Here is a 56,350-nt window from a genome sequence, read left to right as displayed (position 1 = left end):
TCGAGGGCGTGCGGATCTTCGTGGGCTACGCGGGCTGGTCGGCCGGGCAGCTGGAGGCCGAGCTGGAGCGGGAGGACTGGCTGGTGGTGCCGGCGCTGCCTAGCGACGTGGTGGTACCAGGGCGCGTCGACCTGTGGGGACGGGTGCTGCGACGACAACCGATGCCGATGGCGCTGCTGGCGACGCACCCGATCGAGCTGGAGCGCAACTGACCGGCAGGTCCGCCCGGCCCACCGGGCGGATCCGGGTGGCCAGCACCACCACGGCCGCCAGCACCGGGGCTGACCACCAGCCGGGCGTCGCCCACCCCACGATGCACAGCCCGAACAGCGACGCCCACGCCAGCAGGGCCAGCGAGCCGCGGGTGGTCATCGGGCGGCGCGGGGTGAGCGGGTGGCGCCGGTGGACCAGCGCCGCGAGCACCAGACCCACCACGCCGGCCACCAGGTGGCCCACCGCGGTGAACGTGGGCGCGCTGAGAACCGCCTGCACCGCCAGCACCAGCCACACCGCGGCCCAGGTCAGCCGCCAGCCGCGCGGGACGGCGAAGGTGAGGGCGGTGAGCACGGCGAACACCCCGTAGCTCACGCCGACGTCGGTGGCCTGGCTCCACGAGACCGGGAACCAGCCGCTGCTGATGCCGAACCACAGGCCCACCGCCACCAGCGAGGTGGCGAGGAGGTGGCCGGCGACGAAGGTGCTGAGCATCCGCCAGCCGCCCCAGGCTCGCTCGGCCAGCGCGAGGGTGGCGCCCACGCCCAGGCAGGTGAACCACACCGGGCCCTCGGCGATGACGAAGGCGCTGGAGACCAGGGTGCTCAGCCGCCACTGGCTGAGGTTGTGCACGTTGGTGCTGGCCGCGGAGATCACCGCGTCCTTCCAGTGCGTGCCGACCGTGCTCAGCGCCAGCCCGACCGTGCCCAGGGCGCCGAGGTAGGACAGCGTCACCGGCACCGAGCGCCCGATGCGGGGCAGGCGTCGAAGGTGCAGCATCAGCGGGGCTCCCGTCCTCGTCCAGACCCACCCACACCCTGGCGAGGCTGCGTGGTCGCCGTAGCCGAGCTGTGGCCGGGCCGTCACCTCGCAGTGTGCCGCGGTCGCGAGGTGTGCGCAGCGATCCGGGCCACTCGGTTCACCGGGGAGGCGGCGCGTGGCCGCCGATCGCCCTGGGCGCCTAGGTCACTGCTCCAGGTGCGACCGCCCTCACGTCGCCGCCCTCCCCCCGGAACGGCCCCGAAAAGGGCGTCTAGGGCCCTGAACGCCCCGCGGGAGCGGGGGTCAGGGCAGGGGGACGTGCGGCCAGTCGAGGAGCTTGGCGCCCATGATGGCCACCTGCAGGGGGAACTGCTGCGACGGCTCGGTGGGGTCGTGGCCGGTGAGCTGCTGCACCCGCTCCAGGCGGTAGGTCACCGCCCGCACCGACAGGTGCAGCCGGCGGGCGGTGAGGGCGGCGTTGCCCCCGGAGCCGAAGTAGGCGGCCAGGGTGGCCAGCAGCGGCTCTGCCCCACCACGGGCCTCCAGCAGCGGGGTGAGCACGCTGCGCACCAGGTCGCTGATGGCCGGGCGGTCACGCAGCATCACGTGGTAGACCAGCATGTCCTTGGCGTCGACCACCGGGTCCTGCAGGTCCAGGCGCCCGGCGAGGTCGAGGGCGTCACGAGCCTCCTGGTAGGACGCCACCACCCCCTCGGCGCCCACCCCGGGACGGCCCACCCCGATCTGCCACGTCCGGACGCGTGCCTCGGCGGCGGGCTCCGCCGCGTCGGCGGCGGGCTCCGCCGCGTCGGGGCGCGGGCCCAGCCGCGAGGTGAGCTGGTGCATCACGTGGCTGACCGCATCCGGGTCGGGCGCCGGAAACACCACGATGAGGTGGCCCTCCTTGCTGGCCACCAGCGCGTCGGAGTCGCCCTTGCTGCCCAGCACGGCGCGCTCCAGCATGCCGATCAGCGGGGTGCCGTCGGAGAAGGGGCGCTCGGCGGCCACCACCGCCACCGCGTGCGGGCCGGACAGGTGCAGGCCGAACCCGGCGGCACGCTGCAGCACGCTGGCCACCCCGGCGCCGCCGGTGAGCAGGTCGTCGATGAACTCCCGGCGGGCGGACTCCTCGCTGCGCACCAGCGTCCGCTGAGCCAGCTGGAACCCCTCGGCCAGCGCCGCCACCACGTCGTCCACCGCGCGCAGCATCACCTCGCCGGCCACCACCACCGCCTCCGGGTCACGGCGCGCGCCCACCACGGCGGGCAGGTGCCGCCACAGCCGCCAGGCCGCGGAGGAGTACAGGTCCAGCAGCGCGCGCAGGGCCACTCCCTGGCGGGCGGCGGTCTCCCCGAACGGTTGGTAGCCGGTGAGCTGGCGGCGGGTGAGCGGACGCCCGGACACCACGGCCGCGGTCACCACCGGCAGGAAGTCGCCCAGCAGCTCCACGGGCAGGCCACCGGCGTCCTCGGCGCCAGCGGCGGCCACCTCGGCCAGCACGCTCGCCGAGACCCCACCGTCCGGCCGCGTGCTGGTCACCGGCTAGCCCTGCCTGGCGTCCAGCAGCGAGCAGCCCGTGCACGACGCGCACTGCTCGGGAGCGCAGCTCGGGGCCGCCTCCGCGGCGCGGGCGCCCAGCGCGCCACCAGCACCCGCGGTCACCAGCGCGGCGGCCACGGCCACCAGCACGGCCACCGGTCGCAGCCACCCGTCCAGGCCCAGCAGCGCGCCCGCGCCCACGGCGCAGAACGCGGCGGCGGCGAGCATCGGTGCTGCGGCCACCTTGTTGGCCACGCGGAAGGCGTCGTCGCTGGCCAGCGAGGCGGGGGTGCGCACGCCGGCCCACCGGTTGCGGGGCAGCCGCTGCAGCAGTCCGGCGAGCGCCACGGCCGCGAGGGCGAGGGCAGCCACGACGAGCAGCACGGCGAGGACGAGGGCGACGGTGTCGAGCACGGGACAAGGGTACGAGCACCCGCTGAGCAGGGCGGCAGGACCCTCTCGGCCGCCGACTACGCTGCTGACCGTGAGTACCGAAGAGATCCCCTCGTTCCGCTACACCGCCGAGCTGGCCGGTGAGCTGGAGCAGCGCTGGCAGACCCGCTGGGCCGAGCAGAACACCTTTGCCGCACCCAACCCGGTGGGCCCGCTGGCCGACGGGCCGGTGCCCGCGGACAAGCTCTTCGTGCAGGACATGTTCCCCTACCCCTCCGGCGCCGGCCTGCACGTCGGGCACCCGCTGGGGTTCATCGCCACCGACGTCTACGCCCGCTACCACCGCATGGTCGGGCGCAACGTGCTGCACACCATGGGCTTCGACGCCTTCGGCCTGCCGGCCGAGCAGTACGCGGTGCAGACGGGCACCCACCCGCGCACCACCACCGAGGCCAACATCGAGCGCTACCTGGCGCAGATCCGCCGACTGGGCCTGGGCCACGACGAGCGCCGCCGGGTGGCCACCACCGACGTCGAGTTCTACAAGTGGACACAGTGGATCTTCCTGCAGATCCACGGCTCCTACTACGACACCGACGCCGACAAGGCCCGCCCGATCGCCGAGCTGGTGGCCCAGTACGAGGCGGGCACCCGCGAGCTGGCCGACGGCCGGGCGTGGGCGGAGCTCTCCCGCACTGAGCAGCGTCGCGTGGTCGACTCCCACCGCCTGGTGTACCTGTCGGAGTCGCCGGTGAACTGGTGCCCCGGCCTGGGCACGGTGCTGGCCAACGAGGAGGTCACCGCCGACGGGCGCAGCGACCGTGGCAACTTCCCGGTGTTCCGGCGCACCCTGCGCCAGTGGATGATGCGGATCACCGCCTACAACGACCGCCTCATCGACGACCTCGACCTGCTGGACTGGCCGGAGAAGGTCAAGACCATGCAGCGCAACTGGATCGGTCGGTCCCGCGGCGCGCAGGTCAGCTTCGCGGTGAGCCCCGCCGAGGTGGACGCGTCGGCCGAGGCCCCGGCGGTCGAGGTGTTCACCACCCGCCCGGACACCCTCTTCGGCGCCACCTACGTGGTGCTGGCCCCGGAGCACCCGCTGGTGGACCAGCTCACCGCCGCCGCCTGGCCGGAGGGGGTGGACCAGCGCTGGACCGGCGGCGCGCCCACGCCCGCCGAGGCGGTGGCCACCTACCGCAGCACCGCTGCGGCCAAGACCGACATGGAGCGCCAGGAGAACAAGCAGAAGACCGGGGTGTTCACCGGCTCCTACGCCACCAACCCGGTGAACGGGGCCCAGGTCCCGGTGTTCGTGGCTGACTACGTGCTGATGGGCTACGGCACTGGCGCCATCATGGCCGTGCCCGCCCAGGACTCTCGCGACTGGGACTTCGCCACCGCGTTCGGCCTGGACATCGTGCGCACCATCGCCCCGCCGGAGGGCTTCACCGACGGGGCCTACCTGGGTGACGGCGTGGCCATCAACAGCGGCTTCCTCGACGGCATGCGGGTGGAGGAGGCCAAGGCCACCATCATCACGTGGCTGGAGGAGCGCGGACTGGGCCGCGGCACCGTGCAGTACAAGCTGCGCGACTGGCTGTTCGCCCGCCAGCGCTACTGGGGCGAGCCGTTCCCCATCGTCTTCGACGATGCCGGCGCGCCGGTGGCCCTGCCGGAGAGCATGCTGCCCGTCGAGCTGCCCGAGGTGGCCGACTACCAGCCGGTGAGCTTCGACCCCGAGGACGCCGAGTCCGAGCCGGCTCCGCCGCTGGCGAAGGCCAGTGACTGGCTGAACCTGGAGCTGGACCTGGGCGACGGGCTGCAGCACTACTCCCGCGACGCCAACGTCATGCCGCAGTGGGCGGGCAGCTCCTGGTACCAGCTGCGCTACATCGACCCCACCAACGACGAGCAGTTCTGCGCCCCGGAGAACGAGGCGTACTGGATGGGTCCGCGCCCCGACGTGCACGGCCCCAACGATCCCGGCGGGCTGGACCTGTACGTCGGTGGCGTGGAGCACGCGGTGCTGCACCTGCTCTACAGCCGGTTCTGGCACAAGGTGCTGCACGACCTGGGGCACGTGAGCTCGCTAGAGCCGTATCGGCGTCTCTACAACCAGGGCTACATTCAGGCATACGCCTATACCGACGCCCGGGGCGTCTACGTGCCCGCCGACGAGGTGACCGAGGCCGACGGCAAGTACTTCCACCAGGGCCAGGAGGTGAACCGCGAGTACGGGAAGATGGGCAAGAGCCTGAAGAACTCCGTCTCCCCGGACGAGATGGCCGACGCCTACGGCGCCGACACCCTGCGCGTGTACGAGATGTCCATGGGTCCGCTGGACACCTCCCGCCCCTGGGCCACCAAGGACGTGGTGGGCGCCTACCGCTTCCTGCAGCGGCTGTGGCGGTCGGTGGTGGACGAGAGCACCGGTGAGCTGCGCGTGGTGGACGACCAGCCGGGCGAGGAGACGCTGCGGCTGCTGCACAAGACCATCGCCGGGGTGTCCGAGGACTACGTGGCGCTGCGCAACAACACCGCCACCGCCAAGCTGATCGAGCTGACCAACCACCTCACCAAGGCCTACCCCGGTGGTGCGCCGCGCACGGTGGCCGAGGCCCTGGTGCTCATGGTCGCCCCGCTGGCCCCGCACCTGGCCGAGGAGCTGTGGCAGCGGCTGGGCCACGCCGAGTCGCTGGTCAAGGGTCCGTTCCCGACCGCGGACGAGCGCTGGCTGGTGGCCGACACCCTGGAGTACCCGGTGCAGGTGGGCGGCAAGGTCCGCTCGGTGATCACCGTGCCCGCCGACGCCGACAAGGACGCCGTGCTCGCCGCGGCCCTGGCCGACGAGAAGATCGCGGCGCTGGTGGACGGCAAGGAGCCGCGCAAGGTGATCTACGTGCCCGGCCGCCTGGTCAACGTCGTTCTGTAGCGCGGTGGTTCCCTAGCCGTCAGCGGGTGAGCGGGCGGAGCACCAGCTCGGTGTACTGCCCGTCCTCGCCGGCCAGCACGGCGGTGAGCACGGCGGAGGCCACCGACTCCGGGGTGAGGTACTTGTTCGGCTCGTACTCCCCGCCCTCGGTGCGCCGCAGCTCGCGCTGCATGTCGGTGTCCACCCGGCCCGGGTGCACCGAGGTGACGCGCACGCCGTTGTCGGCCTCCTCCGCGCGCAGCGAGTCGGCCAGCGCGCGCAGCGCGAACTTGCTGGCGGCGTAGGCGCTCCACCCGGGGTTGGCGTTGATCCCGGCGCCGGAGTTGATCATCACCACGTGCCCGCGGGCGCTGCGCAGCGCGGGCAGCAGCAGGCGGGTCAGCTCGGCCACGGCCACCACGTTGAGGTCGAGCATCGCCCGCCACTGCGCGGCGGAGGTGCTGGCCACCGGGCCGATGCCGCCCATGCCCGCGGAGTGCACCAGCACGTCCAGCGTCGCGACGTCGGCGCAGGCGGCGGCCAGGGCGTCGTCGTCGGTGATCTCCACCGGCCACGGCTGTGCACCGGGGAGCTCCGCGGCCAGGCGCTCCAGGGCGGCCACGTCACGACCGCCCAGCAGCACGTCGTGAGTGGTGTGCAGCGCGCGGGCGGTGGCCGCACCGATGCCGCGGGTGGCGCCGGTGACGAGGGCGGTGGGACGGGTGCGTGCGGTGCTCGGCATGCGGCTGAGGCTACCGAGCGGGTGCGGCCGCCGTCCGGCTGGAGAAGTTCAGCAGCAGCTCGGCGACGCCGTCGGGAACCTCCAGCTGCGGGCAGTGGCCGAAGCCGGGCAGCACCACCAGCTCGCTGTCGGGCAGGGTGTCCATCAGCTCCTCGCTGCCACCCACCAGGGTGAGCCGGTCGCGGGAGCCCCAGATGGCCAGCACCGGGCAGTCCAGGGTGAGGGTGTCTGCGGCGGCCTTGATCTCCCGGATGATGGCCGGGCCCGCCCCGAGGATGCGCCGCACGTCGGCCCGCTGGCGGAACTGCTCGGCGTAGGCCTTCACCGCCTCGGCGTCGGCCAGCGCGTGGTTGCCGCAGGCCATCCGCGCGAAGGCCTTGCCCACCATCGCCTCCATCAGGCGGTTGGGCACGAACGGCACTCGCAGCAGGTTGGTGGCCAGGCCCGCGTGCTCGGCGTAGCGGATCAACCGGGAGTGGCCGAAGCCCGCCGGGGAGATGGCCACCACCCCGCCCAGCTCGCTGGTGACCGCGGCGGCGGTGCGCAGCGAGGCCAGCGCGCCCAGGCTGTTGCCCACCAGGATGGTGTCCGGGCCGCTGCGCTCGAGCAGCTCGGCCACGAACCCCTCGATCTGCGGGAGCATCGCCCCGGGCCGGGTGCGGTCGGCGCGGCCGTAGCCGGGCATGTCCACCGCGGTGGCCTGCTGCCCCCGCGCCGCCAGCTCCCGCATCACCGGTCGCCAGGTGTCGGCGGTGTCGGAGAAGCCGTGCAGCATCAGCATGGGCGGTCCGCCGCCGTCCACGGACAGGCTGCGGCTGCGAAAGCCGTTGGCCCGGACGCGGCGCTCGGTGATCACCGGAGTCCCGCGCACCACGGCGCAGGGGCGGTGGTCATGAAGCATGCTCGGCATCGCCATGGTGCGGTCTCCTCGAGTACGACAGTGGACTCCCACCGCAGCATGCCCCAGCGCGGCACCCCGGGCGAGATGGATTCCCGGACGCGTCAGGACCGTTGCGCCCCTGTGTCCCTTCCGAGTCCGGGTGTCCCTTCCGAGTCCGGCGGCTTCGGGGGGGCCGGCGCGCAGCTGCTCAGCCGGGCATGCGGTCGGCCACCTGGGCCTGGCGCTGGGCGATGCGCTGCGCCCACGCCTGCGGGGTGATGGCGTTGCGCTCGGCGTAGGGCAGGTGCTGTGCCACCTCGGCCACCGGCACGATCTCCATGGTGGGGCCGTCGGCGGCGGTCATCGGCCGCCCCACCCGGTGCCAGCGGAACTGCAGGTAGCCGCGCGAGTGGCCCAGCGTCTCCAGCCAGTTGGTCACGCCGGGGTTGCGCTCGCTCACCACCAGCCGCATCTTGCCGTCCGGGTCCACCTGACCCTGGGAGCGGTTGAGCGAGGTCTGGTGGTTGACGTAGTCCAGCGAGACGTACCAGAGGCTGCCCAGCTGGAAGCCCAGGTAGGGGGAGTCCTCCTCGCTGGGGACCGGGATGGTGATGATGATGGCCTGATCCTCGGCGAGGTCGTAGTGGCCCACCGAGGAGTACTGGGTGGTGAGGCCGCCCGGGGTGATGCGCGGCTCGGTGAGGGTGTTCACCGGCAGCTTGAGGTAGAACCACTCGGGGAACTGCAGCCAGGTCTTCACCCGGGTGACCAGGTCGCGGCCGGCCCGGTCGTAGCGGCGCTGGGCGGTGTCGCGGTCCAGCGGGGCCGGGGCGGTGCCGATGGCGTCGGCCCGCTGGATGCGGATGGTGCCGCGCTTCTCCGACCAGTCGTTGTAGACCTCGCGCACCACCAGCGTGGTCGAGCCCGGGGCCAGGGTGACGTAGTTGCGCCGCCCATTGGCGGGCTCGGGTCCGAAGCGGACCTCGAAGGTGCCGTCCGCGGCCACGTCGATCTCGCGGTCGTCGAAGGCGGCGGCGCTGCCGGGGACGTTGTCGTCGGTGTAGCCCCCGGCGATCACCTGAAAGGCCAGGTCCACCGTGGTCCCGCGCACGCCGGTGACCACGTACTCGGTGTCGGCGTGCACCCGGGTGCCGTAGTAGAAGGTGTCCGGGTTGTCCAGCCCCTGCTTGGTGTAGAGGCTCGTGCCCTCGGTGAACGTGGGGTGGGTCTTGTCGGTGGCCCAGGCGGAGTGGGTGGCGCCGAGGATGCACCCGGCCAGGTACTGGTAGCCCTCCACCAGGTCCTGCTCGCTGCGCACGTGCGGTGCGCTCTCGATGAGCTTCTCGGCCTCGGCGATGGCGGCGGTGTACGAGTCGGTCAGCACGAGGCGCTCCTGGGGTTCGCGGGCACGGGCTCAATAACTAGAAATCATTTCAGTGAGCATAGGTGCGCCCGCCGACGCCGGTCAACGATTCTCGTGCCCCGCGGGATCCTCACCCGCCTCGCCGAGGACCCGAGAATCGAGACGATCCACCTGCTGTAGTCGCCGTGCCGGCGTGCACCACCAGGGCAGCCGGGCTTTTCCGGTGTGCTCAGGCGGGGTCGCGAACCTCGGCGCGGCGCGCCGAGGCGGGCTTGCTGGCCGACAGCGTGCGGCGCCGGGCCGCGGTGAGGGGCACGTAGGCGTTCTTGCGGGGGTCGTGCCACCACGTGGTCGGGCCGGGCTTGGGCAGTCCGGCGGAGCGCAGCTCGGTGGTGTCCAGCCGGTAGACCGTGGTGGTGGGCACGGAGTCCACCACGTGCACCAGGTCGGGTCGCAGGTGCGGCGCCAGCGAGGACAGCGCGGCGGTGACGTCCTGGGTGGTGAGCTCGCGACCGTGGCGCAGCGTCACCGCGGCCACCGCGTAGACCTCGCCGTCCACCGGGGAGGGCACCGGGTAGGTGGCGCACAGGTCCACCCCCCAGGTGTCGCTGAGCGCGTACTGCACGGGCAGCTGGAACACCACGCCGTGCGAGGTGCGCATCAGGGTGGCGACGTTGTCCACCAGCCAGTGGTCGCCGTCGGCGTCCACCCAGAACAGGTCGCCGGTGGCGTGCCAGGCGTCTTCCCTGGCGAACACCCCCCGCAGCGGGCTGTCGGTGATGGCGTCCATGGCGTTGTCCGCCCGCGCCAGCAGCATGCCGATCTCGTCGGTGCCCGCCTGCCGGGCGTAGCCGCGCTCGTCCTCGATGAAGGCGTTGCGGTCCACGTCGTAGGCGGCCACGCGCAGCCGCGCGGTGCCGGGCAGGGCGCGGCCCATCGAGCCGGGCTTGGTGGCACGACGGTTGACCAGGATGGCCTCGCCCTCGGTGGTGGCGTAGAACTCCACCACCTTGGCCGGGGCGAAGCGCTCGGTGAGTCGGCGGGTGAGCCCCCGCGGGGCGCCGGAGCCGAGGAACAGCCGCACCGGGTGGTAGGCCTCCCCGGGCTGCACCGGCGCCTCCACCAGGGCGTGCAGCATGGTCCAGGTGTAGGACACCACGGTCACCCCGTAGCGGCGGACCTCCTCCCAGAAGGTGGCGGGGTCGAAGCCGGTGGTGAACGCGATCCGCGACCCGCTGGCCAGCGCCGCACCCAGGGTGGTCATCAGCCCCGACGGGTGGTGCAGCGGGGTGAGGCAGAACAGGGTGTCCACCGGCGACAGCGACGCCGAGGAGGCGGTGCCGAACGCCGACAGCGCCCACCGGTGGTTGGAGATGCGCCGCACCCGGGTCTGGGCCGGGCTGCCGGTGAACAGGATGAAGGCCAGGTCGGCGGCGCGCCCCAGGTTGGGCCGGTACCACGACGGCACGGTCACCGCCGCGGGGTCGATCCGCTCCATGTCGATCACGCCGTCCAGCTCGCGCGGGTCACCGCCGCCACCGAGGACGTACACCGGGCCGATCTCGGCCGCCACCGCGTGGCTGGCCAGCTCGGGGTCGGCGATCACCCGGGTGATCCCCCCCAGCTTCGCCTCCTTGGCGGTGTCGCCGTCGGGGCGCAGCATCACGGCCACGGCACCCACCCGGCTGAGGGCGGCCAGCACGGTGAAGGCGCTGGGGCGGGTCTCCATGAGCACACCGACGTGCTCGCCCTGGCGCACCCCGGTGCTGAGCAGGCCCCGCACGACGTTGTCGATGCGCTCCTTGACCTTGCCGTGGGTGTGCGCCCGGCCGGCGAACATGAAGCAGACGTCCTCGGGCGCGCGGTCGGCCTGCTCGTCCAGCAGCGAGGCCATCGAGATGCGGGTGCGCGGGGTGATCTGCTCGAGGCGGGCCAGGCGCGGCAGCTGGGAGAACGCCTCGCCACCGAGCTCGGCCACCAGCCGGGCACTGCGGGTGGCGGCGCTGACCAGCGACCGGGAGGTGCCCAGCCCCACGTCAGCCACCAGGTTCACGCCCTGGGTGAGCACCGACGGCCCGTGCGAGCGCGGGTTCTCCGAACCCAGCTCGGCCACCGCCTGCGGCCGTGGACCCTGGCCGGCCAGCCAGTGGAGCCAGCCAGCCACGGTCGGCCACACCACGGTGTTGGATGCCGAGCCCACCACCAGACCGAAGTGCCCGGCCCGGATGGGCATCTCGTGAACCTCGGCCTGGGGCGCGGCGTGGCCGATGGCCCGGCAGGCGGCGGCGGGTGCGATGGAGTCGGCGGTGCCGACCACCGCGAAGACGGGGCAGGTGATGTCGGCCAGGGTGACCGACTCCTCGTCGATGACGAAGCCGCCCTCCAGCATCCGGTTCTGCACCACGAACTGGGTGAGCAGCTCGGCCACGGCTGGACCCGACCAGGCGACGAAGCCCTCACCCCCGAGGAAGCGGCGCTGGCGCTCCCGGGGCAGCAGCGCCTCCCTGTCGTGCAGCTGCAGCACGAACTCCACCTGCGAGCGCACCGACTTGACCGGGTCGAGCAGCCGGAAGCCGGTGTTGGACAGCCACGCCGGGACCTGGTGGCGTGGGAAGACGTGCTCGGCCAGGAATCCGGCAGCGCGCAGGGTGAGGTCCTCGGGCAGGCCGAAGTGGTCGATGATCGGCCGGGTGTCCACCGCGCTGCCGAAGGTCACCACGCTGACCAGGTTCTTGCTGCGCCGGTACGCGGCGGCCTGGTAGCAGAACATGCCGCCCTGGGAGTAGCCGGCGAGGGAGATGTCGTGGCCCACCGCCTCGCACACCAGGTCGACCGCCTCGTTGATGGCGAGGACGTGGTCGGTGAGGTTGCGCTCCAGGCCACCCTCCTCGCGGTCGGGTGCGCCGAAGTCGATCACCCAGGTGTCGATGCCCAGCGAGTCGAGCACGGTGACGGCGCTGGAGCTGTGCGAGACGTCGAAGACCCCGGCGTCGAGCATCATCGGCGGCACCAGCAGCACCACCGGACGGTCCCGTGCATCGTCGGCGGCGGGGAAGTAGTGGCGCAGCCGGAAGTTGCGGCGCTCGGTCACCACCTCGTAGGGCGCGGACTCGTCCTCGGTGTCCAGCCCGCCCAGGCGGAGCACCTCCAGGCCGTTGAGCACCGACGACCCCAACCGCCCCAGCGGCCCCCGCACCGCCTCAACCGGGTTCATGGCGCGTTCCTCCCCCTCGTCGCGCGGATGGTCGCGCGGATGCCTGTGCAGAGACTAGTCAGGACGGGCAGCGAGAATGGCGAGGGCAGAGTCGACTGACGGGAGAACGTGGCGTGGCTACCGACATTCGCCGGGCGCAGGACCGCCTGCACACCAACATCGACTGGTTGGACTCCCGGCACTCCTTCTCCTTCGGCTCGCACTACGACCCGGACAACACCCACTTCGGTCTCCTGCTGGTGAACAACGACGACACGGTCGCTGCGGGTGCGGGTTTCGACACGCATCCGCACCGGGACATGGAAATCGTCACCTGGGTGCTGAGCGGTTCCCTGGTGCACCAGGACTCCGAGGGCCACAACGGGGTGATCTACCCGGGACTGGCGCAGCGGATGAGCGCGGGAACCGGGATCCAGCACTCGGAGAAGAACGACTCCTGGCGGCTCACCGGCGCGGCCGAGCACCACGAGCCGGTGCACCTCGTGCAGATGTGGGTGCCACCGGACGAGCCCGGTCTGCCTCCGGGCTACGAACAGCTGGAGGTCGGCGACGAGCTCGCCCGCGGCGGGCTGGTGCCGCTGGCGTCGGGAATGACCAAGCACCGCGGTGCTGCGGCCATCCGGATCAACCAGCGCCACGCCGCCCTGCACGTGGCGCGGCTCGCCCCTGGCGCCCAGGTGGAGCTGCCGGCAGCGGTGTTCGCGCACCTGTTCGTGGCGGCCGGCGAGGTGGCGCTGGAGGACGGGACGGAGGGCGCGCCGAACCTGGTGACCGGCGACGCGGCCCGGGTGACCGGCAGCGAGGGGCAGCGGGTGGTGGCCGGAGGCTCCGGTGCCGAGGTCCTGGTGTGGGAGATGCACACCAGGATGGGCGACCTCTGAGGGGTGGTGCAGCCGATGAGGCTGGCTCAGCTGATGAGGCGCAGCCCGATGACGCAGCCGACGATGCCCAGCAGCAGCAGGATCCGCATCGGCGAGGCCGCCTCGGTGCCGGTCGCCATCGCGTAGGCCACGGTGAGGACCGCACCGATGCCCACCCACACCGCGTAGCCCGTGCCCACCGGCAGCTCCCGCAGCGCGTACGCCAGCCCGCCCATGCTGGCCACCAGCGCCACCGCGAACACCATCGTGGGCACCGGCCGCGTCAAGCCGTCCGAGCGCCCCAGCGCCGACGCCCACACCGCTTCCAGCACGCCCGACAGGACGAGAACGAGCCAGGACACCACGACCTCCATGCGCGCCGTCTTGTCGCTGTCCGGGTACGGCGGTGCTCGTCCGGTGAGCCGGGTGGACCCGCCTCCTTTGTCCCACAGGTGTCACAGCCGAGGCAAGCTGCTCCCCGACCCCGCTGCCCGGACCCGCGCGAGCCGTGGCGCACAGCACGTTTGGACCAGGCAGGATGAGCTCATGCAGCTTGCCTACGAGGTTCACGGTCGCGGCCCCACCCTGGTGCTGGTGCACGGGTTGACCCACCGTCGCCAGGCGTGGGACCCGGTGCTGCCCGAGCTGGTCCAGCGTCGTCGCGTGGTCACCGTCGACCTGCCCGGCCACGGCGACTCCCCGCTGGTGCCCCCGGGCACCAAGGACGTGCACAGGGTGATCCTGGACGCGGTGGACGGGATGCTCGACGAGCTGGCCCCGGACGAGGCGCGGCCGCACGTCGCGGGCAACTCGCTGGGCGGCTGGGTGGCGCTGCAGCTGGCCGCCCGCGGCCGCGTCGCCTCGGCGACAGCGCTGTCGCCCGCCGGCTTCGGCACCAGCCGCGCCGACCGGCTGCTCACCAAGGTGGTCTTCCGCGGCTCCCGGAGCCTGGCCCGGGCGAACGGGGAGCGGCTGCCGGCGATGCTGCGCAACCCGCTGCTGCGCTCGGTGAGCCTGGCGCCGTTCTTCGGCAAGCCCTGGCGGGTGGACCCGGCGGCGGCGCTGGCGGACGCCCACGCCCTGATGAGCAACGGCGTGGTGGACCAGATCCTGGACCAGGGGTTCCCGGACGAGGACCTGACCGCCCCGGAGGTGCCGGTGACCATCGCGTGGGGACGCCGTGACCTGCTGCTGCCGGTCCACCAGGTGCGTGCTGCTCGTCGCCGCTACCCGCAGGCCAAGGTGGTGGTGCTGCCTGGGCTCGGCCACGTACCCATGTCCGACGACCCGGTGCGGGTGGGCATGGCGCTGCTGGCCGGAAGTGCCTGACGGGCCGGCTGCCCCGACTGCAAGACTGGGGACCATGACTGCGACACCGGGGCCCCAGGGTTACTACGTGCACACCGCAGAGGTGGGGGTGGGCAACGACGGCCGCGCCGACCTCGCTGTCGCCGTCTCCCAGACCGACACCGTGTGCAGCGCCGTCTACACCCGCTCGCGCTTCGCCGGCCCCAGCGTGCTGCTGAGCAAGACCGTGGGGGCTGACGCCCGGGGCGTGGTGGTGGTCTCCCGCAACGCCAACGTGGCCACCGGGGTGCAGGGCGTGACCGACGCGATGGAGGTCCGCCGGCTGGTGGCCGAGGCCGTGCAGGCCGACGCCGAGCAGCTGCTGGTGGCCTCCACCGGCGTCATCGGCCGGACCTACCCGATGGACGCCATCCGCGGGAACATCGCCGCCTGGCCCACGCCGCCGCAGCCGTCCACCTGGGACGACTTCGCCACCGCGATCATGACCACCGACACGGTGCCCAAGATCGTCAGCCGCACCGTCGGCGACGCGACGGTCCTGGGGGTGGCCAAGGGCGTGGGGATGATCGAGCCGAACATGGCCACCCTGCTCACCTTCTTCTTCACCGACGCCGAGATCGGTGCTGCCGAGCTGGACGAGGTGTTCCGCGCGGTGGTGGCCACCACCTTCAACGCGCTGAGCATCGACACCGACACCTCCACCAGCGACACCGCGGCCGTGTTCGCCAACGGTGCTGCTGGCCCGGTGGACCGCGGCGAGCTGCAGGAGGCGCTGCACGCCGTGGCCCTGGAGCTGGTCACCATGATCGCCCGGGACGGCGAGGGCTCGTCCAAGCTGATCGAGGTGACGGTGACCGGTGCCCGCGACGACGCCCAGGCCAAGCGGGTGGCCAAGTCGATCGTGAACTCACCGCTGGTGAAGACGATGGTGCACGGCGCCGACCCCAACTGGGGGCGGGTGGTGATGGCCGTCGGCAAGTGCGAGGACGACACCGACATCGACTCCGACAACGTCACCGTGTCGCTGTGCGGCCAGCACGTGTACCCGCACCTGCTCGACGCAGCGCAGCTGGCGGAGCTCAGCGAGGTGATGCGCGGGGACACCGTCACCATCGAGGTGGGCCTGGGCATCGAGGACGGCAGCTTCACCGTGTACGGCTGTGACCTCACCCGCGGCTACATCGACATCAACGCCGACTACACCACCTAGCCGGTCGGTCCGGTGTGGTCGATGAGGGCTTGGACGGCGGGACCGTACATCGCCACCACCTCCTCGATGGGCATCAGCGCGTCCCCGGGCCGCCGGAACACCTCGGTGACCAGGCTCAGGCCCAGCAGCTGCGCGCCCACCAGCACCGCGCGGGCCCTGGCCTGAGCCCCGGGCAGGCGGGCACCGAGCACGTCGGCGAAGTCCTCCACGATCACCGTCCGCAGCCGCGACATCCCCAGCTCGGTGGACTGGGAGTGCAGCAGCGCCAGCAGGCTCTCGCCGCTCTGCCCGGACCGCAGCTCCACGATGGCGCGCCGGACCAGCTCCGGGCCGAGCCGGTCCAGCGGTACGTCGGTGACGTCGCCGAAGTGCGGTCGCGGACCCAGCGCCTCGACGAAGAGCCGCTCCTTGCTGTCGAAGTAGCGGATCACCAGTGCCGGGTTCACCCCGACGTCGCCGGCGACCTGCCGCAGCGTGGTGCCGCCGTAGCCCTGCTCGGCGAACCGGGCCCGGGCGGCGGTGAGCAGCTCCTCGCGGGTGGCCGCTGCGTCGCGTCGGCGCGGCGGCGTGCTGGTGTGGGTGCTCATCGGGGGGTGCGTCCTGCTCCCGCCGCGACGCGGGCGTACACCGGCGGCGGGCCGGCGGCCGTGGGGCGGGGCAGACCCACCAGCACCACCACGCAGGCCACCGCGCAGCACACCCCGGAGATCGCGAACGCCAGGGTGAAGCCGCTCTCCGCGGGGATGGCCGGCACCCCGGCCGGGGTGCCCGCCACGTGCCGGGCGGCGAGGATGGTGGCCACCGCAGCCCCGGCGATCGCGCTGCCCACCGAGCGGGAGATGGAGTTGAGGCCGTTGGCGATGCCGGTGTGGGTCTGCGGCACGGCTGCCACGATGAGCGCGGGCATCGCCGCGAACGCCAGCGCCACGGCCACCGAGGTCAGCATGCCCGCGACGATGATCTCCCAGGGGTGATCGTGCGAGGCGGCGAACCACGCGAAGCTGACCGTGCCGATGCCGGTGCCCACCGCGAGCACCACCCGGCCGCCGAAGCGGTGCACCAGCCGTCCGCCGATTGGGGCGGCGACCACCCCCAGCAGCGCACCCGGCAGCAGGTAGGCCACCGACGCGCGCAGCACCGAGGCGCTGAAGCCGTACCCGGCGAGGCCCTCCGGGACCTGCACGAAGCTCGAGGTGCCGAGGAACTGGCCGAACATGGCGAACCCCAGCAGCATGCCGGCGATGTTGGTGGCCAGCACCGGCCGGTGCACGAACATGCCGATGTCCACCAGCGGGTCGTCGACCCGCCGCTCCACGGCCACCCACACCGCGGCCATCACCGCGCTGCCCAGCAGGCACCCGATGGTCAGCGGCGAGGTCCAGCCCCACGAGCTGCCCTGCGACAGCGGCATCAGCAGCAGCGCGAGGGTGGCACCGAGGGTGAGCGCGCCCAGCACGTCGGTGCGCCCCCGCGTGGTGGTCTGCGGGTCGGGCACCAGCAGGAACACCCCGACCAGCGCCACCGCGGAGAGGGCGAAGGCCAGCCAGAACACCCGGTGGTAGCTGCCGCCACCGGTGGTGAGCAGCCCGGTCGCGACCAGTCCGGCGCCGCCGCCGATGGACAGGGTGGCGCTGACCACGGCCATGCTGGTTGGCAGCTTGTCGGCGTCCACCTCGTCGCGCAGCACGCTGATGGCCAGCGGGAAGATGCCCGCCGCCGCGCCCTGCAGCACCCGGGCGACGATCAGCAGCGCCAGCGAGGTGGTGGTGGCGGCCAGCAGCGACCCGGCGAGCATGAGCACCAGGCAGCCCAGCAGCACCTTGCGCTTGCCGTGCTGGTCGCCGTAGCGGCCGAGCAGCGGGGTCATCACCGCCGCGGCCAGCAGGTTGGCGGTGACCACCCAGCTGATGCCCCCGGCCGAGGTGCCCAGCGTGGACTGCATCAGCCCGAGGATGGGGACCACCAGGGTCTGCAGCATGGCGACGGTCATGCCGGCCAGGGCGAGGCCCAGCAGGATGGTCCAGGACGGCCGGCCGGTGCGGCTGGGCAGAGGTCTGAGCACGGGACACCGTTCTGGCTGGGGCGCGAGAGGCCTCGCAGGTCGTCAAGCGTTGACCTCCCACGCTAGAGCGGCCCCGACACACATGTCAACGACGGGTTACTTGCCGGGAGCACCGAGCCCCGGACACGCCGGCACGTGCTGGGCCAGGCTGGGCGGCGTCCAGGCCTGCCCACCGGGCGCGCTTGGTCAGCTCGACGCCCGGTGCGCGCTGGTGGGGCTGGCGGGGGCGGAGCGGTGCGCGGGCTCGTCGGCCTCGGTCAGCGTGCGGGCCCACCGGTAGTCGGGCTTGCCGGCGGGTGAGCGGCGGATCTCGTCGGCGAACCACAGCGCCCTGGGCACCTTGTAGCCGGCGATCATGGTGCGCACGTGGGCGTCGAGCTCGGCCAGGGTGACGCCAGCGCCGGGCCGGCGGGCGACCACCGCGGCCACGGCGGTGCCCATCCGCTCGTCGGGAACCCCCACCACCAGGGCGTCCAGCACCGCCGGGTGCGACTTCAGCGCGCCCTCCACCTCCTCGGGGAAGACCTTCTCGCCGCCGGTGTTGATGGACACCGACCCGCGGCCGAGCATGGTGACCGTGCCGTCGGCCTCCACCCGGGCGTAGTCGCCGGGGATGGAGTAGCGCACGCCGTTGAGCTCGCGGAAGGTCTCGGCGGTCTTCACCGGGTCGTTGTAGTAGCCCAGGGGGAGGTAGCCGCTGCGGGCGAGCATGCCGATCTGCCCGGAGCCCGGCTGCACCGGGACCCCGTGCTCGTCCAGGACCTGGGTGGAGGAGTCGATCTTGACCACCGGCCCCGCCGACCCGGCGGTGTCGGCGGAGACCACGCCCATGCCGCTGAACCCGGTCTCGGAGGAGCCGATGGAGTCGGTGATGAAGGCGTGGGGCAGGGCCTCGAGGTACTGCCGCTTGACGCTGGGTGAGAACAGCGCCGCGGTGCTGGTCAGCGCCACGACCGAGGAGGTGTCGTAGCGGCCGGAGAGCAACCCGTCCATCATCGGTCGCGCCATCGCGTCGCCGGTGATGAACAGGACGTTCACCTGGTGCTTCTCCACGATCTGCCAGGTGCGCTCCCCGTCGAAGTCCGGGTACACCACGGCCTTGCCGCCGGTGAACAGGCTCTGCAGCACCGCCCACTGCGAGCCGCCGTGGATGAACGGCGGGATGGGGAAGCGGGTGGCCTGCGGGCTCTCCGCGCCGGTGCGGGCCTGCTCCCACTCGTCGGCCAGGTGCTCGCCGGTGAGGAAGCTGATGCCCCCGCCCAGCACCCGCCACACGTCCTCCTGGCGCCACATCACGCCCTTGGGCATGCCCGTGGTGCCGCCGGTGTAGATCATGTAGATGTCCTCGCCGGAGCGTTCGCCGAAGTCGCGCTCGGGCGAGGCCTGCCCCAGCGCCGCCTCGAGCTCGAGCGCACCGAGCGCGGTCAGGTCAGCGCTGCTGCCGTCCTCGACGGCGACGAAGCTGCGCAGCCGGGGGCAGCGCGAGGCCACCGCGGCGACCTTGTCGGTGTACTGGCGCTCGTGGATGAGCGCGACCATGTCGGAGTTGGTGAACAGGTACTCCAGCTCGGGCTCGGCGTAGCGGAAGTTCACGTTCACCATCACCGCGCGGGCCTTGAAGATGGCCACCATCGCCTCGACGCACTCGATGGTGTTGCGGCTGTACAGGCCGACCTTGTCGCCGGGCTGCACGCCCTGGGCCAGCAGGTGGTGGGCCAGCCGGTTGCTGCGGTCCTCCAGCTCGGCGTAGGTGCGGGAGCGCTCCCCTGACTCCAGGGCCACCCGCTCCGGGACGAGGTCGATGCAGTGCTCGATGAGGTCAGCGATGTTGAGGGCCACGTCGCTGAACCTAGAAGGTGATCTGCGTCACCACAAGGTCTTCGCGGCAGTCAGCCCGGCAGCCCCAGGGTGCGGTAGCGCTGCCAGCGGGCGGCCAGTCGCTCCTCGGTGCCCGCACCCAGCACCGCAGCCAGCTCCTGCGACAGCGTCGCCCCCATCCGGGTGCAGAACGCCTCGCTCTCCTCGGCCGCGTCCGGGTGCTCCACCACGATCCGGTCCACGATGCCGGCCGCGGCCAGGTCGGCCGAGCGGACCCCCTGCTCGGCGGCCATCTGCGGCGCCTTCTCCGCGGTGCGGTGCACGATGGCGCTGGCCCCCTCCGGCGGCAGCGGGGACAGCCAGCCGTGCTGGGCGGCGACCACCCGGTCGGCGGGCAGCAGGGCCAGCGCGGCGCCGCCGCTGCCCTGGCCCAGCAGCACCGACACGGTGGGCGAGCGAGTGGTGATGAGGTCGGCCAGGCAGCGGGCGATCTCCCCGGCGAGGCCGCCCTCCTCCGCGGCCGGCGACAGCGCCGCCCCCGCGGTGTCGATCACTGTGACCAGCGGCAGGCCCAGCTCCTCGGCCAGCCGCATGCCGCGGCGGGCGGTGCGCAGCGCGGCCGGGCCCAGCGGGTCGGCGGTGGTCTGGCGGGCCCGGTCCTGGCCCAGCACCACGCAGGGAGCACCGCTGAAGCGGGCCAGCGCCAGCAGCAGCGACGGGTCGGACTCGCCCTCCCCGGTGCCGTTGAGGGGCACCACGTCGGTGGCCGCGTGGCGCAGCAGCGCCCGGACCCCGGGCCGGCGCTCGTCGCGGGAGCGGGTGACCGACTCCCACGCCTCGACGTCGGGCACGTCCTCGTCGGGCACCCTGGGCACCTCGAGGCGGCGCGGGGCCATCAGCACCGCCAGCGCCCGGTCGATCAGCCCGGCCAGGCCCTCGGCGGGGATCACGCCGTCCAGCAGGCCGCAGCGGTGCAGGTTCTCCGCCGTCTGCACGCCCTCGGGGAAGGGAGCGTCGTAGAGCGCCTCGTACACCCGGGGGCCGAGGAAGCCGACCAGGGCCTGCGGCTGGGCGATGGTGACGTGGCCGAGCGAGCCCCACGAGGCGAACACCCCACCGGTGGTGGGGTGACGCAGGTAGACCAGGTAGGGCAGTCCGGCGGCCTTGTGGGCGGTGATGGCGGCGGTGATCTTGACCATCTGCAGGAAGGCGATGGTGCCCTCCTGCATGCGGGTGCCCCCGGAGGCGGTGGTGGCCAGCAGCGGCAGGCCCTCGGCGGTGGCCCGCTCCACGGCGCTGACCAGGCGCTCGGCCGCGGCGACCCCGATGGAGCCGGCCAGGAAGCTGAAGTCGCAGCCGATGAGCGCCACGGGGCGCCCGCGCACCAGCCCCTTGCCGGTGAGCACCGACTCGTCCAGCCCGGAGCGCTCGCGCGCCTTGGTCAGGGCAGCGTCGTAGCTGGTGCTGCCGGGCACCGGGACGAGTGGCTGGTCCCAGGACTCGAAGGTCCCGTCGTCGACCACGGTCTCCAGCAGCTGCAGCACGCTCGGGCGGTCGGGGGCCTCATCGGTCATGGGCGGTCATCTTTCCCTACGCCAGAGTAGTTCGTTACCAACACCTTTGGGAAAAAGCACGGCGCCCGCCCCACCGAGGTGGGACGGGCGCGCACTGGTGCGGGGGGAGGTGGGAGCCGGCTGGCTCAGGCCTCGCCCTCGCCGGCGATGAACGCCTCCAGCTGGGTGCGGGCGACGTCGTCGGCCAGCTGGCGCGGCGGCGACTTCATCAGGTAGCTGGCGGCGGCGAAGACGGGGCCACCCACGCCGCGGTCCTTGGCGATCTTGGCCGCGCGCACGGCGTCGATGATGATGCCGGCGGAGTTGGGCGAGTCCCAGACCTCGAGCTTGTACTCCAGGCTCAGCGGCACGTCACCGAAGGCGCGACCCTCGAGGCGGACGTAGGCCCACTTGCGGTCGTCGAGCCACGCCACGTAGTCGGACGGGCCGATGTGGACGTTGTTGGCGCCCATGTCGCGGGTCAGGTTGCTGGTGACGGCCTGGGTCTTGGAGATCTTCTTGGACTCCAGGCGGTCGCGCTCGAGCATGTTCTTGAAGTCCATGTTGCCGCCGACGTTGAGCTGCATGGTGCGGTCCAGCTGCACGCCGCGGTCCTCGAACAGCTTGGCGAGCACGCGGTGGGTGATGGTGGCGCCGACCTGGCTCTTGATGTCGTCACCCACGATCGGCACACCGGCGTCGACGAACTTCTGCGCCCACACCGGGTCAGAGGCGATGAACACCGGCAGGGCGTTGACGAACGCCACGCCTGCGTCGATGGCGGCCTGGGCGTAGTGCTTGGCCGCGGCCTCGGAGCCGACCGGCAGGTAGCAGACCAGGACGTCGACCTCGGCCTCGCGCAGCGCCGCCGCGACGTCGACCGCCTCGGCGTCGGACTCGGTGATGGTCTCGGCGTAGTAGCGGCCGATGCCGTCCAGCGTCGGGCCGCGCTGCACGACGATCCCGGTGGGCTCGACGTCGGCGATCTTGATGGTGTTGTTCTCGCTCGAGACGATGGCCTCGTTGAGGTCGAAGCCGACCTTCTTGGCGTCCACGTCGAACGCGGCGACGAACTCCACGTCGCGGACGTGGTACGGGCCGAAGCGCACGTGCATCAGCCCGGGCACCGTGGTGTCCTCGGGGGCGTCGCGGTAGTACTGCACGCCCTGTACCAGGGACGAGGCGCAGTTGCCCACGCCCACGATTGCCACGCGCACGCTGGTGCGATTCTCAGCCATGGTCGGCCTCTCCTCTGTTGGTTCGACTATCGGTCTGGGTGCTGCGGTGAGCAGCGGGTCTTGCCGTGGTGCTCTCGAGGGGGCTCGAGGTCGGCTCCGTGGAGCCTCCCGTGGTCGTGCTGTCCTCGCTGGTGCGTTCCCCCGTGGTGCTGTCCCCGGTGGTGGCTTCGCCCTCTGCCACGATCAGCTCGTTGAGCCAGCGAACCTCGCGCTCGCTGGTCTCCAACCCGAGTCGGTGCAGCTGGTGGGTGTAGCGGTCGATCTGCTCGCCGGCCCGGCCCATCGAGGTGCGCAGTCCCTCACGGCGCTCCTCCACCTGCCGGCGGCGGCCCTCGAGGATCCGCATGCGGGCCTCGGCCGGGGTGCGGCTGAAGAACGCCAGGTGCACCCCGAAGCCGTCGTCGGTGTAGGTCTGCGGCCCGGTGTCGGCCACCAGCTCGGCGAAGCGCTCCTTGCCGGCGACGGTCAGCTGGTACACCCGACGGGCGCGCCGCTTGGTGCCGGTGCCGTCTGGGTCGGCCTCCTCGGTGATCAACCCGTCGGCCTGCATGCGTCGCAGCGTCGGGTAGAGCGAGCCGTAGGAGAAGGCACGAAAGGCGCCGAGCAGACCGGTCAGTCGCTTGCGCAGCTCGTAGCCGTGCATCGGTGCCTCGTGGAGCAGACCGAGCACAGCGAGCTCAAGCATGGTCCACCTCCTCGAAACGTTTGCGATGCAGTCACTGACTATATCGCGCCGATACATTGAGCGCGCGCCGCGGGCCGGTGTCCGCAGGTGACGGGCGTGTGTGGGCCCGGTGCCGGGTGCACATCCGTCCTCAACCCGGCAAACGCCGCACGTACTCTGATCACGTGTGGATGCAGCGACAGGTGGTGGACTACGCGCTGCAGCGCCGCGCCCTGCTCGCCGACCTGCACTCCGGCCGCACCGACGTCGCCGACGTCTGCGACGCCCATCCGTGCCTGCTCCGGGCGGCGAAGTTCCACGGCCGCACCAGCAACGTGACGTGTCCGGTGTGCCGCAAGGAGCCCCTCACCCTGGTGTCGTGGGTGTGCGGGGAGCGCCTCGGAGCGGTGTCGGGCTCGGCACGCAGCCCGGAGGAGCTGGTGCGGATGGCCACCACCCAGGACGAGTTCTCGGTGTACGTGGTCGAGGTGTGCCGCACGTGCAGCTGGAACCACCTCACCCAGTCCTACGTCCTCGGCGCACCGGCGGCCAGCCCGCCGACCGCCCGCCGCAGACGCTCGCGCAGGACCGCCAGTGAGTGACGCACCCCGACCTCGAGGCCGACGCAGAACCATGGAGAACCAGCACGTGACCGACACCCAACCCGCCAGATCCCGACGCAGGGACGGCGGACGGCCCCCTGGCTCCACCCGCTGGCGCACCGTGCGCAGGGTGGCCTACGGCCTCGTCGGGCTGGCGATCATCGGCCCGATCGTGGCGTTCATGGTGGCCTACCTGCTGGTGGACGTGCCGCAGCCGTCCGACCTCAAGGCCAACCAGGTGGCCACCATCTACGCCCAGGACGGCAACAACCAGATCGCCCGCATCGTGCCGCCGGAGGGCAACCGCACCGACGTCACCATCGAGCAGATCCCCACCAGCACCCGCTTCGCCGTGCTGGCGGCCGAGGACCGCTCCTTCTACTCCAACCCCGGCTTCTCCATCACCGGCACCGCCCGGGCCGCGCTGAACAACGTGCGCGGCGGTGAGCGCCAGGGTGGCTCGACCATCACCCAGCAGTACGTGAAGAACGCCATGGTCGGCGACGAGCAGACGCTGGTCCGCAAGTTCCGCGAGCTGGTCATCTCCACCAAGCTGGCCCAGCAGACGTCCAAGGACGACATCCTCGCCGCCTACCTCAACACCATCTACTTCGGGCGCGGCTCCTACGGCATCGCCTCGGCCTCGCAGGCCTACTTCGGCAAGGAGAGCAACGCCCTCACCGTGGCCGAGGGCGCGGTGCTGGCCTCCACCATCCGCAGCCCCTCCGCGCTGGACCCCACCGACCACCCCGAGGCGGCCGAGCAGCGCTGGAGCCTGACCCTCGACGCGATGGTGCAGGAGGGCTGGCTCACCGCAGACGAGCGGGCCGCGCAGGTCTACCCCAAGGTCCTGCCCCCCGCCGACCCGGACATGACCAGCGGGACGCAGGGCCCCAGCGGGCTCATCGTCCGCCAGGTTCGCAGCGAGCTGGTCACGGCGGGCATCAGCGAGCAGCAGCTCAACACCGAGGGCCTGCAGATCACCACCACCATCGACCCCAAGGCGCAGCAGGCGGCGGAGGCCAGTGCGGCCAAGACGCTGGGCGGGCAGCCGCCCAACCTGCGCGCGGCGGTGGTCTCGGTGGACCCGCGCAGCGGCGCGGTGCGGGCCTACTACGGCGGTCCCAACGGCAGCGGGCTGGACTACGCCCAGTCCACCAGCCGCCCGCCCGGCTCCTCGTTCAAGGTCTTCGACGTCGCTGCCGCCCTGAAGAAGGGCATCTCGCTGAACAAGACCTACGACGGGTCCACCCCGCAGACCATCGCCGGGCAGAAGATCACCAACTCCGAGGGCGCCTCCTGTGGCCGGTGCACCCTGGCCACCGCGCTGAAGCTGTCGCTCAACACCGTCTTCTACCAGCTCACGGTGGACGTCGGTCCGCAGGCGGTGGCCGACGTCGCCCACGCCGCCGGCGTCCCGACGGTGTTCCCGGACACCAACCAGCGGACGCTGCAGGAGGCCGACGGCCCGCCCAACGCGGGTATCGGCCTGGGCTCCTACCCGGTGCGGCCGATCGACATGGCCGCCGCGTACGCGACGCTGGCCGACAACGGGATCCAGCACGACCCGTACTTCGTGCAGAAGGTGGTGACCGCCGACGGCAACGTGCTGCTGGACCGGGGTCTGCCGCAGGGCACCCGGGCCATCGACGACGCCATCGCCAAGAACGTCACCGCAGCCATGGAGCCGATCGCGGCGTACTCGCGCAACCACAACCTCGCCGGGGGACGGGAGTCCGCCGCGAAGACCGGCACCAACCAGCTGGGCGAGACCGGCAACAACCGGGACGCCTGGATGGTCGGCTTCACGCCCTCGCTGTCCACCGCGGTCTGGGTGGGCAGTGACGGCGACGACCCCATCAAGACCAGCGGGGGCGCCAACATCTACGGCTCAGGGCTGCCGTCGGACATCTGGAAGTCGACGATGGACGGGGCGCTGCAGGGCACGCCGCAGGAGCGGTTCCCCAACGCACCGGCCCTCAACGGCGGCTCGGGCGGGGTGCCCGCGGAGACCTCCTCGGCCACGCGCAGCACCGGCACCACCACGCGGCCGAGCACCACCACCTCCACCCCGGCGCCCACCACCACCGCGCCCACCACCACCCCGACGCCAACGCCCACCACCACGGCGCCCACCACCACCCGGGCGCCGAGCAGCACCACCTCCGCGACCACGACGACCCCGCGGACGACGACCAGGACCGCGGCGCCGGGGCCCACCACCACGCTGCCGGCCGAGGCGGAGGACGACTAGCCGCACCACGGACCAGCACACGACGGGACCAGCACACGACGACGGGACCAGCCACGTGGCTGGTCCCGTCGTCGTCGTGGGTGCCGGGCAGCGCCCGGCGGCTGGTGCTGGCTAGCCGACCAGCGCGGGCTGGGGCTGGGTGCGGGGCAGCTGAGCGGCGAACGCGTCGGCGATCACCTGGTAGCCCGCCGGGTTGGCGTGGATGTCCGGGTCGTCGGTGCACATGTAGGTGAGGGTGCAGATCTGGTACACCGGCAGCGGCACCGGGCCGACGCCGGGCAGGTCCCGCGCCTCCAGGAAGCGGTAGCTGTCAAAGGCGGCGGAGACGTCGGCCACGCGCACGCCGAAGCCGCTGTAGACCGCACCCTGCACGGAGTTCACCGCGTAGGAGAACAGCGAGGTGAGCGCAGCGGTGAAGACGCCGCTGCCCCCGTCGAGGTAGGACGCCAGGAACGGGTTGTAGTAGTTCATGCCCACGAAGACCGGGTGGGAGGTCACGGCCGCGACGTTGAGGTCCAGGACGATGCGGGGCAGGTTCTTGCTGATCGTCCCGAGGCCGTCCACGGCGCAGCGGATGTCGATGGAGCCGCCCTGCGCGCACTTCTGGACGTCGTTGGCGCCGATGTCGTTGGTGATGTAGCGGACCTGACCCGGGTGGTTGCGCAGGAAGGTCTTGGCTGCCTCCAGCTGGGAGACGGCACCGTCGTAGGTGCAGCGGCCGCCCTCGATCATGGTGGTCGTGGTCTCGCCGGTACAGCCGAGCTTGACCAGCTCCAGGGTGGGCTCGGTGACCTTCAGCTGGGCGTACAGCTTGTCGGCGTAGCCCTCCTCGGTGTCGCCCGCGGGCTGGCCGTCGTGCGCCGGCTGGTAGCCCACCGACAGCGAGTCGCCGAGGGAGAGCAGGTAGGTGGTGGGTTGCGGGGCTGCGGTTGCGGCGGCCTGGGAGGTGGCGGCGGCAGCCAGGGCGACAGCCAGGGCTCCCGCGAGGCGGCGAATGTTCATGTGGTCCTTCGATCGTTCGGTGCGGCGGAGAGCCAGTGACCGGCGCCTCGCAGTGTGACTTCGGGTGCGGCGGAGCGCGAGTCGACTCCTGGAGAGTCTTACGCCTAGTAGTCCATTAAGTACAGAACGTGAGTGTTTGCCGCGAGCCGTCACCGGCGGCCGCCGGTCGCGACCGGCTGCGTAGGGTCGGGTCCGTGCCTGGTGACCCCCGCGGACGTGTCGCGCCTGCTCGCCTCGCCGACGACACCCGCGGGCTGCGGCTCGGCGTCGACCGGGTGGCGCCCACGCGCACCGATCCCCTCGTGGCGCAGGCCAGCGAGCTGGTCGGGGGGCCGGTGGGCCGCCACGCGCTCGTCGGACGGGTGCGGTTCTTCACCCCGCTGCGGATCATCCTGCTGCTCGCGGTGGTGTTCCTCGCCCTGGGCTGGTTCGCCAAGGCGCCGTGCCTGCAGCAGACCGGCCCGGCCTCGGCCCTGCAGCTGGACTGGGGAAACGGCCGCCAGTACCTCGCGATGTGCTACTCCGACACGGTCCCGCTCTACGGCGCCGAGCACCTCGACGAGGGCGCCCTGCCCTACAAGAAGTCGTGGGTGGAGAACCCGGGCACCGACCAGGAGCAGGTTCGCCACATGGAGTACCCGGTGCTCACCGGGATGTACCAGTACGGCGCCATGCTGGTGGCCAAGAGCTGGTACGTGCTGGCCCAGCAGGGCGTGCTGCCCGGCGCGCTGGAGGTGGTCCTCTACTTCACCGTGGTCGCGCTGGGTCTGGCGCTGGCCTGGCTGGTGACGGTGTGGGCCACCGCCGTCGTCGCGCGCCGACGCATCTGGGACGCCGCGCTGGTGGCGGTGTCGCCGCTGGTGGCGGTGCACGCCTTCACCAACTTCGACGCGCTGGCCACGGCGGCGGCGGCGGCCGGGCTGCTGGCCTGGGCGCGCAGGCGGCCGGTGCTGGCCGGCGTGCTGCTCGGCCTGGGCGGGGCGGCCAAGCTGTACCCGCTGCTGCTGCTGGGCCCGTTGCTGCTGCTCTGCCTGCGCAGCGGTGACCTGGCCCGCTGGCGGCAGAGCCACTGGTGGCGCGCCCTGGGCGGGGCCGCGCTCGCCTGGGCGGCGGTGAACCTGCCGGTGGCGCTGCTGTACCCGGAGGGCTGGAAGGAGTTCTACCGGCTGAACTCCGTGCGCGGCGCCGACCCGGACTCGCTGTACAACGTGGTGCGCTCCTTCACCGGCTGGGCCGGCTTCGACGGACCGCTGGCGCACGGGCAGTCCCCGAGCGTGCTCAACGCGGTCAGCCTGCTGCTCTTCGTCGCGGTCTGCGCCGGGGTGGGCTGGCTGGCGCTCACCGCGCCGCGGCGGCCGCGGGTGGCCCAGCTGTGCTTCCTGCTGGTGGCCGGCTTCCTGCTCACCAACAAGGTGTGGAGCCCGCAGTACTCGCTGTGGCTGGTGCCGCTGGCGGTGCTGGCCATCCCGCGCACCCGGCTGCTGCTGGGCTGGATGGCGCTGGACGCGCTGGTGTGGGCGCCGCGGATGTACTACTACCTGGGCACCACCAACCGGGGCCTGCCCGAGCAGTACTTCACCGGGGCCGTGGTGCTGCGCGACGTGGCCGTGCTGGCGCTGGTGGTGCTGGTGGTCCGGGAGATCTACCGACCGCAGCAGGACCTGGTGCGCGCCGACGGCATCGACGACGACCCGGTGGGCGGCGTGCTCGACCGCGCGCCGGACGAGCCCCCGCGGTGGTTGCCGCAGTGGCTGCGCCCCCGCTCGCCCGACGCCCGCCCGGCCCTGGCCCAGCCGCGCCCGGTCTAGCCGGGACCGGCCGCGCCAGTGGGCTCAGTCCAGCACGCTGTGCAGGTACTCCAGGTCGGCGGCCATCCCCGCACTCGGCGTCTCCAGCACCACCGGCGCCTGTGCGGAGCGGCAGACCGCCGCGAGCACCTCCGGCTCGATGGAGCCTTCGGCGATGTTGGCGTGGCGGTCGCGGGCGGAGTTGAACTCGTCGCGGGAGTTGTTCAGGTGCACCAGGTCGATGCGGCCGGTGATGGCCCGCACCCGGTCCACCGCGTCCACCAGGTCCTCCCCGCCCGCCCAGGCGTGGCAGGTGTCCAGCACGAAGCCGGCGCCCAGGTCGCCGACGGCGTCCCAGAGCCGGGCGATGTCGTCGAAGCGCCGGGCCATGGCGTTGTCCCCGCCGGCGGTGTTCTCGATGAGCACCGGCACGGCGAAGCCCCCTGCGTCGTTCTGACGCTCAAACATCTTGCGCCAGTTGGCAAAACCCTCGGCGGGGTCCTCGCCCTCACGGACGTGCCCGCCGTGCACCACCAGCCCGAAGGCGCCGATGGCCGCAGCGGCCTCGGCCTGCTGGGTCACCGCCTTGCGGGAGGGGATGCGGATGCGGTTGTTCAGGCTGGCCACGTTGATGACGTAGGGCGCGTGCACCACCACCTGCACGTCGCTGGCCAGCAGCGCCTCGGCCTGCGGGTGCGGCGTGGGCTTGTGCCACTTCTGCGGGTCGGTGAGGAACAGCTGCACGACCTCGGCACCGAGCTCGGTGGCGGTACCGATGGGGTCGCTGTCGTTGCGGACGTGAGCACCTATGCGCATCGCCCCAGCGTAGGGTCCCTGTCCGCCAACGACCGTCACCGGCCCGGCACCCGATCGTTAGACTCACGACAGCAGCTGTGCGGTGGGTCACCTACAGTTGCCCATGTGGGTGCGGTGCTCCGGTCACGGGGACGCCGCACCGTCGGGCGCGGTGCCGTACCGGGCGCAGCGCACGCGGGACGTGAGGAGCACGGCATGCGGGGACTTTCCAGGGCAGCAGCGGTCACCGGACTCGTGGGGGTGTGCGCCACGGGACTGTCCGTGCTGGGCGCAGGCACCGCCGCGGCCGCTCCCGCCCCCGCCGACGTCGCGGTGGAGAGCTGCACCGTGCCGGTGCAGGCCAACCCCGGCGACCGGCTGGTGGTCAGCGCCAAGACGCTGCTCGCACCCCAGATGCAGGGCCTCAGCACCATCCCGCTGGTGGGTCCGGCCCTGGTGGACGCGCTCACCCCGGCGCTGAAGTCGCTGTCGCTGCCGCCCTTCGTCGTCTCCGCCGACCGCGCCCCGGTCACCGGCGCGCAGATCGCCGACGCACTGGTCGTCGCGATCCCGGCGATCCCGCCGCCCGCGGTCCAGCCGCTGCGCGACGCGATCAGCAGCGCCTGCACCCTCACCGTGGTCCCGCCGGTGCCGGTGCAGACCCCTGAGGCCGTCCCCAGCGCCGCCGCGGTCGCCGCCGCTCCCGCCGCTGCCGGCTCGGTCCCCGGCGCGGTGGCCCCTGGCGCCGGCGTCGCACCGAACACCACCCAGACGGCCGGCTCCGCCTCCACCGCCGCACCGGCGGGGCAGAGCAGCTACGGCCGGGTGCCCCGCTACACCTACAACGACCTGACGGCCGTGCCCTCGGGCGGCGCCGGGTACACCGTCGGTGTCGCCCCGACCCTGCCGCCCAAGTCCCTCAGCGGCTACGGGCTGCCCGCGCTGCCCAGCCTGGGCGTGCCCGGCGCGGCGCCGGCCCCGGGCCTGCCCCCGCAGACCGACCTGCTCCGCCCCGGGGCCGGTGCGGCCACCAGCCAGGCCCAGCCCCCTGCGGTGCAGCCCGCTTCCTCGGCCAGCGTCGTCACGGCGATGCCCACCGTCCCCGCGGCCTCCACCAAGGTCCCCGCAGAAGCCGTCGTCGCGGCCCTGCTGCTCTCGCTGACCACGGCCGCCGTGGTGCGCACCTGGGTGCTGCGACGCACCGCGCCGCTGCCCGCCTGAGACACCCGCTCCAGCCAAACAGCCCCCTACCCAGCGATTTCGCTGGTCAGGGGGCTGTTTGCTACCCTTGCTCGGTTGCTGACGCAACGACCCTCCTGCCGCGGAACCGCCGCGGCCGAATTCACTAGTCCACAGGAGGTGCAGAGGTCCTATGCGTCATTACGAGCTCATGGTCATTCTCGACCCGAACCTGGACGAGCGCACAGTCGCTCCGTCCCTGGATACATTCCTCAACGTTGTTCGCAAGGACGGCGGCTCGGTCGAGAAGGTGGAGGTCTGGGGCAAGCGCAGGCTCGCCTACGAGATCCTCAAGCACGCCGAGGGCATCTACGCCGTCGTCGACATTGCCGCCGAGCCGGCCACCGTCACCGAGCTGGACCGTCAGCTCACCCTGAACGAGTCGGTGCTCCGTACCAAGGTGCTGCGGAACGAGCCCAAGAAGGTTCGACCGAAGGCAGTGCGCACCGAGAGCTGAGCCTCCCGCTCAGCGCTTGTGCCACTCCCACGACTCCAGGAGGACCCATGGCAGGCGAGACCAACTTGACGATCGTCGGCAATCTCACCGCCGACCCCGAGCTGCGCTTCACTCCCTCAGGTGCGGCGGTCGCCACCTTCACGGTGGCGTCCACCCCCCGCAAGTTCAACGCACAGACCAACCAGTGGGAAGACATGGACGCACTGTTCATGCGCTGCAACATCTGGCGTCAGGCTGCGGAGAACGTCGCTGAGTCACTGACGCGCGGTTCCCGGGTCATCGTCTCCGGACGACTGCGCCAGCGGTCGTTCGAGACGCGCGAGGGTGAGAAGCGGACCGTCGTGGAGCTCGAGGTCGACGAGGTCGGCCCGTCGCTGAAGTACGCGACGGCCAAGGTCAACAAGGTCAGCCGGGGTGGCGGCGGCGGCGGCGGCGGATTCAGCTCCGCACCGTCCGGCGGAGGCGGCGGCGCAGCCAACGACGACCCGTGGGGCTCCGCCCCGCAGACGGGCTCGTCCGTGGGCGGCGGCGGCGGTTTCGGTGGCGCGCGCGGCGGCTCGGACGACGAGCCTCCCTTCTGATCGACACGCAGGAATTGCCCCGCCGCGTGCGGGGTCCCAGGTTTGAGATAGAGACCGGAGAAGATCCATGGCCAAGGCGCCAGTTCGCAAGGTGAAGAAGAAGGTGTGCACCTTCTGCAAGGAGCGCACCGCTCACATCGACTACAAGGACACGACGCTGCTGCGCAAGTACATCAGCGACCGCGGGAAGATCCGCGCGCGTCGGGTCACCGGCAACTGCACCCAGCACCAGCGGGACGTTGCCGTGGCCGTCAAGAACGCCCGTGAGGTAGCGCTGCTGCCCTACACGTCCACCGCACGCTGAGAGGGGGAACAACGATGAAGCTCATTCTCACCGCTGACGTTCCCAACCTCGGTGCCCCCGGCGACACCGTCGAGGTCAAGGACGGCTACGGCCGCAACTTCCTGATGCCCCGCGGACTGGCCATCAAGGCCACCCGGGGTGCCGAGAAGCAGGTCGAGAGCATCCGCCGCTCCCAGGAGGCCCGGGCCATTCGCGGCCTGGACCACGCCAACGAGGTCAAGGCCGCGATCGCGGGCCTGGACTCGGTCACCCTGCCGGTGCGTGCCGGCACCAAGGGCAAGCTGTTCGGCTCGGTCAGTGCCGGCGACGTCGCCGGTGCCGTCAAGGCCGCCGGTGGTCCCACGCTGGACAAGCGCACGATCGAGCTCCCCGCGTCGCACATCAAGACCGCGGGCAAGCACAGCGTGAAGGTGCACCTGCACCCCGAGGTGACGGCTGAGCTCGTCCTCGAGGTCACTGTCGCCAGCTGATCCACCCGCTCTGCAGAGCCCCCAGGCGATTGCTCGCCTGGGGGCTCTGCGCGCGTTGGGGGCGATGCTCGGGCCCGACGGCAGTTAGCGCAGCGTGAAACTTGATCACCGTGTGCAGATGGCCTGGTCAGGCGTGCCTGTGGGTAACTTTGCCGTGCCGGACCGTTTCCGGGAGTCGACACGCCCGACCTGTCAACCCCCACGACACGCCGTGCCCAGAAGTAATCCACATCTGCCAACAGGCTGAAAACGGCGCTGACCTGCGGGTTGGGTGAGAACTTTCTTGTCTGTCCACAGGTTGTCCCCAGGGGGTGCACACCAACGCGCCCGCCCGTCCCCAACTTGTCCACAGGTGCGTGCACAGGGTCGATTGATGTTGTGTCTTCAGGCTCCTAACGTCTGCACGTCACCGCCACGGTGTGCACCGCCCAGCGCGGTGGCGCCGGCGTGAAGGCGACGTTCCTGACGGTGCGTCGCGGTAGGAATCCCTGCGGAAGCTCGCAGGGCTGAGCTCATGAGCAGAAGGTCAGGTGAGGTGCCCGTGGCGCTGGTTGATGATCGAGGACGGTCGCTGTCCTCGGCGCCACAGGAGTCGACGCCGTCGGAGGACTTCGGTCGGCAGCCGCCCCAGGACATGGCGGCCGAGCAGTCGGTGCTCGGCGGCATGCTGCTGAGCAAGGACGCCATCGCCGACGTGCTGGAGGTGCTCACCCCGGAGGACTTCTACCGGCCGGCCCACCAGTCCGTGTACGACTGCATCCTGGACCTGTACTCCCGGGGTGAGCCGGCCGACGCCGTGACCGTCTCGGCCGAGCTGGAGCGCCGCAACGAGCTGCGCCGGGTGGGCGGGGCCCCGTACCTGCACACCCTCATCGCCACCGTCCCCACCGCGGCCAACGCCGGCTTCTACGCCGCCATCGTGGCCGAGAAGGCGATCCTGCGCCGGCTGGTGCAGGCGGGCACGCGCATCGTGCAGTACGGCTACGCGGGCGCTGACGGCCAGGACGTGGCCGAGGTCGTCGACCGCGCCCAGGCCGAGGTCTACTCCGTCACCGAGCGCAACACCAGCGAGGACTTCGTCCCGCTGGAGGAGCTGCTGCAGCCGACGATGGACGAGATCGACGCCATCGCCAGCCGGGGCGGGATGTCCAACGGCGTGCCCACCGGGTTCACCGAGTTCGACGCCATCACCAACGGCCTGCACCCGGGGCAGATGATCATCGTGGCCGCCCGCCCCGGTGTCGGAAAGTCCACGCTCGGCCTGGACTGGGTGCGCTCGTGCTCCATCAAGCACGGCATGCCCAGCGTCATCTTCAGCCTGGAGATGAGCCGCACCGAGATCGTGATGCGGCTGCTCTCCGCCGAGGCGCAGATCAAGCTGGGCGACATGCGCTCGGGCAAGATGACCGACAGCGACTGGACCCGGCTGGCCCGCCGGATGGGCGAGATCAGCGAGGCGCCGCTGTTCATCGACGACTCACCCAACCTCACCATGATGGAGATCCGCGCCAAGGCGCGGCGGCTGAAGCAGCGCCACGGCCTCAAGCTGGTGATCGTGGACTACCTGCAGCTGATGAGCTCGGGCAAGAAGGTGGAGTCCCGCCAGCAGGAGGTCAGTGAGTTCTCCCGCCACCTCAAGCTGCTGGCCAAGGAGCTCGAGGTGCCCGTGGTGGCCATCTCCCAGCTGAACCGTGGTCCCGAGCAGCGCACCGACAAGAAGCCGATGGTCTCCGACCTGCGCGAGTCCGGCTCGCTGGAGCAGGACGCGGACATGGTCATCCTGATCTACCGCCCGGACGCCTTCGAGCGCGACGACCCGCGGGCGGGCGAGGCCGACCTGATCCTGGGCAAGCACCGCAACGGCCCGCTGGCCACCATCACCGTGGCGCCGCAGCTGCACTACTCCCGCTTCGTGGACATGGCCCGCGGCTAGGACTGGGGGGTGCTCAGGGGTGGTGCGGGGCCGCCAGCGCGCTGAGCTCGCGCACGTCCTGCAGGTGTCGGGTCATGGCCGCAGCTGCTCCCGGTCCGTCCTGGCTCAGCACCGCGGCGAAGATGGCCCGGTGGCCGTCGACGGAGATGCGTCGTCCCAGGGCCGTCCGGTGGGACAGCGCTCGGGTGGGCTCGGTCCAGGTCATCGTCATGGAGCACAGCGCCACCAGGAGCGGGTTCTGCGCTGCGTGCGCGAGCAGGCTGTGGAACTCGACGTCCAGCTGGATGGACGCCTCAGGCGTGAGGTCCGCCCCGGACCGGGTCAGCACGCTCTCCAGCGCCACGAGGTTGGACTCGACGGCGCGCAGGGCAGCCAGCTCGGCGATTCCCGGCTCCACCAGGTCCCGCACCTCGCTGGCGTTGCCGATCTGCACGTCCAGGTCGCTCAGGCTGTCGTAGAGCTGCGCCGTGCCTCGTGCGGGCTCGGCCACGATGCTGCCGCGACCTTGGTGGCGCTCCACCAGCTTCTTGGACTCGAGCTCGAACATCGCCTCCCGCAGCGACGGGCGGGAGACTCCCATCGTCGCGGCCAGCTCCCGCTCCGGAGGCAACCGGTCGCCCGGGCGCAGCTCTCCGCTGACGATGAGCCGCTCCAGGTGGGCGGCGACCTCTGCGCTCACGCTGTGGGTGCGACGCACCAGCGGAGGCACTGACACCGGGGTCATGGCAGGCGCCCTGCGTGAAGTGCCATGCGCACCATCCGTTCTCTGTGGTCTGACCAATCATTCCTGGGCACCGGGTGCCGCGCAACCACCGAACAGCTGTGGGCGAAGCACGCCAGGGCGGTGGAACACCCAAACCGCGGCATTGCGGGCTGGTTAAACACCCGTTACGTTCGCCGGTTCCCCCTGTTCGGCGGTACGGCCGAGCCATAACGTGCTCCGTGTCCGGTGGTCGGACCAATCGACGCCCGAGCAAAGGAACCTACGATGACCCGCACCCTCAGTCGCCTCCTGGTGGCCCTGATCGCCGTGCTTGCTCTGGGCTCGTCCTTGACCGCGTGCATCTCCTCACCCGGAGGTACCGCCGCCAGCGATCCGAACGCCGTGAAGGTGGGCACGCTGCGCGGCCAGCCGCACCTGTACCAGCCGTACTTCATGGAGCAGTTCGCCCCGGAGGGGACCAAGTACGAGATCGTCCTCTTCGACAGCTCGCCGGACATGAAGAACGCACTGGCCTCCGGCTCCATCGACTACGCCGTGATGGGTGCGCCGTCGGTGATCGCCGCGGTCGCCGCCGGGCAGGACCTGCGGATGGTGGCCTCGGCCGCGAACGGGGGCTCCGGCTTCGTCGGCAAGTCCGAGATCGCATCGGTGAAGGACCTCAAGGGCAAGAAGATCGGCTTTCCCGCCGGTGCCTCGCAGGAGCTGCTGCTGCGCCTGACGCTGCAGGCCAACGGGCTCGACCCCAGCCGGGACGTGCAGCTGGTGAACCTCGCCTTCTCCGACATGGCCACCGCCTACAAGTCCGGCCAGATCGACGCGTTCCTCAGCGCGGAGACGGCGCCGTCCATCGTCATGCAGTCCGGGGCGAAGCAGATCACCTCGCCCTACGAGACCGCGATCGGCGGCGTGAACATCGTGTTCGCCACCACTGGCACCGTCACCGGCAAGGACCCGAAGCTGGCGCAGGCCGTCGTGGACAGCTTCACCAAGGCGGTGGACCACATGAACGCCAACCACGCTGCCTGGGTCGACGGTCTGGTCAGCACGTTCGGCCTGGACCGCACCGTCACCGAGACCGCGATCAAGAACATCACCCCCCGCTGGCAGCTGGACACCGCCTACCGCGCCCAGGTCGGCGCCCTGGCCGAGCAGATGGTCGCCTTCGACCAGCTCTCCGGGGTCCCGGACATGGCCAAGGTCTTCGACACCACGTTCGTGGACGCGATCCAGGCGGCGCGGTGACCCCCGCCAGGACGGAGACGGACATGACCGCCTCCGGTGACCTGACCCCAGCCGCCCAGCTCGCCGCGACGGGGACCGCGCCCTCGCGACCGGCGGCCGCCACGGGAGCGCGCCGCGGCAGCGGGCTGCGTCGACGGCTGGCCGCCACGCTGTGGGCGCTGCCGGTGCCGCTGGTGCTGCTGCTGCTGTGGGACCAGGGGGTGAGCGGTGGGTGGACGCTGCCCTTCGGCATCCAGATGGAGTTCGTGCCCAGGCCCTACGACGTGGCCCGGCGGCTGGCGGACCTCGGCGTCGGTGGCGTCATCAACGACTCCTACAGCGGGGTGCTCTGGCTGCACCTGTACGCCAGCACGTTGCGGGTGGTGCAGGGCTTCCTCATCGCCGTGGTGATCGCGGTGCCGCTGGGCATCGTGATGGGCCGCTCCCGGGTGGTCTACCGGATGCTCGAGCCGACCATCAACCTCGTCCGTCCCATCCCCGTGACGGCCTGGGCGCCGCTCGCCCTGCTCATCATCGGCTTCGGCGACCGCTCGACCATCTTCCTGGTCTTCCTCGCCTCCGTGTTCTCCGTGCTGCTCAACACCATCTCCGGCGTGCAGGCGATTCCCGAACGGCTCTTCGAGGCCGCGGCGATGCTGGGCACCCGGCCGGTGCAGACGCTGTACAAGGTGGTGCTGCCTGCGGCGATCCCCAGCATCATCGGGGGGATGCGCATCGCGCTGGGCCTGGGCTGGGTGATTCTCGTGGTCGGCGAGACCGTGGGCATCAGCACCGGGTTGGGCGCGCTCATCACGCAGGCCCGCGAACAGTCACGCACCGACCTCATCGTCGCCGTGATGATCGTCATCGGACTGGCCGGGTTCCTGGCCGACCGCCTCCTCGTCCTGCTCGTGCGGCTGGCCAGCGGCCGCCGTCCGCTCGTGCCCTAAGTCCGGGCTCGCCCCCCGCACCCCACCCCCCAGGGAGAAGACCCATGAAGATCTACTCCACCCGCCGTCGGCGCAACCCACCTGCGGGCATCACCATCACCGGTCTCGACAAGCGCTACGCCGGCGCGGACGACTACGCCGTCTCCGGGGTGAACCTCGACATCGGGACCGGGGAGCTGGTGTGCGTCATCGGCGCCAGCGGATGCGGGAAGTCCACCCTGCTGCGAATCCTGGCCGGCTTCGAGTCCGCCACCAACGGGACGGTGAGCGTCGGCGGTGAGGTGGTGACGGGGCCGGGCCCCGAGCGGGGGGTGGTCTTCCAGGACTACGGGCTGTTCCCCTGGCTCACCGTGGCAGAGAACGTCGCCTACGGGCCCAAGCAGGCGCGGATGCCCCGAGCGGACGTCAAGGCGACCACCACGCGCTCCATCGAGGCGGTCGGGCTGACCCGGGTGGAGAAGTGGTTCCCGCACCAGCTCTCCGGTGGCATGCAGCAGCGCGTCGCCATCGCCAGGGTGCTGGCCAACCAGCCGTCGGTGCTGCTGATGGACGAGCCGTTCGGTGCGCTCGACGCCTTGACCCGCACGACCATGCAGACCGAGCTCACGCGCATCCACAAGGAGGCCGGGGTGACCATCGTCTTCGTCACCCACAGCATCGAGGAAGCGGTCTACCTGGCCGACCGGGTGGTGGTGATGGCCGGCGGTTCCTCGCACGGGAACTCCGGGTACGTGCGCGAGGTCGTGGAGATCGACCTGCCGGGCAAGCGGGACGTGACCTCGCCGAAGTTCAACGACTACAAGCGCACCCTCGACGCGCTGGTCCACCAGGGCAACCACGCTGCGGCCTGACCAGCCCGACACCACCTGTCAGGAGAGCAACAGATGCCCCTCACCGATGAGCACAGCGCCGGTCCGTACGACACCGTGCTGCTCGGCGGCCACGTCATCAACCCAGCCTCGGGGCTGGACGCAGTGCTCGACGTCGGAATCCGCGGCGGTCGCATCGCCGCGATCGGCGCCGACCTGGCAGGGGTGGCGGCCACCGAGGTTGCCGACGTCCGCGGCACGCTGGTGCTGCCTGGCCTGATCGACACCCACGCGCACGTGTTCGAGCACGTCTCGGGCCGGTTCGGCCTCAACCCGGACGTGGTGGGCGTGCGCTCCGGGGTGACCACCGTGGTCGACCAGGGCGGACCGTCGTGCATGACGTTGCCGGGCTTCCGGCACTTCATCGCCGAGCCTGCGCAGACGCGGGTGCTGGCGTTCCTGTCGGCCTACCTCGTCGGAGGGCTGGAGGGGCACCTCTACGACCAGCTGTACAGCCCGACGGGCGTCAACGTGCAGGCCACGGTGGCGTCGGCGGCAGCCAACCTCGACCTGGTGCGCGGGATCAAGGCCCACGCCGAGATCGGTGGCTTCGCCCGCTGGGGCATCGAGGTGATCGAGCTGGCCGCGGACATCGCCCACCAGGTGGGGCTGCCCCTGTACGTGCACTTCGGCCAGCTGTGGGGGCTGCCCGCGAGCGGGGCCAACGGGGAGGACGCGGACACCATCGTGGAGCGGGTCATCCCGCTGCTCAGGGAGGGTGACGTGCTGGCCCATCCCTTCACCCGGCACCCCGGCGGCTTCGTCAACCGCGACGGCGAGGTGCACTCCGTCATCCGGGCGGCGCTGGATCGGGGGCTGAAGATCGACGTGGGTCACGGCAGCCACTTCTCCTACCGCCTGGCGGCCAAGGCCCTGCGGGCCGGCATCGTCCCGCACACCCTGGGCGCGGACATGCACGGCTACAACACCGAGGTTCCAGCCCCGGCCGGGACCCCCGTGGAGCACCCGGACGAGGAGAACCACCCGTTCCTGGGTCAGGCCCGGTTCAGCCTGACCCAGGCGATGAGCTCGATGCTGGCGCTCGGGCTGTCACTGCACCAGGTGGTCGAGATGGTCACGGCCAACCCGGCGGCGATGCTCGGCATGAGCGACCAGCTGGGATCGCTCGCCGTGGGCAGGGGCGCCGACATCACCGTGCTCCGCGACGAGCGTGGCTCGTTCCGCCTGCAGGACAACGACGGCACCGTGGTGACCACCGACCGGTTGCTGCAGCCGATGTTCTGCCTGCGTGACGGAGTGCGCGTGGACGCCGACTCGCCGATCCTGCCGAAGGCCGTCCCGGCATGAACGCGGAGCCGGCCTTGACCAGCTGCTGGGCGAGGTTCGGCAGCTAGCCACGTTCAATCTCACAGCGATCAAGGTGCGCGACCGTCCGCAAGCGGTTACACACAGGGTGTGCACCCAGACCCGAGCGATCCTTTCGTCCACGTGCGCGGAGCCAGCGAGCACAACCTCAAGAACATCGACGTCGACCTGCCCCGCGACGCGCTGGTCGTCTTCACCGGCGTCTCCGGCTCCGGCAAGTCCTCCCTGGCCTTTGGCACGCTCTACGCCGAGGCGCAGCGCCGCTACTTCGAGTCGGTGGCGCCCTACGCACGTCGGCTGCTCCAGCAGGTCGGCGCCCCGCACGTGCAGGAGATCACCGGTCTGCCGCCGGCGGTGGCGCTGCAGCAGCGGCGTGGTGCCCCCAGCGCCCGCTCGACGGTGGGCACGCTGACCACGCTGTCGAACCTGGTGCGGATGCTCTACTCGCGCGCCGGCACCTATCCGGACGGTGCCTCGCGGCTGGAGGCGGAGGCGTTCTCGCCGAACACCGCAGCGGGGGCCTGCCCGCGCTGCCACGGGCTGGGGGTGGAGCACGACGTCAGCGAGGAGCTGATGGTCCCGGACACCTCGCTCAGCATCCGTGAGGGCGCGATCGCCGCCTGGCCCGGTGCCTGGCAGGGCGCCAACCTGCGCAGCATCGTGGCCGGTCTGGGGATCGACGTCGACGCCCCCTGGCACACGCTGAGCGCGAAGGACCGCAACTGGCTGCTCTTTACCGACGAGCAGCCCAAGGTGCTGATCAAGCCCGAGCGTGACCGCATCGACCACGGCTACTACGGGCTGTTCTGGAGTGCTCGCGCACACGTGCACCACGTGCTGGCCACCTCCAAGAGCCAGATGATGCGGGACAAGGCGCTGCGCTTCGTCCGCAGCGCCGGGTGCTCGGCCTGCCATGGTGCCGGGCTGCGGGCGGAGTCGTTGGCGGTGACCTTCGCGGGGATGACCATCGCGCAGATCAACGCGTTGTCGTTCACCGAGCTGGTTGCGCTGCTGCGCCCGGTGGCCGAGCTCACCGAGGTTGCCGCGGCGACGTCCTCGGCCAGCTCGGGGGAGGGCACCGAGGTCGCGGTGCGCATCTGCGCCGACCTCGTGGCCCGGGTGCAGGTGCTGCTCGAGCTGGGGCTGGGCTACCTCTCGCTGGGGCGCAGCTCCACCACGCTCTCACCCGGTGAGGCGCAGCGGCTGCGCATCGCCACGCAGCTGCGCTCCGGCCTCTTCGGGGTGGTCTACGTCCTCGACGAGCCCTCCGCGGGCCTGCACCCCGCCGACGCCGAGCCGCTGCTGGACGTGCTCGACGCGCTCAAGGGCTCGGGCAACTCCCTGTTCGTCGTCGAGCACGACCTCGACGTGGTGCGCCGCGCCGACTGGATCGTCGACATCGGCCCGGAGGCCGGCGAGCGCGGGGGGCACGTGCTCTACTCCGGGCCGGTGGCAGGCTTGGAGCACGTCGAGGGGTCGATCACCGGAAAGCACCTCTTCGGCCGTGCGGAGCCACTTCAGCGTCCCCAGCGCACGCCCCACGGGTGGCTGCGCCTGCATGGGGTCAGCCGGCACAACCTGCAGGACCTCTCCGTCGACGTGCCGCTGTGCGTGCTCACCGCCGTGACCGGGGTGTCCGGCTCGGGCAAGTCGACGCTGGTCAGCCAGGTGCTCGCCGAGCTGGTGCGCCGCCGCCTCGGCCAGGCCCCCGACGAGGAGGGCAGCGAGCTCGAGGTCGACGTCGACGACGCCATCGGCCTGGAGTCCTTCGATCGGCTCGTGTGCGTCGACCAACGCCCGATCGGGCGCACGCCGCGCTCCAACCTGGCCACCTACACGGGCCTCTTCGACGCGGTGCGCAAGCTGTACGCGGCGACCCCGGAGGCGCGCAAGCGTGGCTATGGCGCCAGCCGCTTCTCCTTCAACGTTGCCGAGGGTCGCTGCAAGACCTGCCAGGGGGAGGGCTTCGTCTCCGTCGAGCTGCTCTTCCTGCCCGGGACCTATGCGCCGTGCCCGACCTGCCACGGCGCGCGCTACAACGACGAGACTCTCGAGATCGACCACCGCGGCAAGAACATCGCCGACGTGCTGGCGCTCTCCGTCGACGAGGCGGTCGAGTTCCTGGCCGACGTGCCCACCGCCGCACGCAGCCTGACCACGCTGAGCGAGGTCGGGCTGGGCTACCTGCGCCTGGGCCAGCCGGCGACCGAGCTCAGCGGTGGTGAGGCCCAGCGGATCAAGCTGGCGACCGAGCTGCAGCGTGCCCGCCGCGGGCATGCGCTGTACCTGCTCGACGAGCCCACCGCGGGCCTGCACCCCGCCGACACCACCCTGCTCCTCCGCCTGCTGCACCGGTTGGTGGACGCAGGCAACACCGTGGTGCTCGTCGAGCACGACCTCGACACGATCGCCAGCGCCGACTGGGTCATCGACCTGGGCCCCGGCGGTGGGGACCAGGGCGGGTGCGTGGTGGCCGCAGGCACTCCGGAGACGGTGGCCCGGGCCGAGGGCAGCGCCACGGCGCCGTACCTGCTCACCCGGCTCGCGGCCCACGAGGCGGACCGGTAGCCGGCGGCCCGAATCGGCGCGGGGCCAGGCCCTCTGCGGTCAGCGGCCGGACGGGTCCAGCGTGCACAGCGGCTGCGCGGTCTGCAGGCCACCGGTGGTCACCGTGGTGTTGAGCCGGCACGGGTCGAAGCCGGCGTCGGTCACCGCGGCGAGCACGGTGCGCCACTGCGCCTCGTCCAGGGCGGGGGTGCGCGACAGGACGAACCCGGTGCTGCGGTCGGGCGAGCCCACCAGCGCCCAGGTGTAGTCCTCGTCGAGGGTGTCGGGGCTGTGGGCGGCCACCACGTAGTTGGTGCCGCCCAGGAACACCGGCTGGTTGAACGCAGCCAGGAAGGTCACCTGCAGGGCTCCGGTGGTCACCGGGTCGCTCACCCGTGCGGTGCCCTCGATGGGCACCGGGATGCCGAACGGTCCGGCGCAGCGGTTCTGCACGCGCACGGTGCCGTCGTCGTTGAGGCTGTAGCGCGCCTGGGTGTCGCGGACGCAGAAGACGTCGAAGAACGCGGGGATGGACGCCAGCTGGTTCCAGGTGCCCAGGTAGCGGGACAGGTCCGTGGGCACCGGTTGCAGCGGCCCGGGCGCCTGGGTCTGCACTGGAGCCGGGGCCGCGGCGGCGGGGGCGAGGCCGCCGCTCAGCACGGCGCCGAGCGTGGCGGTAGTGAGGGTGGCGGCGGTGAGCGCCCGCCGGAGCTGTGCACGCATGGTCGGCCTCCAGGTCAGTGTCCGGCAGAGTCACCTGGTCTTCGCCGCACCCGCGCCCCCCGGTTCGCCGGGCAGTGGTTGACGCCCCCTGCGTGGTCGGCTGTACTCCGAGCGTCTGCTTGTGTCCCTGCGCCACTCGACGTTCGCCGAAGGAACCGCCCATGCTTGCCGTCATCGCCACCCTCACCGTCCGCGAAGGAACGGGTCCCGACTTCGAGGCCGCCATTGCCGCGCTGGGGGTGCAGGTGCGGGAGAACGAGCCGGGCAACCTGCTCTACCAGCTCACCCGGTCCAAGACCGAGCCGAACGTCTACAAGATGCTCGAGCTCTACGCAGACGGCGCCGCCGCCAAGGCGCACGGGGAGTCCGCGCACTTCAAGGAGGGCGGCAAGGTGATGGCCGGGTTCCTGGCCGCCGCGCCCGAGCTGGAGTACCTCGACGCGCTCTGACCGGGCCAGTCAGTCCTGCAGGTAGTCGCGCACCACGGCACGCTGGCGCAGCTGGGAGATCTGGGTCTGGCTCCACGCCGAGAACTCTGCGGCCCGTCGGGCGACCTCGCTGGGCAGCTCCTCCCAGCTGAGCCACACCCAGTCGTTGACCTCGTCCGGGCGGGGCTGCGGGGTGTCGTCGGTGCGAGCGAGGTACACCGGGCAGATCTCGTTCTCCACCACGCCCTGGAACTCGGCGCGGTAGCGGAAGTCCGGCAGTGCCGGGCGGATGTCGGTGACGGTGATGCCCAGCTCGTGCTCGGCCCGGCGGCGGATGGCGTCGACGTCGTCCTCGCCGGGCGCCGGGTGCCCGCACACGGTGTTGGTCCACACCCCGGGGAAGGTGGACTTGCCCAGGGCGCGCTGGGTGAGCAGCACCTGTCCGTGCGGACCGAAGACGTAGCAGGAAAACGCCCGGTGCAGCGGGGTGTGCGCGGTGTGCACCTCGCTCTTGGGCATGGTGCCGATCTCGTGGCCGGACTCGTCGAGCAGGACCACGAGCTCGACGGCGGCGGGGGCGTGACTCACGGAACCAGGGTAGAGAAGTTGCCTCCCAGCAGCACACTTGCGATCTTTGGCACCGCCAGCAACCCTGGCCCCGGTGCAGCGCAGCGTGGACCAGGACGAGACGGCGATCGTGTGGTTCCGCCGGGACCTGCGCCTGGGTGACCTGCCGACGCTGAGCGCGGCCGCGGCCACCGCCCGCTCCTCGGTGGCGCTGTTCGTGCTGGACGACGCGTTGCTGGGTCCCGCCGGCGCCCCGCGCACCACCTTCCTCTACCGCTGCCTGCGTGAGCTGGACGCGGCGTTGCAGGGTCGGCTGCTGCTGGTGCGTGGCGACCCGGTTCAGGTGGTGCCCGAGGTGGCCAGGCAGGTGCAGGCGGGCACCGTGCACGTCAGCGCCGACTTCGGCCCCTACGGCCGCCGCCGGGACGGCGCGGTGCGCGACGCGCTGGGCGAGACCGAGCTGGTCACCACCGGGTCGCCCTACGCGGTGGCGCCCGGCCGGGTGACCAAGCCCGACGGCACGCCCTACCGGGTGTTCACCCCGTTCCGGCGGGCCTGGGCCGAGCACGGCTGGCGCCCGCCGGCGCAGACCTCGGCCGCCACGGTGAGCTGGCTGGACCCGCCCCCGGTCGCTTCGCGGTGCGCCGTCCCGGCCGACGTGGACCTGGGCGCACTCGAGCTCCCGGACGCCGGTGAGGCGGCAGCGCTGGCCCGGTGGGAGCAGTTCCGCACCGAGGGCCTGCCTGGCTACGCCACCGACCGCGACCGGCCCGACCGCGACGTCACCAGCCGGATGTCGGCGTACCTGAAGTGGGGCTGCGTGCACCCGCGGACGCTGCTGCACACCCTGGCGAGCGACCACGGCGAGGGCGCCACCACGTTCCAGACCGAGCTGGCCTGGCGGGACTTCTACGCCGACGTGCTGCACCACCGGCCGGACTCCGCCCGGCGCAGCTACGACCGGCGCTTCGACGCGCTGGGCTACGACAGCGGCCCGGACGCCGAGCGGGCCTTCGCCGCCTGGCGGGAGGGACGCACCGGCTTTCCCATCGTGGACGCCGGGATGCGTCAGCTGCGCCACGAAGGGTGGATGCACAACCGGCTGCGGATGATCGTCGCGTCCTTCCTCACCAAGGACCTGCACCTGCCCTGGTGGTGGGGCGCGCGGCACTTCATGGACCACCTGGTGGACGGCGACCTGGCCAACAACCAGCACGGCTGGCAGTGGACGGCCGGCACCGGCACCGACGCCTCCCCCTACTTCCGGGTGTTCAACCCGGTGACGCAGGGACAGAAGGTGGACCCCGACGGCGACTACGTGCGCCGGTGGGTGCCGGAGCTGCGGGGCGTGCCCGGCAAGGCGGTGCACACCCTGCCCGACGGCCCCCCACCCGGCTACCCCGAGCCACTGGTCGACCACGCCCACGAGCGGCAGGTGGCGCTGCAGCGGTACGGCGCGGTCACCGGCAAGAACTAGAACACATGTTCGACTGGTTCTGCTACCGTGGATCCATGGCAGGTGCGCTGCAGTCGTCGCTGTTCGACGTCGCCGACGAGGGCCCGGTGCTCGGCGAGCTGGGTGCCGCGGTGCAGCGCCGCCAGCTCAGCCACGGCGCCTGGGTGGACGTGCTGCCCGGCTGGCTCACCGGCTCCGAGGCGGTGTTCGACCGGTTGGTGGACGGGGTGCCCTGGCGGGCGGAGCGCCGACAGATGTACGACCGGGTGGTCGACGTGCCCCGGCTGGTCTGCTTCTACCGCGACGGCGACCGGCTGCCCGACCCACTGCTGGTGCAGGCCCGCCGACGCCTGGACGCCCACTACGGTCCGGAGCTGGGCGAGCCGTTCACCACCGCGGGCCTGTGCTTCTACCGCGACGGCGCCGACAGCGTGGCCTGGCACGGCGACCGGGTGGGGCGCGGCCGCAGCACCGACACCATGGTCGCCATCCTGTCCCTCGGCGCCGACCGGCCGCTGCTGCTGCGTCCCACCGAGGGCGGTGGACCCACGCTGCGGTACTCGCTGGGCCACGGCGACCTGCTGGTGATGGGCGGCAGCTGCCAGCGCACCTGGGAGCACGCCGTGCCCAAGTCCACCCGGCCGACGGGCCCGCGGATCAGCGTGCAGTACCGCCCCGCGCACGTCCGCTGATCCGGGGGCCCGCCGAAGAACCCGGGCGTCAGCCGAAGACCACCACCGCCACCACGGTGGCCACCACCAGGCCGCTCATCACCGGGATGAAGCACTTGCGGGCCAGCTCCACCGCGGGCACCCGGACGAAGCCGGCCACCGCCAGCAGCGAGGACCACGCGACCAGGGTGCCGCCGCCGGACCAGATGTTGCCCATCTGTCCGATGGCCGCCAGCGTCGGGCTGCTCACCCCGGAGGTCTCCCCGAGCGAGCCGGCCAGCGACCCGGTGAGCGGCAGGCCGGAGAAGCCGGAGCCCTCCAGGCCAGCGACCAGGCCGACCAGCAAGATGCCGAACGCGGTGATCATGGTGTTCTGCGGCAGGCTGTCCTGGGCGGAGAGCACCAGGTCGAACAGCAGCGACGGGCCCTGCGCGTCCTCGCCCAGGCTGAGGATCTGGGCGGAGAAGTCGCCGTTGCCGAGGAAGAAGAACCCAGCGATGGGCAGCACCACACCCATCGCCTTGAAGGCGAACACCAGTCCGTCCACGATGTGCTCCGCGGAGGCCTCCATGAACGTGCTGCGGTCGCGGACGAAGGCGGCGCCGAACACCATCAGCAGCGCGATGCCGCCGACCAGTGCCGCGGCGTCGCCGCCCTTGAGGTCGGTCACCGAGTCGGAGGCGCTGGCCAGCACCATGTAGATGATCAGCGCCAGGTATGCCGCCGGTACCAGCACCGCGAAGGCCTTGGCCGCCCATGGCTTGTCGACCGGGAGGATGCTGTGCCGCTCCGGTGGCATCGGTTCACCAGCCGGGGTGCCGCGCAGCGCCGGGCCGTGCCCGACCACCGGCGGCGGACCGCCGTGCCCGCCAGTACCGGCGCCGACCAGCTCTCGCCGCTCCACCGCTACCGCGGTAGACCCTTCCGCGAGCTCCTCAACCACCTCGGCGTCCGCGGTGGGCGCCCCACGCTCGGCGGTGGACTCCCACTCCTCCAGCAGCGCGTCGGAGGGCTTGCGCATCTTGCGGATCTCCATGGCATAGCCGATGGCCAGCGCGACCGCCCCGACCACCAGCGACATGACGAAGGCCCGGTCCGCGACGACGGCCGGGTCCGCCCCAGCCGCGGTGGCCGACAGGCCCGGCGCCACGCCGATCACGTAGTCCGACGACAGCGCCATGCCCTGGCCCGCGATGGCGATGGTGAAGCCCGCGGCCAGCGGCCGCAGCCCGGCCCGAATGGCCACCGGCACCAGCACCGCGCCAATCAGCGGCACCGCGGGCGTCGGCCAGAAGAAGAGCGAGATGAAGTAAGTGACGATCACCAGAGTCCAGAACGCGAGGTGGCCGTTGCGCATCACGCCACGGAATGGCGCGACCATTTTCCGGTCGGCGCCCAGCCCTTCGAGGGCGCGCAGCATTGCCGTGACCATGGCGATGATGAGAAAGATGTTGAAGAGCGAGGTGGCGGCGACCAGGCTGGCGTTGAAGATCGCGGAGAGCCCGGTGGCCAGGCTCTTCGACCAGACCAGCGCGGTGAGGAAGGTGGCCACCACCGCGGGGACCACGATGTTCTTGCGCATGACCATGGTCGCGAGGATCACCACCACCCCGGCCAGGAACACCCAGTGAGCTGCTGTCAGTTGCATCGTCGTCTCCCGGGGAAGCCCAATGTGATATTGGCGAAACTCCCTGACTTGGCTAGGCCCGTCCATGAACGATGTGCACACCCGGGTGGCCCACAAATGTGCAGCGTGCCGTAGTCCCTGCTCATGTGGTGCTGCACGATGTTTCGCAGACGTAAAAACATTGCGGCCGGCGAGAGGACGAGGGTGACGGCACGTCTCACGGCGTCTGACCAGGCGGTCTCGGCCGCCACCGGCCCCTCGCGGCGCGGGTGGCTGCTCGCCGCCCTGCTCGGCGCGACCTTCCTCGGGACGGTCAGCAACAACATCGTCAACGTCCCGTTGCGCCAGATCACCGACGACTTCGGCGCCCCGGTCACCCAAGGGGTGCTGGTGGCGTCCACGTCGGTGCTGGTGCTCGCGGTGATGATGCCGCTGACCGGGTGGGTCAGCGACCGGCTCGGGCGGCGCCGCACGCTGGTGCTCGCCCTCACTGTGCTCACCCTGGGCACGCTGGGCGCTGCCCTGGCCCCCAGCCTGCCGCTGCTGGTGGCCGCCCGGGCGGTGCAGGGTCTGGGCTGCGCGGCGGTGCCGACGGCGGTGATGGGGATGCTCTCGGCCAGCTGGCCGGAGAACCGGCGCAGCCGCGTCATGGGCGCCTGGGGCGCGGCCAACGGCATCGGCCAGGCGGTGGGTCCACCCGTCGGGGGCATCGTGTCCGACCTGTTCGGCTGGCGGGCGATCTTCGCCGGGCTGGTGCCGGTGACGGTGGGCGTGCTGGTGCTGACGCTGGTGGTGGTGCCCCAGCACGTCGGCCGCGGCGCGCGCATCGACTGGCTGGGGGCGGGGTCGCTCACCGCCGGGGTGGCGCTGCTGATGTGCGCCGCCACCGCGGCGCCCCAGGCCGGGGTGCCGCTGGCGCTGCCGCTGCTGGGCGTGGTGCTGGGCTTTGCCTCCCTGGCAGTGTTCGTGGTGACCGGGCTGCGCCGGCCCGCGCCGTTCATCGACCCGCGGGCACTGGTGGAGATCCGCTGGCTGCGCAGCGCCACCGGCGTCTTCGTGCAGCAGTCCTCGCTGGCGGCGGTGCTGGTCGCGGTGCCGCTGCACCTCACCGGTGCGGTGGGGCTGTCGGTGACCACCACCGGGCTGCTGACCTTCGCCCTCCCGCTGGTGTGGGCGGTCTCCGCGCCGTTCGTGGGCCTGCTGGCCGACCGGGTGGGACCTCGGCTGGTGCTGCGGGTCGGCCTCGGCGTGCTGGTGCTGGGCGACGTCGCCCTGGCGGTGGTCGTCGGCTCCGGGGTTCGGTCGCTGCCGGTGATCGCCCTGGTGCTGGTGGGCACCGGGTTGGGCGTCGCGCTGGTGCAGACGCCGGCGCTCACCGGCGCCACCAGGTCTCCGGCCGGCCAGCTGGGGCCCGGGCTGGGCCTGTTCAACATGATGCGATTCGTCGGCGCCGCGCTGGGTACCGCCGGGGTGGCTGCCGCCTACCCGGGGGCGCTGGGCTGGCTGTTCGGCGGCTGCGCCGTGGTGGCGGTGCTGGGCCTGGCGCTGAGCTTCGGCGGACGCGACGACCACCTGCAACCCACATCCGCGCTCAGAGTGGGCTGACCACGCGGTTGACCTCAGCGGTGGTGGTGGCCAGCAGGTCGAGGGTGTGCGCCAGCCACACCGCGAACTGGTTGTCGGCCTGCCGCAGGTCCATCCCCAGCCGCCGCGACGCCCGGTCGAGCTTGTAGAGCATGGTGTTGCGGTGGATGTGCAGGTCCCGGGACGCGGCGTTCACGTTGCCCCCGCTGGCGATGTAGGCCAGCACCACCTCCTCCATGTCGCCCACCGTCGGGTCGCGCAGCGGCGCCAGCAGGTCGGCGGCGAAGTCCCGCCCGGTGCGGCTGACAGCGACGTCCTGCAGCACGGCGTGCACCTGCAGGTCCTGGTAGCTGCACACCTCGGCCAGCCCGAGCCGGTTCTGCAGGCCCAAGGTCATCCGGGCCTCCCGGTAGCTGTCCGGCAGCGACAGCGCCCCCGTCGCGGGGCGCCCGTAGGAGACGTGCACCGGGCGCCCGGCCTGGGCCCGTCGCCCGGTGAGGTGGCGGTGCAGGGCGGCGGCGTACTCGGCGGCCTCGGCGACGCCAGCTGCGGGAGCACCATCGGCGGCGGTGCACAGCTCGCGCACCATCACGAGCACGTCACCAACCACCGCCGCCTGGGTGTGGCGCTCCTGCTCGGGCACCAGCCGGGACGTCAGCGCGGCGAGGCTCAGTGCCTGCCCGGCCGAGCTGTCCCCGACGCCGACCACCCCGGAGGCAACCACCACCGCGAAGGTGGAGCGCACCGGCAGGCCGTAGTGCGCTGCGCGGGCGCTGAGCTCCTGCAGCGACGCGAAGTGCCCGTGCAACAGGCCGTGCACGAAGTCGCCGCGGGCCTGCTCCTGGGCGCCGTGCACGCTGCGCAGCCGCAGCATCTCGGTGCCCACGATGGGGACTGCCTGCTCCACCAGCACCTGGTGCTCGGCCAGGTCGTGCGGGTGCGGCTCGGTGGAGGGCTCCACCAGCACCAGCCAACCGTCGTGCCGACCGCCGAGCACGATCGGGCTGAGCACGCAGGCCACCTCGCGGCCCCCGACGGTGAAGGGCACCACCCGAGGGTGCAGCTCGGCGGGGTCACCGCCCGCCCCGAGGCGCTCGGCCCGTTCCTGGAACACCTGCGCCAGCTGGCGGGGCTCCACCATCCGGGGGTTGGCCTGCTCCATGGCCACCAGGGCGCCGGTGGCGTCGAGCACCGCGACGGGGCACTGCGACATGCGCGACATCTGGCTGCACAGCGCCGGCAGCTCGGCCCCGCGGTAGAGCAGCTCGGCCAGGGCGCGGTGCACGCTGAGCCCGTAGCGCAGCACGTGCGTCTCCCGGGCCAGCGTCAGGTCGGCGACCAGCCGGTTGACCGCGGCGAAGGAGACGGAGTCGGCGGTGGTGACCAGCGGCAGCCGGGCCGCCGCGGCGGCATCGTCCGGGCCGGGTTGGTGCCCGTCCACCAGCAGCGCCGCCGCACCCCGCTCGGCCAGCGCGGTGGCCACCGCGTCCAGCCCGCCGTAGCTGGGGATCTCGTGCTGGGCAGCGTGCACCAGCACCCCGTCGAGGCGGTCGTCGCGCTGCGCCGCGACCGCCCAGGGCACCACCCACTCCAGCGCGACCGTGGTCTCGTGCGGACCGGGGTGCCAGCAGGTGCGGCGCAGCACCGGCTCCTGCAGCAGTCGGGCCAGGGTCAGGACGTCTTCGTCGTGATGGTGCGGCACGGCTGGCTCCTCTGGGACATCATCCGCGCGACGCCCACCGCCGGCGGGTCCGGCGTGCGGGGGACACGAGGGTCAAACTTCCGGAAGCGACGACCGCCGTCCATGCGCAACCTGCACAACTGCACAGGGCCGATGATGTGCAGTGTGCACCGTGTCACAGCTACTGGGTGTAAACGGCAGTTTCGGCTCGGTTAACAATCGGACCGCAACAGCTCTGGCCTAGCCGGACGAGGGCCCGTCGGATCCCGTGAAGAGGGTGACAAGGCCGGCGGGTGCACTGGCTCCGAAGATGAGCTCGATGGTCTCGTGCGCGGCGATGGCTTCGGCCTCGCTGCGTCGGAACATCGCTTCCTCGTAGCCGGCGAGGGCGGCCTCGACGTCGTCCGGGTGGGCGGCGATCGCCTGGCCCAGCTCGGCACCGTCGAGCATCGCGATGTTCGCACCCTCGCCCCCGGGGAGGGTCACGTGCGCGGCGTCCCCCAGAAGTGTGACGCCGGGGACGCGGTCCCACCGGTGGCGGTTCGGCAGCCGGTAGATGCTGCGCAGGACGGGTCCGGTCTCTCCGTCGGCGATCAACGAGATGAGCTCGGGCGCCCATCCCTCGAGCTCGGCCGCGACGCGCGCCTTGGCGGCGGCGGCGTCGGTGAAGTCGATGTCGGCGAACCACTGGGCTGGACGGCTGAGCACGACGTAGGTGTGGATGGTCCCGCCCGGTTCGCGGTGTGCGAGGAACCCCTTGCCCGGAGCAAGGGCGTACAGCGCGCCACTGCCCACTACAGCGGCCGTTGCGGCATGGCGTTCGTCCACGTCGTGCAGGTACGTCTCCACGTAGCTCACGCCCGCATACGCGGGCTTCTGGCCGGAGAGCAGCTCCCGGACCTTCGACCACGCGCCGTCGGCGCCGACCAGGACCTCGGCGCGGACAGCGGGCCCGCTCGCGAAGGCAAGCTCGTGCTGTCCTCGGCCGAGCGGAGTGGCGGAGAGGAGCTTCTTCCCCCACTGCACCGTGCCCGCCGGAAGGGATTCCAGGAGGATCCGTCGGATGTCGCCCCGGAGGGCTTCGGGGCTTGCCATGGAGCCGTCGTCGGGCAGCTCGGCAAGCACTGTGCCGTGTTGGTCGACTACTCGCTGGGCTGCGCCGCCCCGGTGGACGATCCCGCGGTACTCCCGGGTGAGCCCGGCGATCTCCAGCGCGCGCTGGCCGTTGTGCTCGTGCAGGTCGAGCTGCCCGCCCTGCGTCCGTGCCTCGGGTGAGGCGTCTGCGTCGTAGGCGGTGACGGGAATGCCGTTCAGGTGCAGGACGCGAGCGAGGGTGAGGCCGCCAAGGCCCGCGCCGACGACGGTGACTGGAGTGATCATGGTGTCCCTCTCGAGAATTATTGGACCGTTGGTCCATCGGTACTTTGGACCTACGGTCCAATCGTGTCAAGATGGTGCTCATGACCAGCTCCACGCCGCGAGGTCCACGGCGCTCAGACGCGCTCTCGCGGGACCGGATCGTCGAGGCGACCATCGAGCTGCTCGACACGGCAGGCGAGAGTGGTCTGACGGTCCGGGCGCTGACGACACATCTCGCGACCGGTCGGGGCGCGATCTACCACCACGTCGCCAACAAGGAAGAGCTCCTTGCCGCGGCCACCGACGGCATCATCGGCCGAGTGGTGGCGCGTGCCGAAGGTGACGAGAGCCCGAGGCGGAGCATCCGTGCTCTGGCGCTGGGGATCTTCGACGCGATCGATGCGCATCCGTGGGTCGGGACTCACCTCTCCCGTGAGCCGTTGCAGGCTGCGGTCTTCCGGATCTGGAAGGGCGTCGGGGCGCAGCTTCACCGCCTCGGCGTGACCGGGTCGGCCCGGTCAGATGCCGGATCAGCGTTGGTCAGCTACATCCTCGGTTCGGCAGCACAACACGCGGCCGGTGCACGCCGGGTCCCCCGGGACGCGGATCGAGAGGCGTACCTCAAGGCCCTGGCGGCAGAGTGGACGCGGCACGACTCCGACCCCATCGCGCAGGAGACAGCATCGCTGCTCCACGAGCACGACGACCGCGAGCAGTTTCTCGCCGGAGTGGACATCTTCCTGGCTGGCATCACGACCAGCCACTAGGTGTCGCTCCTCGGTAGGTTCAGATCAGAGTGGGCACTGTGCACAGCGAAAAGCGGTTCAACACGGGCACTCTCACCATTGGCGCCACTACGGTGAGCCGCCAGGCTGGTGGAAACGGTCCCCTCGGGGCTGTGCCCATCGTCTGACCGGCTCGGCCGGAGAAGGAGCGTCCTGTGCACCAGGTCTTCCGCATCACCCTCGACGACGCGCTGCCCGTCCTCGTCGCCGCCCGGGCCAAGGCCGAGGAGATCGGCGTCAAGCAGACCATCTGCGTGGTCGACGACGGCGGCAACGTCATCGCTCTGCACCGGCTGCCCGGCGCCCGCCTGACCGGCGTGGACATCTCCATCGCCAAGGCGTTCACCGCAGCCGGCCACGAGCGGGCCACGCACCTGTTCAACGAGCCGCCCAACGGCCCGGTCCTGCCGGGCAACGAGGCGTTCGGCATCCAGCACATGCTGCCCGGCAAGTTCGCCGTCTTCGTGGGTGGCTTCCCGATCGTGCACGAGGGCCAGATCGTCGGCGGCGTGGGCGTCAGCGGTGGCAACGGTGAGCAGGACAAGGCCGTGGGCGCCGCGGCGCTGCAGGCCTTTGCCGACCACGTGGCCGCGCAGCAGGCCGCAGCGAGCACCGTCACCGCCTGAGCCAGGCCAACACAGCAGGGGCGCACCCGTGGGTGCGCCCCTGCTGGTGCGTGCAACCCTCGCTAGTCGGCGAGCGCGACGGTCAGCTCCACCTCCACCGGTGCGCCGGAGGGCAGCGAGGCCACCCCGACCGCGCTGCGGGCCGCGCGACCCCGGGGGCCCAGCTGGGCGGTGAGGGCCCGCGACGCCCCGTCGGCGACCCGGGAGTGCTCGGTGAAGCCGTCGACCGCGGCCACGAAGACGGTCATCCGCAGGACCCGCGCCACCCGCTCCAGGCCGCCGGCGGCCTCCGCGACGGCCAGCAGCGCGTTGCCCGCCGCCATGGCTGCGGCTTCTTGCGCGGCGGCCAGGTCGACGTCGGCGCCGACCGTGCCGCGCACCTGCAGCACCCCGGCGCGGCGCGGGGTCATCCCCGCGGTGAGGACGAGCCCGCCGTGCACCACCGCGGCCACGTAGTCGCCCTGCGGTGGTACCGCGCTGGTGGGCTGGTCAGACACCGAGGGCCACCCCGTCCATCCGGGGGTCCGCGGCACCGGCGAGCACACCCCGGTCGTGGTCGATGCTGATCACCTGGGCGCTGCCCCCGGCGCCCCACGGGCCCATGTCCCGCAGGTCGTGCCCGCGCTCGGCCAGCGTGGCCAGCGCGGTCGCGCCCAGCCGGCTCTCCACCTGCAGCGTCTCCGGCTGGTGCAGCGCGTCGGCGTCGGAGCCGGGGTGCACGGTGTGCCGCGGCGCGCTCACCGCGGTCTGCGGGTCGACGCCACCGTCGAGCAGGTGGGCCAGCAGCTGGGTGTTCCACTGCACCTGGCCGTCGCCGCCCGGGGTGTTGCCCAAGTGGCGCAGTCGCCCGGCCGCGTCGGTGACGATCCAGGCGTTGAGGGTGTGCAGCGGCTTGCGCCGGGGAGTCAGGGCGTTGGGGTGTCCGGGCAGCAGGTAGGACCCACGCGCCAACCGGTTGTTCAGCGCGATCCCGGTGCCGGGCACGCTGATCCGGGCGCCGTAGGTGAAGGCCAGCGATGAGATTGCGCTGACCGCACGCCCCTCGGCGTCCACCGCGACGCAGCTGGTGGTGTCACCGGCCACCGACACCGGCACCGCGGCGGGATCAGGGCGGGTGCCCAGCTCGGCGCGGGTCGCGGCCAGCACGGCCGGGTCCAGCAGCGCCCGCCAGGCGTCGTTGTCGGAGCCGCAGCTGCGGTAGCGGTCGGCGAAGGCTCGGCGGGCGGCCAGGGCAAGCAGGTGCACCGCCTCGGCGTCCCAGGTGCAGCGACCGGCCAGCCGTCCGTCGAGCAGCCCGGCCTGCTGCAGCACCATCCAGCCGGGCGTGGGCGGCGGCGTCTGGTGCACCACGTGCTCGCCCCAGGAAGCGCTGATGGCGGCCTCGGCCGGGACGTCGAGGCCCAGCGGCCACTCGTCCCCGGAGAACGGCGCCCCGCCGGCCTGCAGCAGCGCCACCGCGGCCTCGCCCATCCACCCGCGGTGCAGCAGCGTGGGATCAGCGGCCAGCGCCTCGATGCTGGTGGCCAGCTCGGGGCAGGCCAGTCGCTGGCCCACCGCGGGCAGGTGCCCGTCCGGCAGCAGCCAGCGGGCCAGGCTCTCGTCGGCCCGCAGCGCCGCGGTGTGCTCGCCGATGTCCGCGCGGTTCTTCGCGGTGCACGGAAAGCCCGTGCGGGCGGCGGCCGCGGCGGCCGACCACAGCTCGCTCAGCGGCCGGGTGCCGCCGCGGGTGTGCAGGGTAGACAGTGCGCCCAGCGCGCCGGGGGTGGCGACCGACAGCGGTCCGGTGCCGGGCAGCACCCGCTGGCCACGCTCGGCGCAGCTCTCCGCGCTCGCACCGTCCGGACCGTAGCCACTGCCGTTGACCGTCCACACCTGACCGTCGGGCTCGCGGACCACGGCAAACGCGTCGCCGCCGATGCCGGACTGGCCGGGCAGGGCGATCCAGGACAGCGCGGTCATCGCCAGCACGGCGTCCACCGCGGTGCCGCCGGAGGCGAGAACCCCCGCCCCCACCTGGCTCACTGCCGGGTGGGAGCTGCTGACCATCCCGCCAGTGGCCAGGGTGGAGGTGCGCACCGGGCCCCAGCTGTCGGGCCAGGAGCCGGTGGACACGGTCACTTCGGCAGCCGGCGTCGCCGGGGCCCGCCCTCGAGCACGTCGCGCTCGGTGAGCCCGACCAGCACCTTTCCGTCCTCCTCGCGCACCGGGTAGGTGGCGATCGGCTCGGTGGCCGGCGGCTGGATGGGGGTGCCGCCCTCCAGCTCGAACACGCTGTTGTGGCAGGAGCAGCGGATGCCGTCGTCCTGCAGCTTGCCCGAGCTGAGCAGGCAGTCCAGGTGGGTGCAGTAGTTGGACGTGGCGTAGGCCTTGCCGTGCAGCCGGGAGATCGCCAGCTCCAGCTCGCCGTGCTCGGTGGTGGCGTAGAACCGGCGGACGTAGCCGTCCCGGACCTGCCCGGCGCGGCAGACCGCGACGAACTCGCAGGGCGGGGGTGACGCGTTGTCCACCGGGGTGCCGTTGGTGGGGGTGCTGTCGGTGGGGGTGGCCGCGACCTGCGGCTGGTGGTCGGTCATGCGCTCAGGTAGACGGTCTTGTCCACCGTGTAGAAGGCCATCATGGCGTCACCTGCCTGTTCTTTCGATGTCTGGGTGCTGCTGTCCTTGATGCCGCCGAACGGCGCGTTCATGGCCTGCCCGGTGGTGGGCTGGTTGATCTTGACCAGGCCGGCGGGGGCCTCCCTGGCGAAGCGCATCGCCCGGCCGAGGTCGGCGGTGACGATCGCGGCCGACAGCCCGAACCGGGTGTTGTCGGCGATGGCCAGCGCCTCGTCGAAGGAGCCGACCCGCAGGAACGCCAGCACGGGGCCGAACACCTCCTCGGTGGCCAGGGCGGAGAGTGGGTCGACGTCGGCGAAGACGCTGGGCCGCACGAAGTGTCCGTGGGCCAGCGCGCCGGCTTCCATGTCGCCGTCCTCCGGGCCGCCGGCCACGCGGCGAGCCCCGTCGGCCAGGGCCCGCTCGACGTGGCCGAGCACCGTGGCCTTCTG

At 71.9% G+C, this 56,350-nt stretch carries 51 protein-coding genes and 1 riboswitch (2 of these 52 cut by a window edge); of the genes, 25 read left to right on the top strand and 26 right to left on the bottom strand.

All coding sequences use genetic code 11. The features are described 5' to 3' along the window. On the top strand, positions 1 to 212 hold the final stretch of the coding sequence (locus AC3YO9_RS04495; RefSeq protein ID WP_127784513.1) for a YqgE/AlgH family protein. The gene continues 358 nt to the left of window position 1, outside the view; only the last 212 of its 570 coding nucleotides appear in the window; the start codon falls outside the window, past its left edge; it ends in the stop codon at positions 210 to 212. On the opposite strand, the gene AC3YO9_RS04490 is transcribed toward AC3YO9_RS04495, so the two are convergent. From AC3YO9_RS04490 to AC3YO9_RS04480, 3 genes are all read right to left on the bottom strand, one after another. Then, complete coding sequence (locus AC3YO9_RS04490; protein WP_127784512.1) at positions 100 to 993, bottom strand: rhomboid-like protein; 894 nt, start codon at positions 991 to 993, stop codon at positions 100 to 102. The two genes, AC3YO9_RS04495 and AC3YO9_RS04490, sit on opposite strands and share 113 nt — an antisense overlap. A gap of 285 nt (positions 994 to 1,278) precedes the next feature. Next, positions 1,279 to 2,514, bottom strand: coding sequence for a PucR family transcriptional regulator (locus tag AC3YO9_RS04485; protein ID WP_489982271.1), 1,236 nt, complete (start codon positions 2,512 to 2,514; stop codon positions 1,279 to 1,281). Between the two features lie 3 nt (positions 2,515 to 2,517). Beyond that, on the bottom strand, positions 2,518 to 2,928 hold the full coding sequence (locus AC3YO9_RS04480; RefSeq protein WP_127784511.1) for an SdpI family protein: 411 nt from the start codon (positions 2,926 to 2,928) through the stop codon (positions 2,518 to 2,520). Between the two features lie 70 nt (positions 2,929 to 2,998). Between AC3YO9_RS04480 and leuS the strand changes: the two genes are divergently transcribed. Further along, positions 2,999 to 5,845, top strand: a complete 2,847-nt coding sequence (gene leuS / locus AC3YO9_RS04475) for a leucine--tRNA ligase (RefSeq protein WP_489982270.1) — start codon at positions 2,999 to 3,001, stop codon at positions 5,843 to 5,845. A 19-nt stretch (positions 5,846 to 5,864) separates the two neighbouring features. Here the strand turns inward: leuS and AC3YO9_RS04470 are convergent, their stop codons facing one another. The 4 genes from AC3YO9_RS04470 to AC3YO9_RS04455 form a co-directional block, all read right to left on the bottom strand. After that, entirely contained in the window at positions 5,865 to 6,566 is a 702-nt protein-coding gene (locus AC3YO9_RS04470; RefSeq protein ID WP_127784510.1) for an SDR family oxidoreductase, read from the bottom strand. Positions 6,567 to 6,576: 10 nt separating this feature from the next. Then, the gene (locus AC3YO9_RS04465; RefSeq protein WP_127784509.1) at positions 6,577 to 7,482 is read right to left on the bottom strand and encodes an alpha/beta fold hydrolase; all 906 of its coding nucleotides are present in this window, start codon (positions 7,480 to 7,482) and stop codon (positions 6,577 to 6,579) included. A gap of 172 nt (positions 7,483 to 7,654) precedes the next feature. Continuing rightward, complete coding sequence (locus tag AC3YO9_RS04460) at positions 7,655 to 8,830, bottom strand: hypothetical protein (protein WP_489982269.1); 1,176 nt, start codon at positions 8,828 to 8,830, stop codon at positions 7,655 to 7,657. Positions 8,831 to 9,038: 208 nt separating this feature from the next. Then, on the bottom strand, positions 9,039 to 12,023 hold the full coding sequence (locus AC3YO9_RS04455) for an AMP-binding protein (protein ID WP_489982268.1): 2,985 nt from the start codon (positions 12,021 to 12,023) through the stop codon (positions 9,039 to 9,041). A 113-nt stretch (positions 12,024 to 12,136) separates the two neighbouring features. Between AC3YO9_RS04455 and AC3YO9_RS04450 the strand changes: the two genes are divergently transcribed. After that, positions 12,137 to 12,904, top strand: a complete 768-nt coding sequence (locus AC3YO9_RS04450; RefSeq protein WP_489982267.1) for a pirin family protein — start codon at positions 12,137 to 12,139, stop codon at positions 12,902 to 12,904. Between the two features lie 26 nt (positions 12,905 to 12,930). Here AC3YO9_RS04450 and AC3YO9_RS04445 read toward each other — a convergent pair whose 3' ends face one another. Continuing rightward, positions 12,931 to 13,245: a DMT family transporter gene (locus AC3YO9_RS04445; protein WP_206518057.1), complete on the bottom strand. Its 315-nt coding sequence runs from the start codon at positions 13,243 to 13,245 to the stop codon at positions 12,931 to 12,933. An 11-nt stretch (positions 13,246 to 13,256) separates the two neighbouring features. After that, positions 13,257 to 13,322: riboswitch (guanidine-III (ykkC-III) riboswitch) on the bottom strand. Positions 13,323 to 13,429: 107 nt separating this feature from the next. Here AC3YO9_RS04445 and AC3YO9_RS04440 point away from each other — a divergent pair. Next, positions 13,430 to 14,212: an alpha/beta fold hydrolase gene (locus AC3YO9_RS04440; protein WP_127784504.1), complete on the top strand. Its 783-nt coding sequence runs from the start codon at positions 13,430 to 13,432 to the stop codon at positions 14,210 to 14,212. Positions 14,213 to 14,246: 34 nt separating this feature from the next. Continuing rightward, the gene (gene argJ, locus AC3YO9_RS04435; protein ID WP_489982266.1) at positions 14,247 to 15,401 is read left to right on the top strand and encodes a bifunctional glutamate N-acetyltransferase/amino-acid acetyltransferase ArgJ; all 1,155 of its coding nucleotides are present in this window, start codon (positions 14,247 to 14,249) and stop codon (positions 15,399 to 15,401) included. Here the strand turns inward: argJ and AC3YO9_RS04430 are convergent. The 6 genes from AC3YO9_RS04430 to AC3YO9_RS04405 form a co-directional block, all read right to left on the bottom strand. Beyond that, a complete protein-coding gene (locus AC3YO9_RS04430) occupies positions 15,398 to 15,988 on the bottom strand; it encodes a TetR/AcrR family transcriptional regulator (RefSeq protein WP_127784502.1) in 591 nt (196 codons plus the stop codon). The genes argJ and AC3YO9_RS04430 overlap by 4 nt on opposite strands. Then, entirely contained in the window at positions 15,985 to 17,463 is a 1,479-nt protein-coding gene (locus tag AC3YO9_RS04425; RefSeq protein WP_489982265.1) for an MFS transporter, read from the bottom strand. The genes AC3YO9_RS04430 and AC3YO9_RS04425 overlap by 4 nt, the downstream gene beginning before the upstream one ends. Before the next feature lie 186 nt (positions 17,464 to 17,649). Then, positions 17,650 to 19,302 carry an acyl-CoA synthetase gene (locus tag AC3YO9_RS04420; protein WP_489982264.1) on the bottom strand — a complete coding sequence of 551 codons (1,653 nt, stop codon included), beginning with the start codon at positions 19,300 to 19,302 and terminating at the stop codon, positions 17,650 to 17,652. Positions 19,303 to 19,352: 50 nt separating this feature from the next. Then, positions 19,353 to 20,855 carry a carboxyl transferase domain-containing protein gene (locus AC3YO9_RS04415; protein ID WP_489982263.1) on the bottom strand — a complete coding sequence of 501 codons (1,503 nt, stop codon included), beginning with the start codon at positions 20,853 to 20,855 and terminating at the stop codon, positions 19,353 to 19,355. A gap of 125 nt (positions 20,856 to 20,980) precedes the next feature. Then, positions 20,981 to 22,072, bottom strand: a complete 1,092-nt coding sequence (locus tag AC3YO9_RS04410) for an inositol-3-phosphate synthase (protein ID WP_127784497.1) — start codon at positions 22,070 to 22,072, stop codon at positions 20,981 to 20,983. Next, the gene (locus tag AC3YO9_RS04405; protein ID WP_489982262.1) at positions 22,065 to 22,757 is read right to left on the bottom strand and encodes a PadR family transcriptional regulator; all 693 of its coding nucleotides are present in this window, start codon (positions 22,755 to 22,757) and stop codon (positions 22,065 to 22,067) included. Before AC3YO9_RS04405 ends, AC3YO9_RS04410 begins: the two co-directional genes overlap by 8 nt. A 170-nt stretch (positions 22,758 to 22,927) precedes the next feature. Between AC3YO9_RS04405 and AC3YO9_RS04400 the strand changes: the two genes are divergently transcribed. Both AC3YO9_RS04400 and AC3YO9_RS04395 read left to right on the top strand, forming a co-directional pair. Then, complete coding sequence (locus AC3YO9_RS04400) at positions 22,928 to 23,338, top strand: DUF5318 family protein (protein ID WP_164860714.1); 411 nt, start codon at positions 22,928 to 22,930, stop codon at positions 23,336 to 23,338. 130 nt (positions 23,339 to 23,468) lie between these two features. Next, positions 23,469 to 25,592, top strand: coding sequence for a transglycosylase domain-containing protein (locus AC3YO9_RS04395; RefSeq protein ID WP_489982261.1), 2,124 nt, complete (start codon positions 23,469 to 23,471; stop codon positions 25,590 to 25,592). A 111-nt stretch (positions 25,593 to 25,703) separates the two neighbouring features. Here AC3YO9_RS04395 and AC3YO9_RS04390 read toward each other — a convergent pair whose 3' ends face one another. After that, complete coding sequence (locus tag AC3YO9_RS04390) at positions 25,704 to 26,594, bottom strand: SGNH/GDSL hydrolase family protein (RefSeq protein ID WP_127784493.1); 891 nt, start codon at positions 26,592 to 26,594, stop codon at positions 25,704 to 25,706. Between the two features lie 194 nt (positions 26,595 to 26,788). Here AC3YO9_RS04390 and AC3YO9_RS04385 point away from each other — a divergent pair, with 194 nt between their 5' ends. After that, positions 26,789 to 28,402: a glycosyltransferase family 87 protein gene (locus tag AC3YO9_RS04385; protein WP_489982260.1), complete on the top strand. Its 1,614-nt coding sequence runs from the start codon at positions 26,789 to 26,791 to the stop codon at positions 28,400 to 28,402. Between the two features lie 24 nt (positions 28,403 to 28,426). Here AC3YO9_RS04385 and AC3YO9_RS04380 read toward each other — a convergent pair whose 3' ends face one another. Beyond that, a complete protein-coding gene (locus tag AC3YO9_RS04380) occupies positions 28,427 to 29,197 on the bottom strand; it encodes a deoxyribonuclease IV (protein WP_489982259.1) in 771 nt (256 codons plus the stop codon). Positions 29,198 to 29,392: 195 nt separating this feature from the next. On the opposite strand from AC3YO9_RS04380, the gene AC3YO9_RS04375 reads away from it, so the two are divergent. The 6 genes from AC3YO9_RS04375 (at position 29,393) to dnaB (ending at position 34,160) form a co-directional block, all read left to right on the top strand. Continuing rightward, on the top strand, positions 29,393 to 30,397 hold the full coding sequence (locus AC3YO9_RS04375) for a hypothetical protein (RefSeq protein ID WP_489982258.1): 1,005 nt from the start codon (positions 29,393 to 29,395) through the stop codon (positions 30,395 to 30,397). A 151-nt stretch (positions 30,398 to 30,548) separates the two neighbouring features. After that, complete coding sequence (gene rpsF, locus AC3YO9_RS04370) at positions 30,549 to 30,872, top strand: 30S ribosomal protein S6 (RefSeq protein ID WP_127784490.1); 324 nt, start codon at positions 30,549 to 30,551, stop codon at positions 30,870 to 30,872. Between the two features lie 47 nt (positions 30,873 to 30,919). Continuing rightward, positions 30,920 to 31,453 carry a single-stranded DNA-binding protein gene (locus AC3YO9_RS04365; protein WP_127784489.1) on the top strand — a complete coding sequence of 178 codons (534 nt, stop codon included), beginning with the start codon at positions 30,920 to 30,922 and terminating at the stop codon, positions 31,451 to 31,453. Positions 31,454 to 31,520: 67 nt separating this feature from the next. Next, positions 31,521 to 31,757, top strand: coding sequence for a 30S ribosomal protein S18 (gene rpsR / locus AC3YO9_RS04360; RefSeq protein WP_127784488.1), 237 nt, complete (start codon positions 31,521 to 31,523; stop codon positions 31,755 to 31,757). 14 nt (positions 31,758 to 31,771) lie between these two features. After that, complete coding sequence (rplI, locus tag AC3YO9_RS04355) at positions 31,772 to 32,227, top strand: 50S ribosomal protein L9 (RefSeq protein ID WP_127784487.1); 456 nt, start codon at positions 31,772 to 31,774, stop codon at positions 32,225 to 32,227. Positions 32,228 to 32,768: 541 nt separating this feature from the next. Then, a complete protein-coding gene (gene dnaB, locus AC3YO9_RS04350) occupies positions 32,769 to 34,160 on the top strand; it encodes a replicative DNA helicase (RefSeq protein WP_127784486.1) in 1,392 nt (463 codons plus the stop codon). A gap of 13 nt (positions 34,161 to 34,173) precedes the next feature. On the opposite strand, the gene AC3YO9_RS04345 is transcribed toward dnaB, so the two are convergent. After that, positions 34,174 to 34,884 carry a FadR/GntR family transcriptional regulator gene (locus tag AC3YO9_RS04345; protein ID WP_127784485.1) on the bottom strand — a complete coding sequence of 237 codons (711 nt, stop codon included), beginning with the start codon at positions 34,882 to 34,884 and terminating at the stop codon, positions 34,174 to 34,176. A gap of 264 nt (positions 34,885 to 35,148) precedes the next feature. Here AC3YO9_RS04345 and AC3YO9_RS04340 point away from each other — a divergent pair, with 264 nt between their 5' ends. The 5 genes from AC3YO9_RS04340 (at position 35,149) to uvrA (ending at position 41,818) form a co-directional block, all read left to right on the top strand. Beyond that, a complete protein-coding gene (locus AC3YO9_RS04340; protein ID WP_489982257.1) occupies positions 35,149 to 36,126 on the top strand; it encodes an ABC transporter substrate-binding protein in 978 nt (325 codons plus the stop codon). Between the two features lie 23 nt (positions 36,127 to 36,149). Beyond that, on the top strand, positions 36,150 to 37,055 hold the full coding sequence (locus AC3YO9_RS04335) for an ABC transporter permease (RefSeq protein WP_489982256.1): 906 nt from the start codon (positions 36,150 to 36,152) through the stop codon (positions 37,053 to 37,055). A gap of 44 nt (positions 37,056 to 37,099) precedes the next feature. After that, the gene (locus AC3YO9_RS04330; protein WP_127784482.1) at positions 37,100 to 37,906 is read left to right on the top strand and encodes an ABC transporter ATP-binding protein; all 807 of its coding nucleotides are present in this window, start codon (positions 37,100 to 37,102) and stop codon (positions 37,904 to 37,906) included. Positions 37,907 to 37,939: 33 nt separating this feature from the next. After that, on the top strand, positions 37,940 to 39,232 hold the full coding sequence (locus AC3YO9_RS04325) for an amidohydrolase/deacetylase family metallohydrolase (RefSeq protein WP_489982255.1): 1,293 nt from the start codon (positions 37,940 to 37,942) through the stop codon (positions 39,230 to 39,232). A gap of 108 nt (positions 39,233 to 39,340) precedes the next feature. After that, positions 39,341 to 41,818, top strand: coding sequence for an excinuclease ABC subunit UvrA (gene uvrA, locus AC3YO9_RS04320; RefSeq protein WP_489982254.1), 2,478 nt, complete (start codon positions 39,341 to 39,343; stop codon positions 41,816 to 41,818). A gap of 39 nt (positions 41,819 to 41,857) precedes the next feature. Here uvrA and AC3YO9_RS04315 read toward each other — a convergent pair whose 3' ends face one another. Next, a complete protein-coding gene (locus tag AC3YO9_RS04315; RefSeq protein ID WP_489982253.1) occupies positions 41,858 to 42,520 on the bottom strand; it encodes a lipocalin family protein in 663 nt (220 codons plus the stop codon). A gap of 161 nt (positions 42,521 to 42,681) precedes the next feature. On the opposite strand from AC3YO9_RS04315, the gene AC3YO9_RS04310 reads away from it, so the two are divergent. Beyond that, positions 42,682 to 42,969, top strand: a complete 288-nt coding sequence (locus AC3YO9_RS04310; protein WP_127784478.1) for a putative quinol monooxygenase — start codon at positions 42,682 to 42,684, stop codon at positions 42,967 to 42,969. A 9-nt stretch (positions 42,970 to 42,978) separates the two neighbouring features. Here the strand turns inward: AC3YO9_RS04310 and idi are convergent, their stop codons facing one another. Then, entirely contained in the window at positions 42,979 to 43,536 is a 558-nt protein-coding gene (idi, locus tag AC3YO9_RS04305) for an isopentenyl-diphosphate Delta-isomerase (RefSeq protein ID WP_489982252.1), read from the bottom strand. Positions 43,537 to 43,582: 46 nt separating this feature from the next. On the opposite strand from idi, the gene AC3YO9_RS04300 reads away from it, so the two are divergent. Both AC3YO9_RS04300 and AC3YO9_RS04295 read left to right on the top strand, forming a co-directional pair. Next, positions 43,583 to 44,992, top strand: a complete 1,410-nt coding sequence (locus AC3YO9_RS04300) for a cryptochrome/photolyase family protein (protein ID WP_489982251.1) — start codon at positions 43,583 to 43,585, stop codon at positions 44,990 to 44,992. A gap of 35 nt (positions 44,993 to 45,027) precedes the next feature. Further along, complete coding sequence (locus AC3YO9_RS04295) at positions 45,028 to 45,663, top strand: alpha-ketoglutarate-dependent dioxygenase AlkB (RefSeq protein ID WP_127784476.1); 636 nt, start codon at positions 45,028 to 45,030, stop codon at positions 45,661 to 45,663. Between the two features lie 28 nt (positions 45,664 to 45,691). On the opposite strand, the gene AC3YO9_RS04290 is transcribed toward AC3YO9_RS04295, so the two are convergent. Next, on the bottom strand, positions 45,692 to 47,290 hold the full coding sequence (locus AC3YO9_RS04290; RefSeq protein ID WP_489982250.1) for a hypothetical protein: 1,599 nt from the start codon (positions 47,288 to 47,290) through the stop codon (positions 45,692 to 45,694). Positions 47,291 to 47,473: 183 nt separating this feature from the next. Here AC3YO9_RS04290 and AC3YO9_RS04285 point away from each other — a divergent pair, with 183 nt between their 5' ends. Next, positions 47,474 to 48,874 carry an MFS transporter gene (locus AC3YO9_RS04285; protein ID WP_164860690.1) on the top strand — a complete coding sequence of 467 codons (1,401 nt, stop codon included), beginning with the start codon at positions 47,474 to 47,476 and terminating at the stop codon, positions 48,872 to 48,874. Here the strand turns inward: AC3YO9_RS04285 and AC3YO9_RS04280 are convergent. Both AC3YO9_RS04280 and AC3YO9_RS04275 read right to left on the bottom strand, forming a co-directional pair. Further along, positions 48,861 to 50,555 (bottom strand): PucR family transcriptional regulator, encoded by a 1,695-nt coding sequence (locus AC3YO9_RS04280; RefSeq protein ID WP_489982249.1) that lies wholly within the window; start codon positions 50,553 to 50,555, stop codon positions 48,861 to 48,863. The genes AC3YO9_RS04285 and AC3YO9_RS04280 overlap by 14 nt on opposite strands. A 219-nt stretch (positions 50,556 to 50,774) precedes the next feature. Then, positions 50,775 to 51,914, bottom strand: coding sequence for an FAD-dependent oxidoreductase (locus AC3YO9_RS04275; RefSeq protein ID WP_489982248.1), 1,140 nt, complete (start codon positions 51,912 to 51,914; stop codon positions 50,775 to 50,777). Between the two features lie 80 nt (positions 51,915 to 51,994). On the opposite strand from AC3YO9_RS04275, the gene AC3YO9_RS04270 reads away from it, so the two are divergent. Both AC3YO9_RS04270 and AC3YO9_RS04265 read left to right on the top strand, forming a co-directional pair. Continuing rightward, a complete protein-coding gene (locus tag AC3YO9_RS04270; RefSeq protein WP_489982247.1) occupies positions 51,995 to 52,660 on the top strand; it encodes a TetR/AcrR family transcriptional regulator in 666 nt (221 codons plus the stop codon). A gap of 173 nt (positions 52,661 to 52,833) precedes the next feature. Next, the gene (locus AC3YO9_RS04265) at positions 52,834 to 53,304 is read left to right on the top strand and encodes a GlcG/HbpS family heme-binding protein (protein ID WP_127784470.1); all 471 of its coding nucleotides are present in this window, start codon (positions 52,834 to 52,836) and stop codon (positions 53,302 to 53,304) included. 62 nt (positions 53,305 to 53,366) lie between these two features. On the opposite strand, the gene AC3YO9_RS04260 is transcribed toward AC3YO9_RS04265, so the two are convergent. The 4 genes from AC3YO9_RS04260 to AC3YO9_RS04245 form a co-directional block, all read right to left on the bottom strand. Then, positions 53,367 to 53,801 carry a RidA family protein gene (locus AC3YO9_RS04260; RefSeq protein WP_489982246.1) on the bottom strand — a complete coding sequence of 145 codons (435 nt, stop codon included), beginning with the start codon at positions 53,799 to 53,801 and terminating at the stop codon, positions 53,367 to 53,369. Then, entirely contained in the window at positions 53,794 to 55,350 is a 1,557-nt protein-coding gene (locus AC3YO9_RS04255; protein WP_489982572.1) for a gamma-glutamyltransferase, read from the bottom strand. The genes AC3YO9_RS04260 and AC3YO9_RS04255 overlap by 8 nt, the downstream gene beginning before the upstream one ends. A 68-nt stretch (positions 55,351 to 55,418) precedes the next feature. Continuing rightward, on the bottom strand, positions 55,419 to 55,877 hold the full coding sequence (locus AC3YO9_RS04250; protein ID WP_127784468.1) for a Rieske (2Fe-2S) protein: 459 nt from the start codon (positions 55,875 to 55,877) through the stop codon (positions 55,419 to 55,421). After that, positions 55,874 to 56,350: the end of an aldehyde dehydrogenase family protein gene (locus AC3YO9_RS04245; RefSeq protein ID WP_489982245.1), read on the bottom strand. Its footprint extends 981 nt past the window's final position; the window shows 477 of its 1,458 coding nt (coding positions 982-1,458); its start codon lies beyond the right edge, outside the window; it ends in the stop codon at positions 55,874 to 55,876. The genes AC3YO9_RS04250 and AC3YO9_RS04245 overlap by 4 nt, the downstream gene beginning before the upstream one ends.

This window comes from Rhodococcus sp. Z6_132 (assembly GCF_058133635.1).
This window is presented reverse-complemented; position numbering and strand designations above follow the sequence as displayed.

Excerpts from the sequence above, each read along its gene's own strand:
- AC3YO9_RS04490 (WP_127784512.1), bottom strand. The coding sequence starts at position 993 with ATGCTGCACCTTCGACGCCTGCCCCGCATCGGGCGCTCGGTGCCGGTG.
- AC3YO9_RS04470 (WP_127784510.1), bottom strand. The coding sequence starts at position 6,566 with ATGCCGAGCACCGCACGCACCCGTCCCACCGCCCTCGTCACCGGCGCC.
- AC3YO9_RS04465 (WP_127784509.1), bottom strand. The coding sequence starts at position 7,482 with ATGGCGATGCCGAGCATGCTTCATGACCACCGCCCCTGCGCCGTGGTG.
- AC3YO9_RS04455 (WP_489982268.1), bottom strand. The coding sequence starts at position 12,023 with ATGAACCCGGTTGAGGCGGTGCGGGGGCCGCTGGGGCGGTTGGGGTCG.
- AC3YO9_RS04440 (WP_127784504.1), top strand. The coding sequence starts at position 13,430 with ATGCAGCTTGCCTACGAGGTTCACGGTCGCGGCCCCACCCTGGTGCTG.
- argJ (WP_489982266.1), top strand. The coding sequence starts at position 14,247 with ATGACTGCGACACCGGGGCCCCAGGGTTACTACGTGCACACCGCAGAG.
- AC3YO9_RS04430 (WP_127784502.1), bottom strand. The coding sequence starts at position 15,988 with ATGAGCACCCACACCAGCACGCCGCCGCGCCGACGCGACGCAGCGGCC.
- AC3YO9_RS04415 (WP_489982263.1), bottom strand. The coding sequence starts at position 20,855 with ATGACCGATGAGGCCCCCGACCGCCCGAGCGTGCTGCAGCTGCTGGAG.
- AC3YO9_RS04410 (WP_127784497.1), bottom strand. The coding sequence starts at position 22,072 with ATGGCTGAGAATCGCACCAGCGTGCGCGTGGCAATCGTGGGCGTGGGC.
- AC3YO9_RS04405 (WP_489982262.1), bottom strand. The coding sequence starts at position 22,757 with ATGCTTGAGCTCGCTGTGCTCGGTCTGCTCCACGAGGCACCGATGCAC.
- AC3YO9_RS04400 (WP_164860714.1), top strand. The coding sequence starts at position 22,928 with ATGCAGCGACAGGTGGTGGACTACGCGCTGCAGCGCCGCGCCCTGCTC.
- AC3YO9_RS04390 (WP_127784493.1), bottom strand. The coding sequence starts at position 26,594 with ATGAACATTCGCCGCCTCGCGGGAGCCCTGGCTGTCGCCCTGGCTGCC.
- AC3YO9_RS04380 (WP_489982259.1), bottom strand. The coding sequence starts at position 29,197 with ATGCGCATAGGTGCTCACGTCCGCAACGACAGCGACCCCATCGGTACC.
- AC3YO9_RS04375 (WP_489982258.1), top strand. The coding sequence starts at position 29,393 with ATGCGGGGACTTTCCAGGGCAGCAGCGGTCACCGGACTCGTGGGGGTG.
- rpsF (WP_127784490.1), top strand. The coding sequence starts at position 30,549 with ATGCGTCATTACGAGCTCATGGTCATTCTCGACCCGAACCTGGACGAG.
- AC3YO9_RS04365 (WP_127784489.1), top strand. The coding sequence starts at position 30,920 with ATGGCAGGCGAGACCAACTTGACGATCGTCGGCAATCTCACCGCCGAC.
- rpsR (WP_127784488.1), top strand. The coding sequence starts at position 31,521 with ATGGCCAAGGCGCCAGTTCGCAAGGTGAAGAAGAAGGTGTGCACCTTC.
- rplI (WP_127784487.1), top strand. The coding sequence starts at position 31,772 with ATGAAGCTCATTCTCACCGCTGACGTTCCCAACCTCGGTGCCCCCGGC.
- AC3YO9_RS04345 (WP_127784485.1), bottom strand. The coding sequence starts at position 34,884 with ATGACCCCGGTGTCAGTGCCTCCGCTGGTGCGTCGCACCCACAGCGTG.
- AC3YO9_RS04340 (WP_489982257.1), top strand. The coding sequence starts at position 35,149 with ATGACCCGCACCCTCAGTCGCCTCCTGGTGGCCCTGATCGCCGTGCTT.
- AC3YO9_RS04335 (WP_489982256.1), top strand. The coding sequence starts at position 36,150 with ATGACCGCCTCCGGTGACCTGACCCCAGCCGCCCAGCTCGCCGCGACG.
- AC3YO9_RS04330 (WP_127784482.1), top strand. The coding sequence starts at position 37,100 with ATGAAGATCTACTCCACCCGCCGTCGGCGCAACCCACCTGCGGGCATC.
- AC3YO9_RS04325 (WP_489982255.1), top strand. The coding sequence starts at position 37,940 with ATGCCCCTCACCGATGAGCACAGCGCCGGTCCGTACGACACCGTGCTG.
- AC3YO9_RS04315 (WP_489982253.1), bottom strand. The coding sequence starts at position 42,520 with ATGCGTGCACAGCTCCGGCGGGCGCTCACCGCCGCCACCCTCACTACC.
- AC3YO9_RS04310 (WP_127784478.1), top strand. The coding sequence starts at position 42,682 with ATGCTTGCCGTCATCGCCACCCTCACCGTCCGCGAAGGAACGGGTCCC.
- AC3YO9_RS04295 (WP_127784476.1), top strand. The coding sequence starts at position 45,028 with ATGGCAGGTGCGCTGCAGTCGTCGCTGTTCGACGTCGCCGACGAGGGC.
- AC3YO9_RS04290 (WP_489982250.1), bottom strand. The coding sequence starts at position 47,290 with ATGCAACTGACAGCAGCTCACTGGGTGTTCCTGGCCGGGGTGGTGGTG.
- AC3YO9_RS04275 (WP_489982248.1), bottom strand. The coding sequence starts at position 51,914 with ATGATCACTCCAGTCACCGTCGTCGGCGCGGGCCTTGGCGGCCTCACC.
- AC3YO9_RS04270 (WP_489982247.1), top strand. The coding sequence starts at position 51,995 with ATGACCAGCTCCACGCCGCGAGGTCCACGGCGCTCAGACGCGCTCTCG.
- AC3YO9_RS04255 (WP_489982572.1), bottom strand. The coding sequence starts at position 55,350 with ATGGTCAGCAGCTCCCACCCGGCAGTGAGCCAGGTGGGGGCGGGGGTT.
- AC3YO9_RS04250 (WP_127784468.1), bottom strand. The coding sequence starts at position 55,877 with ATGACCGACCACCAGCCGCAGGTCGCGGCCACCCCCACCGACAGCACC.